Origin of the sequence: Lysinibacillus sp. RS10, assembly GCF_041956855.1 — a bacterium.
Classification (GTDB): Bacteria; Bacillota; Bacilli; order Bacillales_A; family Planococcaceae; genus Lysinibacillus; species Lysinibacillus xylanilyticus_A.
The window spans coordinates 634385-692055 of the sequence record NZ_CP167122.1 but is presented as its reverse complement, the minus strand read 5'-3'; the positions used below and the strand labels follow the sequence as shown (position 1 = coordinate 692055).

Genomic DNA, 57671 nt, shown 5'->3' with positions numbered 1-57671 from the left:
CTCAAGAAATTTTGTCAGAATATATCATTTTATATAGACATTTACCAAAATGTATTTTATAGTACATTACAACACTAATGTACTGCGCCACTTATGAAGGGAGGTTTTTCGATGCATGTTCATCTAGATAGTACAACTCCGATTTATATTCAAATTGCCGAATGGCTACAGCATGAAATCATAGCCGATCGACTACAAGCTGACGAGAAGGTCTATTCACAATATCAGCTAGCTGAGTTGTTCAATATAAATCCTGCTACGGCTGGTAAAGGACTGACAATTTTACTTGACGAGCAACTTCTATATAAGAAACGGGGGCTAGGTATGTTTGTCGCTACGGATGCAAAGGAACGAATTTTAACGAAACGTAGAAACGAAATTTTGACGAAAATGGCACAAGAGCTCGTATTAGAGGCAAAACGTTTACTTGTATCTGACGAAGAACTGCTAGTGCTTATTCGAAAAACACAGGAGGGATTGAAATGAATATTATTCAATGTGAGGATTTATCTAAAAGCTTTGGACGTCGTAATGCACTACAGCATGTAACCTGTGCAATTGATGCAGAAAAAATTATTGGTATTATTGGTCGCAATGGTGCTGGTAAGTCGACAATACTTAATATTATTGCGGGCTATATAAAGCCCACTAGTGGTTCATGCAAAGTATTTAATGAAAATCCATTTAATAACATTCAAACAGCCGCTAATATGATTTTTATCAATGATCGATTAAGTTTCTCTGATTACTTATCGCTAGAAGATATTCTAAAGTTCGGGGCTGATTTTTATCCTAATTGGCAAAGTGAATTAGCTTATCGCATGCTCGATTATGCAGGTCTAGATCTTACAGCAAAGCATCAGCAACTATCTAAGGGACAATTGGCAACCTTTAACCTTGTTTATGGATTAGTAAGTCGCTGTGCACTAACTATTTTAGACGAACCGATGAATGGCATGGACGAAGCCATTCGTACAGATTTTTACAGAGCGATTTTAAAGGAATACTTAGCCTTTCCACGGACAATTTTAATTACTAGTCACCATTTACAAGAGATGGAATCCATTTTAGAAGAAATTTTATTAATAGATAAGGGCTCGATAATTGCCCATGCTCCATTAGATGAATTTAAAGAACAGCTCATATCACTTAGCGGACCAAGTGATGCTCTTGCGGATTTTCTTTCTGAGACAGAAGTTTATGCTCAAACGATAGTGGCAGGAATGACTTCAGCAATAGTAGATACTAGTAAGCTATTCGTCTCAGAGGACCTACTTCGATCAAAAGGCATCACTCTATCCCACCTTACCGCAAGTGAAGTCTGCAAGTATTTAACAAGTAAAGAAGGAAGTGATATTGATGCAATCTTTGACTAATATTTCACTTAAAACGATTGTGAAAAAACAGGTGAAATGGAAAGCAAAACTATATATTTCTGCCCTTAGTTCCTTAGTTATTTTACAAATCATTTTTGGAATTTTACTATCTAGCTCTGGGAGTACTTCTGGTTATGGGCGAGGAAATTTATCTGTACAGTTCTCCATTTATTCACTCGATATGTTTCTGATCGTTTCAGCATTTTGGGCATTTATTGTAGCGATACTCTTTACAACAAAAGCGTATCGTATTGATGATTTATCCGTTATTTCAAGTCGGACATCTAGCGCTATTGCAAATATATTTGTCATGATTATTTACAGTTTTATTGCAGTTGTCATTATGATTTCGACTTTCTATTTAAAAGTATTAGAGATTTTATTAGTGGAAAAGCAATCTTTTATAATAGAAAATCTATTCATTTCACCATCAATATTACTATTATGTTTCAGTAGCATCTGTTTATTTGGCGCAATCGGCTTACTATTGGGCACTAGCTTCAAGGGACCGACACTTATTAAAGTACCAATTATAGTATTGCTATTAATTTTCATTTCATTAGTGTCTATTAACCTTAACTCGTTAATGATGTTACCAGATCTTATAATTAGTGTAATTTATTTATTTGTGTCTGTACTATGCTTTTGTCTCACTATTTGGATTGCTGATAAATCGGAGGTGTCTCGCAAATGAAGGCGACATTTTTCTTATTTTTTATGCCACTTCTATTGGTAGCTGCTATTTTTCTACTACTAAGTAAATTAAGTAAAAAAATTAAAATTTGGACACCTAAGCGTATTATGATTGGTATTACCGGTTATTTAGTACTTGGACTCACTGCCTTTCTTTATATTAGCTTTTTTGCAGAATCAAAAATACAAGTACTCTCTCCTTCTGAAATGAAACAACTTGAGAAAAAATTAGAGCAAATACAAAAGTACGATTTAGAAAACGATTCTTCTTATTTAACAGAGGACTACAAAAAGAAAACATGGGAACTGAAATATGAAGGAGATACATTACCTGTTATTGTAAATGGAGATGACAGTGGTTCAAACTATATCATTCGAATGCGTTATAAAGACAATATTGATTCGGGAAAAGCAATTGTTACATATTATCAATTGCCCATCATATTAGACGGTATTGACCTTTCTGACAAAGTACCTTTACCTAATGTATACATGGCACATAATGAGCTCTTTATTGAATCTATATCTGAACAACAAGTAAATTATGATCGTATAAAACCTACATTAAGTATTTTAGATTTTAATCGCGAGGTAGAGCAAGAACCTTACGCAATGGACTATTCCTATTCAAATGTCTTAATTATCGACATACCACGTAGCACGGTTCTTGAAGATTCTCAAGGTCTCGTACAATATATAAGATAGTAAAAAAATAAGAACAGTCCTAAGTGATTTTTTATCACATTTGGACTGTCCTTTTGTTATTTTCCACTTGCTTTTGATTTAATAGCACCAATAACTGCTGGCACAACTGAAATAAAGATAATTAATATAAGAACCGTTGAGAAGTTTTCTTTAATAATCGGAATATTACCAAAGAAATAACCTAGGAATGTACAGCTAAATACCCATAACACTGCACCTACAACGTTATACATTATGAAGTAGCTATACTTCATTTTACTTGCTCCGGCAATAAACGGTATGAATGTGCGGATGAATGGCATAAAACGCGCGATAACAATTGTTTTTCCACCATGTGTATTAAAGAATTTTTCTGCAGCCTCCATACGTTCTTTTTTAACGACTCTACCAAGGAAGCTCTTTGGTGGAATGGATGTTCCTACTTTATGACCAATATGATAGTTCATCGTATCTCCCAAAATTGCTGCTGCTAAAAATACTGGAATTAGGATCCACATATCAAATGAACCCATTGCTGCTGCAAACGTACCACTTGCAAAAAGCAATGAATCACCTGGTAGGAACGGGAAAATTACGACACCTGTTTCAACAAAAACAATTGCAAATAAAATAAGATAACTCCAATTACCAAAATCACGAATGATTTCCTCTAAATGCACATCGATATGCATAATAAAACTAATTAATTCCTTGATGAGTTCTATCATTTTTCTGTATACTCTCTTTCAATTAAATTTTCTAAAAGCTTTGACGTAGCTAAACACCTAAGGGTTCCATTTTTGTTTACAGTCTGTGATGTTTCTCCCTCACTATATGACAAGCCTTTAAAAAGTATGTAGTTTTCACAAGTTTGATTTTATCACTTACAGACTTCTACACTCAACTTATTTAATTTAGAGACCATACCTTTTCAAATAGATCAATTTTGCAATAAATAAGAGCAACCATTTTTAATAGCTCAAGTTGTTGAAAAACTATGATGTCAATGAAATTAAGATGTCCTATTAATAAAATATGTCTTTGGCAAAACAAGGGGTTGATTTCCGTTCCGGCTGGGCGCTTTCAACAGATTTACAATCGCGTCACTGTTATAAGTCTTTCCATTCGATTAGGTGAGCAGCCACGGCGTTCACTTTTGTGATACATAAAATTTATAAAATCTTTACGTTATCGCTGATTGGAGTGGCAGGCTACTCGACGCTCTCCACAGAAAAGCGCGAGAAATCAACGTTTCTAAAATTGATTTCTCGCGCTTTTTCAGGTTTTGAGCAGTTATGTCCTAGCCCCTACTTTATTATCTTTTAATGAACGACGCAAAATTTTTCCTGTCGTATTTTTCGGTAATTCATCCATAATTTCAATTACTTTAGGAACCTTGTATTTCACCATATGTTTTGCACAGTATGCAAAAAGGTCGTCTGTTGAAGTTGCATCTGCATCTTTCAAGACAACATATGCATGAACTGCCTCTCCTAAATTAGGATCTGGGAAGCCTACAACTGCCGCTTCTACAATATTATTATGAGCAAAGAGTACTTCTTCAACCTCTCTTGGATATACATTAAATCCGCCTACAATAATCATATCTTTCTTACGGTCAACGATGTAGAAGTATCCTTCTTCGTCAACTTTAGCTAAATCCCCTGTATATAACCAGCCATCACGTATAGCTATCGCTGTTTCTTCAGGCAATTTATAATAGCCCTTCATAACATTAGGTCCTCGAACAATTAGTTCCCCTACTTCGCCAACAGGCACTTCTTGACCATTCGCATCCACTACCTTATTTTCAACATTGGAAATGTTTGTCCCAATAGAACCTGCTTTACGATCACGATCCAACGGGTTAAAGCACGTCACCGGTGAAGCTTCTGATAAGCCATAGCCTTCCGAAACACGCACATTAAATTTCTTCTCGAAATTATGTAATAGTGCTACAGGTAAAGACGCGCCACCTGAGATCGCTAGGCGTATTGTTGAGAAATCTTCAGGGTTGCATTCTGGTAATTGATACAAGAAATTATACATAGTTGGTACACCTGCAAAGACTGTTGCTTTTTGTTCCTTTGTTAAATTAAAGACTTCAGCTGGACTAAAACGTGGTACAAGTAAAACTGTTGCTCCACTCAATAAAGGTGCATTCACGACAACAGTTAACGCAAATACATGGAAAACTGGTAATGTAGCAATAATACGATCATTTGCTCTATAGCCTAAATAATGCGCCACATCTCGAGCATTAGAATAGACATTTTCATGAGTCAGCATTGCGCCCTTTGGAGTACCTGTTGTACCTGAAGTATATAAAATAATTGCATTATCGTCGTCAGCTACATCTATTGGTTGGCAAGAGCCCGATGCACTGGCTATAACTTGTGAAAACAAATGCGTTTTTGCCTGTGCCTCTTCAGATAAAGTAGCTACTTTTTCAGCAACATCTGCTGTTGTTTCACAAACAACAAATGTTTTTACTTGTGGGAAAGCTTGTACACCCATTTCTACTAACGGAAGAAGTGCATCAAGAGCAATAACAGCTTTTACATCACCATTATGCAAAATATATGAAATTTCATCCGGTGTATAAATTGGATTAATCGGGATTGCGGTTGCCCCTATACGCATTGTTGCATATAACGCAATTAAATAATGTGGTGTATTGCCGAGTAAAAACGCCACATGGTCCCCTTTTTCAACCCCTAATTGTTGTAACCCCTTAGCAAAGCGACCAACTGAGTGTTCAAACTCACCGTATGTCGTATCTTTCCCCATAAAATGATACGCAATTTTATCCGGCTGCTCTACTGCTTGTTGACGAACACATGAAACTAAATTCAATTACACCATCCCCTTATCGTATAAAATGAATCGTTATTCAGTAATATTATATAAGAAATATATCTAAAAGACAATGAAACTTTTTATTTCATGTCAAAAATTACGTCAAATAACTCATTTTTTTCTCTTTCACGCATTTTTGTCATGAACGAATATGCGAGATGTATCGCCAACGAATCAAATAAAAATAGATTACTTGTATTAAAACAAAAAAACCAAAAGCAAAGAAAACTTCTTTTACAATCGAAATATTAGCAATATCCTTTAAGATGCCTTGAACCATAATAAAAGCAAAGGCACTATGCATCATTGCAACACCCCACGGCAAGAAAAACTGTGGGAATAAATGGCGATTCACAAGCTTTTTGAGCTCTGTATCTGTTAAGCCCATTCGCTTTAAGACATCGAATTTACGCTTTTCTCTTTCAAGAGAGGCATGCAATTTAAAGTAAACAAAGCTACCTGCTGCTAATAAAAATACACTTGCTACTAAGACACCTACTAATGTAAATAATGAATAGGTAGCTAGTATATAAGAATAATTTAATCCTGCATTTTCAAAGTAATACGGGCTAAATTTACCCTTCTTTTCAATATATTGAGATGCTGTTAACTCGTCTATGTCCTGGCCGATATCTTTCGATTCTATCCACTGAGGAATATAGAATGTAAATAAGTGATAGGTTGGCTGCAAAACATCTTGATCGGCAATCGGCTTAATAAGCCTTGCAAAATCCTCGTCACTTATCACGATTGAATTGACGCTAACAATAGAGCCTGGGAATACTATTTTAGGATATACACTATCAATAGTTAACGGGATAGCGTTTTCTTCTAACACCGTATGCACAACTTTATTTTTTAATTTTTTCAAGGATTCTTCTGAATAGGGTATAAACACTGCCTGTCCTGAAGACAAGTCAAGTAATGGATAACTAAAGGACGACAGCAATACATTCATATCTGATTCTCTAAAGACTTCAACCTCATTATTAGTAAAAGAAGACGTTTGCTTTACAACAACAAAGCGAGATAAATGGTAGGACAGACCTTTCTCCTCTAATTGAATTCGTAAAGAGTTGATATGATTTCGTTCATACGGATTGTCGACATCTCCCTTATAGACAAGCCCTAGAGGATTTAAGCGATCATACTGTGTCGTATAAGAAGACATCGTTGCTAAAACACCGACAGATAAAAATGCCATTGTAGACACCATCGTTACAACAAAAAACATTTTCACATTATCCTTCATAATATGTGTTTGCTCTGCTAACGAAAGGAGACGATAGCGTTGCCAATGGTATTCGCGTTTGCCTCGAGCTTTATCTATAAAACAAGGTACTGTATCACTAAAAAAATAATATGTTCCAAAGGCTGCTGAAAGCGGGATTAATAATGATAAACCAATTAATGATGTATTCGACACGACAAATGCTAGCACATAGGCTGATAAAATAAGAGCAATACCATATACTGCACGTTTTTTCGAATAGGTTGAATCACTATTTAAATAAGCACTTTCCTTAATAAGGTCGCGTAATTTTCTTTCACGTGTAAAATACACACTGATAAAGGAAATCACTACAAAAGCACTTGTAAAGACACCTATTGTTAGTAAAAATGGCTGCCACGATACATACAAAGGCAACTTATCTAAATGTAAAATTTCTCGGACAATCATGAAAAAGAATTTGGAGAATGAGAAACCAAATATTATTCCAACAATAATAGAGGCCGAACCAATAATCATTGTCTCCAAAAAGACAAGCTTATTCATCTGGCGTCTTTCCATTCCTAGATGTAATAAAATAGCAAACTCATGGGATCTAGCCTCTAAAAAGGCACTCATCGAATAATATAAAAAGAATAATGTAAAAAGGACGAGCACAACTTCTGCACCGACCATCCCAATTAACGATACCTCTCCTAAAATTCCTCGTTCAATATCCGGATGAAACATGAGCATTGAATAGATAAAAAACACAGCCACAGAAAAAAAGCTAGCCATGAAAAAGGCACCATATATGCGGCTGTTCCGTACGACATTACGGTAAGCGAATTGTCGAAAGGTCACCTACTTGTCCTCCTCCTAGTAAGCTCAAAACATTTAATATTCGCTGGAAAAACATTTGACGACGATCATCTTTGTAAATTTCATTGAAAAATTCCCCATCTTTAATAAATAACACGCGATCACAGTAGCTAGCTGCAATTGGATCGTGTGTTACCATGACGATTGTCGTTTGTTTATCTTGATTGACTTTTGTTAAAAGTTCAAGTACATCACGCGAAGAATTGGAATCCAAATTGCCGGTCGGCTCATCTGCTAAAATGAGACTTGGGTTATGAATAAGTGCTCGACCAATAGCTGTTCTCTGTGCCTGTCCACCTGATATTTCATTTGGACGTTTATGCAAGAAAGAGTTTAAATCAAGCTTTTCCACAATGCTTGCAAGACGCTCCTCTATTACTTCTAATGGCTGTTGATCTAATGTTAATGGCAGCACAATATTCTCTTCCACGGTCAGCATATGCAAAAGATTAAAATCCTGAAAAACGAAACCAAGTTGTCTTCTTCTAAAGTAGGCAAGCTCTGTTGCATTCAGCATATGAGGATTCATGCCATCTACAATAATTTCTCCACTAGTTGGTTCATCAATCGTAGAAATGATATTTAATAATGTTGTTTTTCCACTTCCCGATGGACCCATGACTGCTAAAAACTCACCTTCCTCTACATCAAAGCTTAGCTGATTTAGCGCACGATGAGTTACTTTACCTTCATATACCTTCGTCACGTCTTTTATTTGTAAAATAGGCATACTTTATTCACCTTATTTCTTCATTAATTCCATAGATTCTGGTAAAAGCCATTGCAACACTACCTCAAAGCCAATTTGAAAATGTGGCTCTGTTAATGATATAGCGGACTCATTGCCATCCTCCTCCACTAGACTTAAGCAATGATCCCCAACAATTACATCCCAGGCATCAATTTCACCTTCGATAATTTCTCCATAAATCGTATAATGCCCACTATACATCACTTGTTCACCTTCTACAGGAAAAGCATTAAGTAAAGTTGGTTTATGTAAGTCTAGCCCTAGCTTATCTGAAAAATTCATGACTTCTTCATTAAGCAAAAGGCTAGCTTTTCGGAAATTTTTGCAGGATAAACATAGACAAACATCGTTATGCGATTCGTATAATGCCTCTGTTTTTTCAGTTTTGACATTTAAAACCCACTTATCAAAGTGTACTTCTTTCATCTCTGCTCCCCCTAATTCGTAAATGTCACTGTAACAATTGTTCCTTTCCCTACCTCTGATGTAATGATTAATTCATGACCGAGTTTTTCACAGATTTCTTTAGCTAAATATAAGCCCATCCCTGTAGATTCCCCGGTTTTACGTCCATTCTCACCAGTAAAAAAGGCTTTAGTGACACGAGAAAGATCGGAAGTTGGAATACCAATACCTTCATCACAAATGGCTAACTGTACGTAGTCATCCTTTTTAATGGCCGAAATCGCTATTTTTTTATTTGCTTCAAATGTATATTTAACTGCATTGGTTACGAATTGCCCGATAATAAAACGAAGCCATTTTGAATCACTCGCTACGATTATGTCATCCTCAATATGAATTTCTGGGAAAACTCGCTTTGTAATAAATAAACGTTTATTTTCATTAACAGTTGCAGTTACAATCGTCTTTAAAGCAACCTGTTCTACTTGCATATCCTCTTCAAAATTTTCTAACCGAGCATTTACAAGCACCATATCCAAGCCTCTGCGCAGGCGATCAATTTCCTCCTGCACATTCTTTTTATCGAGAGGACGCTCATCTTGTAATAACAGTTCAATAACAGAGATTGGTGTTTTCATCTGATGTACCCATTGATTAATAAACTGATCATGTCGTTTGTGGCCAGCATATAACGATTGGAGCTCATGCTGGTACAGTCGATATAGTTCATGCATATATTTCTCTACCTGTACCGCCTCAGGTGATTTAGCGTTTTTTTGTAACACATCCTCCATGGTTTTAGGAAGTTGCGATATTTTTAATAAATAACGTTGGCGCATTAAATAGCGGATCAGTAAAAATGAGGCTAACAACACTAAACTAATACAGAAGGAATAAATAGCCGTATCGACATTTCGAAAGCCATCCAGCCAATATAAGACCATGATGAAGCCGACTAAAAAGAACTGGAATACGATGAACGATGCGTAATCACGCAAAAATAATTTCCAGCCCACTATAACTCACCTGCACTTAATATAAAACGATATCCTGCCCCGCGTACCGTTTCGATAGATGACGCAATATGATAATCCGCTAGCTTTTTACGTACTCGTGTCATATTGACGTTCAATGTATTTTCATCAACAAATGCCTGATCGTCCCAAAGTTCTTCTAATAGTTGCTCACGCGTCACTACTTTTGGTGCATTGCCCATTAACAGTTCTAAAATGATACATTCTTTTTTCTGAAGAGGAATTTCTAAATCATTTTTATGAAGCTCCATTCTTTCTAAATGAAGAACAAGCTGTCCTTGTTTAATTGTTCGTTCCTCTTGCCTTACTGCATATTCACCATATGTACGACGCAAATGACTACGGATTTTAGCTAGTACAATCTCATAATTAAATGGCTTCGTAATGAAATCATCGCCCCCATTTTCAAGCGCGAATATTTGATCCATTTCCCCAGAACGAGCTGAAATAAAAATAATAGGACAAGTTGTATCTTGACGTAGTTGGCGACACCAATAGTAGCCATCATACGAAGGTAAATTTATATCAAGCAACACCATATGTGGATTAAATGCTGTAAATTCTTCAATGAGGTGGTCAAATTCTTTAATCGTTTCAACTTCGTATTGATATTTTCTAAGCGTTTCTGCGAGCAATGACGCAATCTTTACATCATCTTCGACAATAAATATTCGATGCTTCTCCATACAAAAACTCCTTTCTATTTATATTGTATCAAAAAAAGGTCCGACGACATAATTGTCAACGAACCTTTTTGTAGCAAAAGTTAACACGTAACGACTTATAGAAATCATTTGTACGGCTTATCATCAAAACGTGAGGTTGATTTCCGTTCCTGTTGGCGCTTTCCTGGGGGCGTCCGATGAGCCGCTTTTGTTGTTGCTGACGCTTCGCTTTCGCACAGGAAACATCCGCTTCGCTGCAGGGTCTCGGGCCAGCACGATGTTTTTTGCGCGAAAGCGTAGTGCTAACGTAGCGGCAGCAGCACCGATGTTGGTCACGAAGGCGTTATCACAGGACGTGATGGTTTTAGCCTTCGTTCCTCTATTGCTAATCCCCAAGGAGTCGCCAACCTCCACTTCAATCAACTAATTTGCATGGCCTATGTTTTAACAAAATGTCATCCCTAATTTCCGATGATGGACCAAAATATATTGGAAAATCACTTGCATGGCTCATACCAAAACATGAGGTTGATTTCCGTTCCTGTTGGCGCTTTCCTGGGGGCGTCCGATGAGCCGCTTTTGTTGTTGCTGACGCTTCGCTTTCGCACAGGAAACATCCGCTTCGCTGCAGGGTCTCGGGCCAGCACGATGTTTTTTGCGCGAAAGCGTAGTGCTAACGTAGCGGCAGCAGCACCGATGTTGGTCACGAAGGCGTTATCACAGGACGTGATGGTTTTAGCCTTCGTTCCTCTATTGCTAATCCCCAAGGAGTCGCCAACCTCCACTTCAATCAACTAATTTGCATGGCCTATGTTTTAACAAAATGTCATCCCTAATTTCCGATGATGGACCAAAATATATTGGAAAATCACTTGCATGGCTCATACCAAAACATGGGGTTGATTTCCGTTTCAACTGAGTGCTTTCCTGGTGGGCGTCCAGTCTCCACTCCAATCAACTTATATTCATGGCAATACGTTTTAACAAATCAATAAGGACATTTACCAACTTCTGCACAAGCTTTTCTTAATATACTAATTGTAGAAACTCTTCTGTCATAATTCCACCAAAATATGTTGGAATATCAATATCCGCTAATGCTTCAGCGATTGCAGTTCGATCATAGTTTGTCCCAACTAAACGTTGTTCAACATCTGCCATGTCGCCAACACCAAAGAAATCACCAAAAATATGTGCTTCTTCGATAATTCCATGATTCACTTCTAAGCGAATATCAATACCTCCAGTTGGGAAACGATGTGTTTTTTGAATATTGAAGCGTGGTGATTTGCCATAGTTCCACTCCCATGTTTGATAACGCTCAGCAGATAGCTTGTGTATATTTGTCCAATCTTCTTCCGTTAGCTCATAGTAGCGAATATTTTCTTCGCCACCGAAAATCGATTTTAAAATTTCTAGACGGAATTCTTCAACCGTCATCTGATCCTTTAAAAACTCAGAAATATTAGCTACTCGCGAACGAATCGATTTAATGCCCTTTGATTCAATTTTATCTTTCTTCACCTTTAAAGCAGATACAACAGCATCAATTTCTGTATCAAACATTAAAGTACCGTGGCTATACATACGGCCCTTTGTAGAAAATTGTGCGTTGCCTGAAACTTTACGTCCTTCCGCTAAAATGTCGTTGCGACCTGAAAGTTCAGCGTGAACACCTATTTTTGCAAGTGCATCTACAACCGGCTGTGTGAACTTTCTATAATTCATAAAACTTTCGCCATCATCTGTAGTGATAAAACTGTAGTTCAGGTTCCCTAAATCATGATACACTGCGCCTCCACCTGAAAGACGTCGCACAACAATTATTCCATTATCCTCCACATAATCTGTATTAATCTCTTCGATTGTATTTTGATTTTTGCCAATGATGATTGAAGGTTGATTTATGTAAAAAAGCAGCACTGGCTCCTTCTCAACATCCATCGTTTTCAATAAATACTCCTCAATGGCAAGATTAATGCGTGGATCATGAATCCCTTTATTATCAACGAATATCATAATTACATCTCCTCCTTCACAAAATATCCATATTTATTTTAACGCAAATTAGGCATTTAGTGTTGACGAAAAGCATCTGTTATAATACACTAGAAAATATCAGAACAGTAATAGTACAGATGAACTTAAAGGAGGAGTCCACAATGTTAGAAAACGTAGTTGAATTTTTCAAGAACCTACCTGCAAAACAATGCACAGAATGCGGTGAAAAAATTGAAGAACAAAGCGAATGCTACAGCAACACTTGTGAAAAATGTAACCACCTATAAGCATTTGCCTATTCTGTAATTGTCATATACGTGCCCCACACGTACTAATCATGACACCACTCATCATTTTTTGATGAACCCTTAATTAAATCTCTTACACTTACAAAAAACAACAGCTGATACGCTCATATCAGCTGTTGTTTTTTATATAATTTTTTTCACCTATGAAGTTCTTCCTTGGAGCTGAGCAGTTCCCATGCTACCCGAGCAGTTTTCCCTGACACCTTATTTAAAGCACTTGTCCAACCAAAAAGAGACACCCACCATACATTGGGTGGGTGTCAAAAGTGTTATTTTTAGTTTTCTTCGGCTACTTTTGAGTAACGTTTTGCATGTAGTAACATGAAATAACCGAATGTAATAGCTAAGAATACTACTAGGAAACCTAATAGAATTCCGTAGTTTTGCATTAAGAATGACATATCACCAGTAGAGATACATGTTTTAAATGCTTGAACAGTATATGTCATTGGCAATAGTGTATTAAATACTTGTAATGGTTCTGGAATTAACTCAAGTGGGAATGTACCCGCACTTGTTGTAAGTTGTAAAATTAATATAACAATCGCCATGAAGCGTCCTGGATCACCGAAAATGGACACTAACATTTGGATTAAAGCTAAGAAAACATAGCTTGTTAATAATGCTGTTAGGAAAAAGTGTCCTAAACTGTATACTTCAAGGCCTAAACCCCATTTTACTATAACTACTGTTCCTATACTTTGAATTAAGCCGACTGTTGCTAAAACTGAGACTTTACTTGTAAACCAAGCTGCACCATTTTTTGGACGAATTGCTGGTTCTACAAGTGGGAAAACGATAGAGATCATTAATGCACCAACAAATAAACCAAGAGAAATAAAGTATGGTGAGAAACCTGTTCCATAGTTAGGTACATGGTTAACAGATTCTTTTTCAATCTCAACTGGTTTACCTACCATCTCATATGTGTCTTTATTTACATGAACTTCGCCTGCTTTTTCACCTGCTTCACCTAATTCGCTAGATAAAGTTGATGTACCATTTGCAAGTTCAGATGAACCATCTGCAAGCTCTGCAGAACCTTGTGCTAACTCACCTGATTTTGATGCAAGTGTTGAAGTACCTTGATTCAATGCTGTTGAACCACTTGCTAGTTCATTTAAACCTGAAGCTAATGCTTTAGAACCTGTTACGGCTGTATTCACACCAGCATTTAATTCACCTAATTTTTGTGCAAGCGTTGCATTACCAGCTTGGAGACCTTTTGCTCCTTCGACTAATGCACCGCTTTTTGCTGTTAATGCATTAGCACCTGCTAACACTTCTCCTTGACCTGCTGCAATTTGAGTTGCACCAGAACTTACTTGACTAGCACCTGCTTGTAATTTTTCTGTACCAGCAGATAAAGAATTTAAGCCATTATGCACGCTGGCACTTCCTGCTTGTAGCTCTGCTAAAGTTTGCTTTAATGCTGCAGCTTCCTCTTCAGGTAGTGAAGCCATCATGCCTTGTAATTGATTGGATAAAGCAGTGATACCTTCTTCTACTTTTGCAGAACCAGCAGTTAATTGGTTTGCTGCACCATTTAATGCGCCTGCATTGTCAGCAATTGAAGCTGCACCTGAACTAATTTGTTGTTGTTTTTCATTAATTGTAGATAAACCTGCTTGCACCTTCGCTACACCTTGAGTATATTGCGATAAACCTTGCTCAAGGGTTGTTGCTCCAGTTGCTGCTTGCTGTGCACCTTTTTGCAACTGTCCAGTTCCGTCTTCTAATTTTACTAAGCCAGAAGATAAATCATTAGCGCCTTTTGCAGCCTCTCCAGCACCTTTAGTAATTTTATCTGTACCATTTGACAATTCAACTGTACTTGATGCTAATTGCTCAAGATAACCTTTTAAATCTTTCGCACCATTGGCTAAAGATTTGGCACCTTCATCTAGCTTACTAGAGCCATCAGCAGCCTCCGTAAAGCCATCTCCCATTGTTGTAATTGTATCAAATAAATTTTCTGCATAAGTAGTTGAAATTTGTGTATTTACTTCCGCACGTATCATTTCCATTGCTGAATCGCCAATTTGTGCACTTAGGAAGTTTAATCCTTCATTTGGAATATAGTTCATAACTAATTTAGAAGGTTTGTCATCTAATAACGTAGTGGCATGCTCAGAGAAATTTGCTGGAATTTCTAAAATCATATAGTAATCTCGACCATTTAAGCCTTTTTTAGCTTCTTCTTTGGTTACTTCAATAAATTTAAACTGCTCACTTTTGACGAGATTATCGACTAAGTCTTTCCCTACATCTAATTTAACTCCTGCCATTTCGGCACCTTTATCTTCATTGACAACAGCTACTGGTAAATCAGGTAGGCTTTTATATGGATCCCAGAACGCCCATAAAAACATACCTGCATACATAACCGGGATAAATAATACAGCGATTATTGAAACAAGCATTTTTCTTGTTTTAAAGATTTTCAGCCACTCAGCTTTAATCATAAGTTTTCTTCACTCCTAAACTGTTTGACCAAAAACGTCAGTTGGTCATTTTTATTCAAAAAAAAATCTAAACCCTCTTATGGGATAAATTTGCTCCTAGGCTTTCACTTGATTCAGTATTTTAATTTCCCTATTACCCCAACCGAATCAAGTTAAAATTAACCCACGGAAGATTGTTTCCTTGAAAAGATTCAGTATCTTTTCTTCTGGAATAATGTCGCCATGTAGCTCATGCCAATCAACAATAAATGCTAGATACGCCTTTAGCAACAGATAGCTTACTAATTCTGCATCACAGTCTCTGATTTCACCTTTATCAATACGTCTTTGAATTAACTCAGCAACATACGATAAAATTTCAGTCTCAATGCGAATTAAAACTTGTTTGACTGCCGGCGTTCGCAATTCTTTTTCCTCTTCTAATAACTTCGCAAATAAAAGATGTTTTTCACGGAACTGTAGCATTCTCATTAAAGCATTGTGTGCATTTTCCATAAAGCCTGCTGATGCATCCAACACTGCATCCGCCTCAGCCTTCATGTCTCGTACTAGTGACATGGCTATCTCTTGAAATAAAATTTCTTTATTTGCAAAGAATGTGTAAATCGTTCCTTTACCAACATTAGCAATTTTCGCCACTTGCTCCATCGTTGTCGCCTTGTAACCGAACAATGTAAAAGATTTTGCAGCTGCTTCAAGAATTTCCTGCCTACGATCCATTAGTAACATCCTTTCTTTGTTAAAGTTATGTACTTGTTTTGTACACCGAAAACGACAATGACCAGAAAACCATTTCGGTCATCTGGTCATTATCATATTCCTATTTGAAAAATAATGCAAGCATTTAGTGATGATTTTCTTCATTTTTTTCGTGTTCACTATGCTCAGCGCCATCTGATGTATCATTATCTTGATTCATCATGTTATGATCCATGCTATTACTTTCCTTTTCATCCTCTGGTAAAACCTTCGTCATATCAGGTTTCCCAGCTGTAATTTGTTGCTTCGGCATATTATGAATTCCATTAGCAGAAGTTGTATGAGCAAACATATAATAAACACCATCGTGGTCAAATGTAGTCGTTGCTTTATAAACGCCATCTTTCTCTAATTTACCGTCCATCATTTGGCTTTCATCGCGTTTACCAGATTCCCATACCTCAAATTGTACAACTGCATCATCCACGTTTTCCCCACCTTGTTCAACCTGCGCAGCAAGTTCAATCGTTTCATTAATTGCTACTTCTTTCGGTGTTAAAATTTCAACCTCTGGAATTTGAGGCATTTCTGGCTCTTTCAAATCTGCTGACTCTTTCTTGTCTCCGCACCCTACTAACAATGCAGGTACTGCGACTAATGCCAATAACCATTTTTTCATGTGTTACTCCTCCATTAACGGCAACATAATTTTTACAACTGTGCCTTTTTCAACTTCACTTGTAATGTCAATTTTACCATCTAACTGCTTCAACAATTGTTCAACAATCGACAAGCCTAGTCCACTGCCACCATCAGCTCGACCTCGTGCTTTGTTAACACGATAAAAACGCTCTGTTACATGCGATAAATCCTCCTGTGGAATACCGATTCCGTAATCCTTTATAGTAATTTGCGCATGACCATTATTTTCAATAGCCGTGATTTCAACTTTTGACTGCTCATACGAATAATTAATAGCATTTTCAATAAGATTAATAATAATTTGTTTCAGCTTTACTTCATCTGCTTTGATGATTAATGCATCATCAACATCTAAATGAAGTGTAATGTTTTTCTTTTTTGCCTGATGAGTTAATATTTTTTGAACCTCTCGTAATGTTTCGGCAAGAGGAATTGGATATAAAGTTATTTCTGCTTGTTCATTTTCCATACGGGCGAGTTGAAGTAGTTCATTTGTCAAACGTTCCATACGATTCGCCTCACGTACAATAAGCTGGATTGTTTCCTCTTTTTGATTTTCTGGAATAATGTTTTTCTGTATTGCTTCACTATACCCCTTCACATAGCTAATGGGCGTCCGTAACTCATGTGAAACTGTTGCTAAAAACGTTTTTTGAGCCTCATCCTCTTGTTGTATAGCCTCTGCCATTTTATTAAAGGTGCTGGATAACTTCCCAACTTCATCTTTTGAATGAACTGGTACACGTGTTCCGTAGTTTCCATATGACATTTGCTCAACAGCTCTTTGCAAATTGCTTAATGGTCGCATAATATGACGAATTCCTTTATAAATTAAATAGCTGATTACAATTAAAAAAATAAAGGCACTGACAAATAAGAAAATGACCTCATTATTTGCTAACTCACTAATTTTTACTAGAGGAAAATAAATATAAATAATCCCTTCAAGTCTATTTTGATCTACTAGTGGAAGTACTACAGAAATTAGCTTTCTATCAAATCGGGGCTCATAGCCGATTTTTTGCACATATTCACCTGCAAGTAATTGCTGTCGCTCCTCAGGGCCAATTAATGTTTCGTAATCAATATCAAACGGTACACAAGCACTTAGTTCACGTGGATTTCTTACTGCAAAAATATTCAAATTCGAATAATTGGCATAATGTTCAATATCTGCAATAAATTCATCCGTTACCTTACCACTGGTATACATAGTTTGTAGTTTCGTTCCAACTTCTACCATCATTTCTCTCGTGTCTTCTACATAAAGTCGTTCATATAAATAATCCGTCAGGACATACATAAAGAAAACGGTAATCATTAAAAATGCGAAGATTAATAACAAAATGCGTGTTGAAATCTTTCTCATTCGCCAGGATCAAAACGGTAGCCCACTCCCCAGACGGTTTGAATATGCCCCGCGGCTTCCTTTCCAAGCTTTATACGTAAGGTTTTTATATGCGTGTCAACCGTTCTTGTTCCCCCTACATAATCAATGTCCCAAATGCGTTCTAGTAGTTGCTCCCTTGTATATGCATTCCCAGGATTATTCATAAATAAATGCAATAGTTCAAATTCCTTTAAAGTAAGCGGAACACTTTTTCCATCTACAGATACCTTACGTGCAATCTCATCTAACTTAATAGGTCCAATCATCACATATTTTTGCTGCAAATCTACAATATTAGTACCGCTTCTTCTTAATACAGCATGGATTCGCGCAACTAGTTCATCATTTGTAAAAGGTTTTACAAGATAATCATCTCCGCCAAGTGTTAGACCTTTTACTTTATCCTCATTTGCATCACGTGCTGTCAGGAAGATAATTGGTACATTCGACATCACACGTATGCTTTGACAAACCACAAAGCCATCTTCATGTGGCATCATTACATCGAGTAAAACCAAATCAATTTTTTCGCGCATAATAATATCATAGGCTTCTGTACCACTTGCTGCTGTATAGGTCTCAATTTTTGAATTATTGAGCATCATTTCTATTAAATTACGCATATCTTGTTCATCATCAACAATTAATACAGTTGTCACATTTATTCCTCCCTCACTAACAATTGAAATGCACCGTTCCCCACATCAACTGTTTTTTTCACCTGACCTTCTTTTATAAAATACAAAGTATGGTCATCATAGCCAGCGACAACAATATAATCTTTAAACTGATTTACGACAAATGGATTAGCGCCTACCTCTTGCTGCCATTTCACATTTCCATCAAAGTCAGTCACATATAATTTATTATGGCCATGACTAACAACGAGGACAGAATCCTTTGTTTTGGTTAATCCAACAGGCATTAATGGCATTTCGATCTCTCCATGTTCCTCACCTGTCGTAAGATCATATTTTTTCACAGTACTATTCGGTTTGCTTCCTGCTCCATGACCACCTATCCAAAGCTCATTCGTCTCTTCAAGAATTGCTATCCCATGTGATGATTTTTGAATCGGCCACTCTTGCTCAACCTTTAGATTATCAATGTTTAACACCGATAATTTCGTGTCTTTATAATTTATCACATATAGCTTATCTTTATAGGCCGCCATTGACATAGGATAATTACCAAGCTTTTGTGTTGCAAGCTCGTTGCCCTTCTCATCAAAGCTTGTCACAGTATTTGTTTTGCTATTCGTTATAAAAAACTGTTTTTTATTTTCAACATAATACGCATTCGTTGTACCAACCTGTACTTTTTTGGAGTAGAGCTTCTTCCCGGTTGATAATGTATAGACGTCAATTTCATTCAATTGATGACCATACAATAACACATGATCCTGTCCGAGCAATATTGCCCCTGAGTAAGCTTTGTCAAATAACCATGTTGCTATGACATTACCTTGTTCATCTATAAAATCTAATGAAGGTTCTTGTATATTTAAGGACGCAATAAAATTCTGATCGCGTTCAATAGGCTCAAGCGAATTCTCCGTACATCCTGCTAACCATACAATCTGTACTAAAGAAAAAATGAAGAATGCCCATTTTTTCAACATCATCACCTCTGTTTCTTAACTATACTTCACAATTGTGAAATCCGAGTGAAACTTGAGAGGTAAATTTATGACAAACAAATAAAGTAATTTTCTCTATTATTATGTAATGCTTCATCAACGAGCATTTATCCAACCAAAACTTATAGTAGTACATAGATTATGGTAAGGAGGGATCGACTTTATGGTGTCAATTAGCTTATGTATGATTGTGAAAAATGAAAAAGAAGTCATTGGTAGATGTCTAGCATCTGTAAAAGACTTAGTCGATGAAATTAATATTGTAGATACTGGCTCTACCGACAATACAAAGGAAATTGTTAAACAGTTTACAGATCGTATTTTTGATTTTGAATGGATTCATCATTTTGCAGCTGCAAGAAATTTTTCATTTCAACAGGCAACGAAGGAGTACATTTTATGGCTAGATGCGGACGACGTGTTATTAAAGGAGGATCAGGAAAAATTGAAAGCCCTAAAAGATTCCTTAACCTCCGATATAGATGCCGTTTCGATGAATTATCATTTAAGCTTTGACCATGAGGGAAATGTCATCTCCCTATTAAGGAGAAATCGCTTAGTAAAAAGAGAGAAACAATTCCAATGGATAGGTGCGGTACACGAATATTTAGAAGTCGGTGGCAAACTTTTGGATAGTGATGTTGCTGTCAGTCATTTACCACTCAGCCATGATCATACGCGAAATATTAACATCTATAAGCAATTAGTTGAATCAGGAGAACCACTTTCTCCACGCGATACATTCTATTATGCAAACGAGTTATTCGATCATGGTCAATTTGATGACGCAATATTTTACTATGAAACATTTTTAACTTCTAAATTGGGCTGGATAGAAGATAATATTCGAGCCTGCTACAAATTAGCAGATTGTTATTCCAATTTAAATGATCCAGAAAATAATTTGAGCTCTATTTTAAGAAGCTTTGAATATGATATTCCTCGTGCAGAAGCGTGTTGCAGACTTGGCTTTTATTTCATGCAACAATCAAAAAATTATGAAGCGATATTTTGGTATGAGCAAGCGCTTGTTATCAAGCAAAAAACAAACGCACCTTTCCAAAATAAACCCTTTACCACTTGGTTGCCCCATTTACAACTTTGTGTCCTCTTTGATCGGTTGCAACAATTTGAACTTGCCAATACACATAATGAATTAGCAAGAACCTTTTTACCAAATGATGAAAAAATTCTACACAATAAAGCTTATTTTGATCGTATTTTAAATAAGGGAAATGAAAAGTCTTAACTTTCTTCTATATAAATAGGTTAGTTAGTTAGTTTATCTAAGTGGTTATATACCATCCGTAGAAATATTAGGTTACTATACAGTGATTGATAGATACTTTTATTGCGTCTCGATATATTTTGCATAACCAAGTAGATAACCGACTATTTCTCCTTTTCTCTCTATGAATACGCAATTTGAGAGAGGGGGTGAAACAATGCATTTTGGAAATTTTATAGATAGAGTTTGCATTAAATGCAAAACATTCCCATGTTGTTGTAGAGGTGGTCCTGTTACTTTCCCAGTTTTTTAATTGAGATCATCGGAGGATTTAAACTTTCTCATCCTACAAATGAATAAAAATGGTTAGTCCATACACCTAACAATTCATATCTTCTATCCGTTTGTTCTATTGTATCCCTCGATAAAAAAAGTAGTACAAACTATATTTTCAGTTTGTACTACCTAGTGGTAATTTTTAATCTATATAATCACATAAACATTTCCATTAATATTTCATTAGCAACGTTCTTACCTTGCTCAACGCACTCTGGTATAGATATTCCTTCGAAGGAACTTCCTGAGAGCTTAACAGTCGGGAAATGTTCCTGTAATTCTTGCTTTACACGCTCTATCATCGCCTCATGACCTACCGTATACTGTGGCATGGCATTTTTCCAGCGGGAAACTACTGTCATCAACGGTGTTCCATTTACACCAATTGTTTTCATTAAATCCTGCAAGACGGTCTTTTCAATTTCAGTATCAGATAACGCTACAATTGTCTCGTCACCCACTCGTCCAATATAACTACGTAACAGCACGTAATCATTTGGTGTTGTGCCAGGCCACTTTCGATTAATCCAAGTGCAAGAAGTTATTGAAAAATCACTATTTCGAGAGACAAAAAATGATAATGCATCTAAATCACCTAACTGGTCTTTTTTAAAGGCCATTGTCACAGTAGCAATAGTTGCTGCCTTCATCGTACTCAATTCATTTAATAGCTGGTGTTTGTTGAACATTTTTTCTGCCATATTAAATGGTGTGGCAATAATAACAGCATCTGCTTTTAATTGTGTAAAATTATTTAACACAACTTGGACAGTACCATCTTTACCATGTTCTATTTCTTCAACTTTAACACCCTTCATAACTGTCTCAGGAAGTAGTGATTCTTCAAGCTTTTCGATAAGTGTCTCAAGACCATTATTAAATGTTTGAAAAATCCCCTTATCTTTCGAGATGCGATGGTTACTTAAAAAATTCGTACCAGACTTTTTCATACCAATCAGTAGGCTACGATATTTTTGTTCTAATCCGTAGAGCTGCGGGAATGTTAAACGCATGCTTAACTGCTCAATATCACCAGCAAATGTTCCTGCAAGTAATGGCTCTACTAGATTTTCCACAACTTCAGCACCGAATCTTCTTCTAAAAAATTGCCCTAATGGTTGATCATCATCTTGTGCAGAACGGGCGATGAAAAAATCACCCGCTGCACGGACTTTACCGCTGAGTGAAAACAAACCTGATGTAATGAATGACGAGATAAGCGGTGTTGCCCCAGACAAAAGATTACTCGGAATTGGATATAATTTACTACCAACAGCAATATAATTCGGTCCTGCATTACTTGTAATCAATTCCTGTTCAATTCCTAAATCTTTTGCTAGAGCATATACATAGTTCTCACGATCAAAAAAAGATTCTGGCCCGCGCTCAATAATAAAGCCATCTTTTCGCAGTGTTTGTATTTTTCCGCCAAGACGTAATGACGACTCGACAAGTACGATATCTAACGGCAATTCTTTTGCGCGTGCTTCTTTTTGCAAATAGAATGCAGCTGTGAGGCCAGTAATGCCACCGCCTACAACAACTACCTTACGTCTTTTCTGAGTCACCAACATCATCACTTTCTTTTCGCTTAGCTTAATTTTTTATGAATGGCATCAACCATTGCATCAATAAATAATGGGTGTGTATTTGGCATTGCTGGACGATAATAGTTCGCGCCAAGTTCATCACAAACAACTTTACATTCAAAATCGTTGTCATATAAAACTTCTAAATGTTCTGTTACAAAGCCCACTGGCGTGTAAACGAACGAACGGAAACCCTTTTGCTCGTAAAGTTCACGCGTTAAGTCTTGAACATCTGGACCGATCCAAGGTTCTGGTGTTTGTCCAGCTGATTGCCAGCCAACTTCTACATTTTTTACACCTGTCGCTTCTTGGATTAGTCGAGCTGTCTCAATTAATTGATCCTCATATGGATCGCCTAACTCTTTAATTTTCTCTGGAAGTGAATGTGCAGACACAATTAAACATGCTTTTTCGCGTTCTTCCTCAGACATTGCTTCAAATGTTTCATTCACTTTAATTTTCCAATACTCAATGAAATTTGGTTCATCATACCAAGATTCCACAGACGTAAATGTTAAACGACCTCCAGCCGCTTCTGCTGCACGGCCATTGTATGATTTAATAGAGAACGTTGAGAAATGAGGTGCTAATACGATAGAAACCGCTTCTTTAATCCCCTCTGCTACCATTCCTTCGACAGCATCCTCAATGAACGGGTGGATATGCTTTAAACCGATAAATAATTTGTATTCCACATCATCTTGTACTTCATTTAAGCGTGCACATAAAGCTTCAGCTTGTGCTTTTGTAGCAGCCGCAAGTGGCGATAAACCACCGATTGCTTCATAACGACTACGTAAATCTTCTAAATGCTCTTCTGATGGTTTGCGACCGTGTCGGATATGTGTATAGTAAGGTTCGATGTCTTCTTCTTTATAGGGTGTTCCGTATGCCATTACTAATAAGCCTTTAATTTCTTTCATTAACTTTTTCACCTCTAAAAAATAGTTAAAATTAAATTTTTTCTCATATACTAATGTGACAAAAAGAAGCTGTCCAATTCATCAGATTGGACAGCACCCTTTCTTATGATGAAATCAGAACATCATTCATAGAAAAGGATAAAACCTTGGTCACTTCTACATTATTTAAGAACGTGCTTGGATTTGTTGAGCACTATATTCATGAATAAGTGCCGTTAAACGTTTTAACACTGCTGGGTCTACCTCTGGGAATACACCATGACCTAAGTTAAAGATATGTCCAGGCATTTCTAAACCTTGATCGATAATATCTTTCGTACGTTTCTCAATAACAGACCAATCAGCAAGTAATAGCGATGGATCTAAGTTACCTTGAACTGGTTTTGTAATCCCGTTTATGCGTGCTTCTTTAATTGGTAAACGCCAATCTAGGCCAACAACATCGATTGGTAAATCATTCCACTCTTTCGCTAAATGACTTGCACCAACACCAAACTGAATTAGTGGCACATTTTCTTTTTTCAACTCGGCAAAAATACGTGTCATAATTGGTTTAATGAAAACACGATAATCTTCAACATTTAAAGCACCAACCCAAGAGTCGAAAACTTGAATCGCCTTTGCACCCGCTTCGACTTGGGCAGAAACATCAGAAATAATCATGTCAGCTAACTTGTCCATTAATGCAAACCAAGCTTGAGGCTCTGATACCATAAATGACTTTGTTTTATTATAGTTTCTTGAAGGACCTCCTTCAATCATATAGCTTGCAAGAGTGAATGGCGCACCTGCAAAACAGATTAAAGGTACATTTAGTTGTTCCTCTGTTAACATTTTTATCGTTTCTAAAACGTATGGTGTATGCTCTTTCGCATTGAATTCGCCTAGTTTTTCTATATCAGCGACTGAGCGAATAGGGTTTGAAATGACAGGACCTACGCCTGCTTTGATTTTCACATCTACCCCAATACCCGGAAGAGGTGTTACTATATCTTTGTATAAAATTGCTGCATCAACATTGTAATTTTCAACTGGTAAACGCGTTACATACGCGCAAAGCTCAGGTTGATGTGTAATTTCCTCTAAGGAGTACTTTTCTTTAATTGCACGATATTCTGGCTGAGAGCGTCCTGCTTGTCGCATATACCAAACTGGTGTATGCTCCGTTCTTTCCCCTCGTGCAGCACGTAGAAGAGTATCATTAAAAGTTGTCATGAATAGTTCCTTCCCCTCAATAAAATTCATATCGTAAAATTCACTTGTTTATTCTGTTATTATTGATATCCGTTTTCAATAGTAAACGCTTCCTCTGTTATTGTATAGTTTTCCTAGTGAAATGTCATAAAATTGTTCTTTCTAAGAGCATTCTTTTTTGACAAAGCTTTTGACTTACACTTAAATGGAGATAATTACACTATATTTTGAACATTCATAAGGAGGGCAAATTTATGTATATTTATTTAACTTCGGGCACAGGTGATTTTTTAGAACAGTTAAAAAATAAATATCCAAACGAGAAGATGATTTTAATACACGGAGAAGGAAACTCTGTGCTTATACATGAAACAGAAGGGAAATCTGTATTTACGACACCACGGAAGTTTGAAGTACTAGATTCAGTAAATAATTTAGAAGAACGCGGCTTCTTTGTCTTCAACAATATTCCCGTTACCGATGAAGGTCGACCCGTTTTTGAACATCGCTTTTTAAATCGAGCACGTGCTATAGAAGATGAGCCAGGCTTTGTAGCATTTCGACTACTACGTCCAATAAATAGTGAAACATACATTGTAATGACACAATGGAACGGTCCTCATTCGTTCGAAGCATGGAAAAGCTCAAAGGCCTTTACATCAGCGCACGCAGAACGTAAAGAGCCAACAGGTGTGAATCAGCAAAATATTTTCTCAGCAGCTTCCTATGTCACAACCTATAGTGTTGCCCCGAAGGAAGAAGACGAAGCTTAGTTTTTAAGCTTGAGGGTATTTGCTTCTCTTTCACGAGTATTCTCACGGAGCGCGGATATTTGCTTCTCTTCCGCGGATATTCCCACGAGGAGCGCGGATATTTGCTCCTCTTCCGCGGATATTCTCCCAGCACGCGCGAGTATTCACTTCTATTATATTGGTAATACATTCTATTTAAGGAGGTTTACTATGAACCAACATCTACGTGAAAAGGTTGATGCACATTTTGATGAAATGGTGGCTATTCGCCGTCATCTACATATGCATCCGGAGCTAAGCTTTCAGGAGCAAGAAACTACAAACTATATTATTCAATTTTATAAAAAGTTAGGCGTGCCGGTGGAAGCTAATGTCAGTGGTTATGGTCTGATTGCACGGATTAAAGGAAGCAAGCCTGGTAAAACGATTGCTTTACGAGCAGACTTTGATGCACTTCCTATACAAGATGAAAAAGATGTACCTTACAAATCAACTGTGCCTGGCGTAATGCATGCTTGCGGGCATGATGGTCATACAGCTACTTTATTAATTATCGGTAAGCTTTTGTGGGAAATGCGCGATGAATTAGCTGGAGAATATGTTTTAATTCATCAGCATGCCGAAGAGGCTGATCCAGGTGGTGATTGGTATGGTACAGGCTGGAGCTTTGAACGAAGTTGATGCTATTTTTGGTACACATCTATCTTCCAGCCATCCAACAGGTATGATTGGTTACCGCGTAGGTCCGGCGATGGCCGCTGTTGATAGTTTTGAAATAAAAATTCAAGGTAAGGGTGGTCACGGTGCTCATCCGCATCAAACAAAGGATGCTATCGTTATTGGCTCTCAACTTGTTATGAATTTACAACAACTTGTCGCCCGTAGAGTTGATCCGACGGAATCGGCTGTTTTATCAGTTGGTTCATTCGTAGCATCTAATGCCGACAATATTATTGCCGATACAGCCTATTTAAATGGAACAATTAGAACGTTTAATAAGGATGTTCGTGAAACGATGGAGCGTGAGTTTAAACGGGTTATCCAAGGTACAGAAATTGCCCATGATTGTACAATTGAACTTGATTACCGTCGTGGCTACCCTGCAGTTGTAAATCATGAAAAGGAAACACTATTCGTGCGTAATATTGCACAGGATATTTGCGATGTGGTAGAGATTGAAGCAACTATGGGGGCCGAAGATTTCGCTTACTACTTAGAAGAAAAGCCAGGTACATTCTTCTTTACCGGAGCCGAACCAGCTGAATATGCCCCACATCATCATCCAAAATTCGATATAGATGAAAAAGGTATGCTCGTAGCGGCAAAAGTATTATTAACAGCCGCACTAGACTATCAATTTGTAGAATAAAAAATAAAGCTCATTTTCCCAATCAAAGAATAGGAGAAATGAGCTTTTATAATTTTAAATTAACCATATTAAGGTTTTGAGATCTTAGCAGTCAATTCACTTACAACCAAAATTATAATAAAGGTTACATAAAACATTGGCTGTGTGACTCCACATAGACCAACAATAATAGCTTGAACAATCATTGCGAGACGTACAATTTGTTTGACCGCAAGCTTTCGCGCTCCATCTGGCAATGGATAAAGCATGTCCATGCGGAATTCACCGCTTGATAATAATGCCTGCTTTAGCTGTATCGTTGTAGCAAAACTCAATGCACCTGCAACAATCCACGTAACTACAGGAATATCTACAAAAGCTGCAATAACAGCTGAAATTGCTGTTAAGCGTAGCCATAAATAAAAATGATCGTCTGTACGCACAAATGTCCGGAACACCAAGTACTTTTGAGCATTGCCCTTCTTGTATGGCACAAATTTATAAAGCCAGTCAAGCCAACCACGACGACGGATGCTGCCACGTAAATGTGGAACGTCTGTGAAATAATTAGCAAAACGATAGAAACTCATCATGCGATTTTGTTCTAGCTTCACAAAATGCTCGTACGGCACAGGCTCACCAGCACATTTTTTTCTAAATATGACAATATACACACACATAATAGCCACTGCAACAATCGCTAAAAGAAGTTGCATATGAAGCCCCATGTACACAGCAACACCAAAGATAACAGCTCGAATTAGCCTGTCCACCCAAATCATTTGACCACGTTCACTATAACGATAGCTATATTCACCCTGAACGCTCAAATACTTCAATATAATAATAAGGAAGAACACTGCCCAAACTTCAAATGTTGTTAATTCAGTAACAGCTTTTAATAAAGGAATACTAACGATATAAACAATTGCCACAACCCAAACCTGTGACCAAAACGTCCACGCTAATGCCTTTTTAAAATACTGTGACATTTTTGATTCTAAAGGTAATAAATACACTTGGTCAGGCTCTCTCAAAAGTGAAGTTGGACGACTAAATGCTAGTAAAATCCCCACTACCACTGCAATTATTACCTCTGCCGGAAAATCAGGCTGAACCATTTTCAGCCATTCACTATATTGATAGCCCCCTGCTCCCATAAGAAATACTAGTACAATCGCTATATGCCCCGTAAAAATAAATCGCATATATTTTTGCACTTCACCTATATAATGCATGAAGCGAGAGGACCATACATCACGCAAGTTCTTCATGGTCGCGCTCCTTTGTCATTGCAATATATAAGTCATCTAATGTCGCATGTGGCATCGCAAATGCCTTGCGTAGATCCTCCATTGTCCCTTGTGCTCGCACACGTCCGTCGTGCAATAAAATTATACGGTCACAATGCTTTTCAGCGGTCGATAAAATATGTGTGGACATTAATATAGAAGCGCCCTCTTTTTTCTTTTCATCCATTTGATCAAGCAATGATTGAATGCCAAGCGGGTCGAGTCCCACAAAAGGCTCATCAATAATGTAAAGACTTGGGTTGACTAAAAAGGCGCACATAATCATAACCTTTTGACGCATCCCTTTTGAGAAATGTGATGGGAACCAATTCAGTCGTTTTTCCATTCGAAATTCCTTTAATAATAATTGTGAACGAGCTGCAAGTGTTGCTTCATCTAGCCCGTAAGCCATTGCGGTTAATTCTAAATGTTCACGTAATGTTAACTCATCATATAATACAGGTGTTTCAGGAATATAGGAAAATGCTGTACGATACTTGTCCGTATTTTCCTTTAACGTCACACCATTTAAACGAATGTCTCCTTCTTTTGGAAGCATCGTTCCGATAATATGCTTAATCGTCGTACTTTTACCAGCACCGTTCAAGCCAATTAAGCCAACAAGCTCTCCTTTTTCAATCGTAAATGATAAATCTTTAATTACAGGCTTTCTTGTATAACCACCTGTCACATGTTGTACTTCTAATACCGTCATGCCCTCACTCCTCTTCTTGTTTATATTTTATCAAAAATTAGCAAATGATACAGTTATGAGTGTGATAGAATGTATTTACATATAAAATAAGGGGGAATTTTCGAATGAGCGATTGCCTATTTTGCAAAATCATTGATGGATCTATTCCAAGTACAAAAATTTATGAAGACGAACATGTCTATGCATTTACGGACATTTCACCTGTAGCAAAAGGTCATACACTATTAATTCCAAAACATCACTGCAAGGATCTATTCGAAATGCCTGAGGCTGTGGCTAGCAATTTATATGCAGTAGCACCGAAAGTTGCAAATGCTATTAAAGCTGCTTTTAATCCAATTGGACTGAATACAATTAATAATAATGGTGCTGCAGCTGGTCAAACTGTTTTCCACTACCATTTACATTTTATTCCGCGTTACGATGAAAAAGAAGGCTTGGGCTTAAATTGGCAAACACAAAAATATACACCAGAGCAATTAACTGAGGTTGCAGAAAGCATTAAAGCCAATCTTTAAATCAATTATGCCGAGGCATTGGGTCAACAAATGTTTTTTACGCGAAAGCGCAGCGGCAGCGGCAGATGTTTTATGTGCGAAAGCGCAGTGCCAACGTAGCGTCAGCAACACGATGTTTTTTGCGCGAAAGCGAAGCGGCAGTGGCAACAACATCCTGATATTGGTCATTCAGTATTGCAACCCTGATACACTTGTTGTATTGCAATTTAAATGTATTTATCGTACAATCACAAATAAGTTTCGCTAACGGTCATGAGGACACGTTAGGAGACAAATAGATTAGCTTAGACGAGGAGAGATTAGAAATGAATACAAAGAATTTAGTTTTAATGGCACTTTTAGTTGGTGTCGGTGCTGCCCTTTATGTAGTTACACCAGGTATGGTAAACGGCATGAAGCCTGATTTCATGCTAACAATGATGTTTATTGGCATTTTATTGTTCCCTACTGTTAAAGAAACGTTTTTACTTTCTTTAGTAACAGGTGTACTTTCAGGATTGTTTACAACGTTTCCTGCCGGTCTTGTTCCCAATATTATCGATAAAGCAGTTACAGGCTTTGTCTTTTTAATTGCCTTACTTGTACTAAAAAAATTGGTAAACAATTTCGTAGTATCGGCTGGCTTAGTTGGTTTAGGAACAATTTTATCTGGAGCTGTCTTTTTAGCAGTAGCACTTTTTGTGTTCAACGCAAATGTTGGTGCAACATTCACTGTTCTATTTGTAGGTGTTGTATTACCTGCTGTGGCATTTAATGTCATCGCTTTTACAATTATTTATCCTATAGTTACAAAATTAGTGAGACGTTCTAAATTCAATACAGCTATTTCAATGTAATAAAAAGGTGCATAAGGCTAGAAAATGCACGTTAATCTAACAAAGGAAGCTAAACCGTGATACAAAATCACTCGTTTAGTTTCTTTTTTCTTTTTGTATATGAGCATTTCATGGTTTAATAGTAGATAACACATGACAATTACAGAAATGAGGTATTCGATATGAAAGCAAAACCATTTTTATTTGGACTAGCAGCTGGGATCGTTGGCGGGACAATCGCTGTACTTTTTTCAACTCCTCAATCAGGACAGCAATTACGTGCTAATTTGCGAGCAAATGCTGAAAGTACAAAGGACAAACTTTTAGATGTAAAGCAGCAAGTAGATACAGTGAAACATTCTGTTAATTCACTAACAAATGAAGTGAAAAATAATATACCACAAATAGTAAATGATTTAAAACAAACAATTGCTACATTTACAGAAGAAATCGAGCCATCAAAGAATAACTTACAACAAGAAATAGAAGCATTACAGAATTCAATAAACGAAATCGAGAAGAATGTTGCGCAAATCACAGAAAATGGGAAAAAATCAAAAGAAAAAGTTATAGACTAAAGTCCTTACAAACCATCAAAAAATCTATATTTTTATTAAAAACAATTGCTATAATATCATTTTTTAACCACTTTTCAATTTTTTAATTTTTCTAACTTTAAACTTTTTTTCTTTATTGCTATAATATTTTTAAAATGTTAAAGAAAGCAGTAGGTGATGGCTTTGTCAGAGGAATTATATACTCAAAAAGAAGCGATGCTTTATAGTCAAAGAATTGCGCAATTATCAAAAGCCTTATGGAAAGCGGTTGAAAAAGATTGGCAGCAATGGATTAAACCCTACGATTTAAATATTAACGAACATCACATTTTATGGATTTCGTATCATTTAAAAGGGGCTTCAATTTCCGATGTAGCAAAATTTGGGGTTATGCACGTTTCAACAGCATTTAATTTTTCAAAGAAGTTAGAAGAGCGTGGATTCCTAAAGTTTTCAAAGCGGGATGACGACAAACGTAATACGTATGTCGAGTTAACAGAAGCAGGTACAGAACTTATTGTTGAAATGAACAGTAATTATCATAATACTTATCATTCTGTGCTCGAAGGCTCGTTAGCTTTAAAAGACTTATATGGTCGCTTCCCAGAATTTTTAGATGTTATGGCTGTTATTCGCAATATATATGGAGAGGACTTCATCGACATCTTTGAGCGTTCCTTCCAACACTTCCGTGATTCCTTTGACACAATGGAAGAACGTTCAACTGTAAAGGGATGAAAGTGAGAGCCAAGCGGGCTTTTACGGGCAGTTACTCGGCAAATTACTGACTTCCGCTGAAAGCAGTTAAAATACATGCTAAAAGAGGTATTTCAGAAATTTCTGAGATACCTCCTTTTTCTTGCATTCTAACAAAAATCAATTTACATTAAATAGGACCCGTTCTATTTAGGAGTTGATAAACTATGCATTGTTGGAAAATTTTAAACCTAGAACATCATTACGGAACAACACGTATTATAATAATGGCTGTATTTGTTTTTTTAACCGTCTTTTCTCTTTCCTATGTGACATTTAATTTATTTAATGACGAGCACTATACAGATCATTTGTTTTGGCTATTTGTTATTGCTATATTAGCACTTTATCCAATTCATAAATTCTTTCACTTTCTAGCATTGTATGATTTACGTCAGCATTTAAAATTGCGTGTGCGTACCCAATTTTATGTTATTCCTGTTCTACACATGCGTATTCATGAACCTTTATCGAAAAATCGTTATATTTTAGCTTTACTCACGCCATTTATTGTTATAAATACAAGCATTTTAATAGGGACACTGCTATTCCCTGCGTATACCCATTATGGTACATTGCTTTTAGCTTACCATTGTAGCCTATGTTTAATTGATATTTTGTATGTGAAATATTTATTAAATTCACCTAAAGACTCCCAAATTGAAGAAACACCAAAGGGCTATGAAATTTTAGTGCCACCCACTATTCACTAAATTGCTTGTACTTGTGTTTTATTGACGTTTTTTGATATGCTATTAATACTGAAAGAGGGGAGGAATAGACTTGCTATTAATGATTGTAGTTCTATTCTCGGTATTCTATTTATTTCAAATCAACCGCATGACATATGCACTGTGCATGCGACGTGAAATTCCCGAAGAAAAACATCCAAAAATATTCCGAACTATAAATATACTAATTACAATTTTACTTGTCTCATTCTATATCGAAATTTTATATGCAGTATAGTTAGAAAGAAAAGTATATCCACGGTCCGTCCACTTGCATGGAGTAAGTTTGACACCACATGTAACAACGCGTTCTGACCAATCTTATTTTCTGGACGTGACCTTAAGCGTGCGGCGCGAATGCCTATATTGTAAAAAAAAGCTAAGGAGATACCCTTAGCTTTTTTTCATTTTCCCCCACACATAACTGACAGTAAGACTAGACTTCAAACTGCTAGGGGTAAACGAGAGTAGTTAGGTTGGGAGCGACTTCCAGTAAATGCCCGATTGGTTCGGGCCACTAGGATGTTGATCACACAAGCGTTTTCACAGGATGTGAAGGTTTTAGCTTGTGTTCCTCTATCCTTTAGGAAGAGGGAAATGAAGCCCCCTCAGAATGAAGTTTTACTTTATCAATTAGTATAGGAACGCTGCACCAACAATAATTAATAAAATAAATAACACAACTATTAAAGCAAAGCTTGAGCCTGAGCCTGAACCATAGCCGCCGCCGCCACCGCCGCCGTATCCTCCGCTGCCCATAACTTCACCCCCTTTCTTTTCTATATCCTATGCGCTTCAAAATTTGAAATATAGGCTATACTCAAGGGGGGAACCATTTTGTTTTTAATACGTTTATGTTATAGTAAGCAATGGACGAAACCACGTTAGGAGAGAATATCTACTATGAAAAAGACAGTTTTATCTGTAACATTAGCTGCTTCGGTATTAGCACTTGGTGCTTGTAGCGGAGGAGACAAGGAAACGGTTGTTACTTCAAAAGCAGGCGACATTTCAGTTGCTGACTTTAATGAAACAGCAAAAACTTTAACAGGCTCATTTGTAATACAACAAATGGTGTCTGAAAAATTATTAGCTGATAAATATGAAGTAACAGATAAAGAAATCCAAGAAGCTTATGACAAAATGGCTACACAATTTGGAGATAACTTTGACCAAGTTTTGCAACAAAGTGGCTTAACTGAAGAAAGCTTTAAAGAAACTTTACGATTCCAACTTCTTCAAGAAAAGGCTTTAAAAGATAAAGCTATTAAAGAAGAAGATGTAAAAAAATATTATGAACAAATGAAAACAGAGTTAAATGGTCGTCATATTTTAGTGGCAGATGAAAAAACAGCTAACGAAGTCATTGCCAAAATTAAAGGCGGCGCTGCTTTTGCGGATGTAGCAAAAGAATACTCAACTGATACTGGCTCTGCTGAAAAAGGCGGAGAGCTAGGCTGGTTCTCTGTTGGCACAATGGTAGATGAATTTAATGATGCTGCATATGCCCTAGAGAAAAATACATTAAGTGAGCCTGTAAAAACAAGCTTCGGTTACCACATTATTGAAATCACGGACAAGCGTGATGTAAAAGATGTTGGCTCATATAAAGAAGAAAAAGATAATATTAGTTCACAAATGCTAGCTAAGTTAACGAATACAGGTGAAGATAAGCAGATCCTTAAAGATATCGTTGCAAATCTAGCGAAGGACGCTGATGTAAAAACATCTGATAAAGATTTCAAAGCAGCTATAGAAGACCTTTCAACAACAAGTGAAGAACTAGCTAAAAAAGCTGAAGAAGAAGCTAAAAAAGCTGAAGAAAAAGCAGCTAAAGAAAGTAAAGAAGAAAAAGATAACGCTGAAGATACTGAAAAAGAATCTAAATAGTTATTATAGTACTATATGAAAAAGGGTTACGCTGATACAGGCGTAACCCTTTTTATATGCTGTTTCTTTGAAATAAAGATTTCTTGTAAATACATCTATTGAAGCAAATGAAAAGGATTCATTGTGAATGCTATTTCATTTTTTGATTGAAGAGATCAAGCATCACATCTCTTTTACAATCATCCCCCAACCGTGATGAGACCCAAATCTACATTAATTAATAGTCGGCTTATAAAATGATCGATTATCTAGCGGGAAAAGTCTCTCAGTAAATTCACCTGGCGCAGTTTTACCAAGTGCTCGTGTTAGCATATTCATCTTTGCATCAATATTATCAATGTAATGCAAGATTTCCGCTTCTTGAATCATTGGTTTTTTCGGGCTTCCCCATTCTTCTTTACCATGGTGGGATAGTACCATATGTTGCAATAGCATTACTTCTTCGCCCTCGATCTCTAGTTCACTAGCAATCTTGGCAATTTCATTAACCATAATAGTGATATGGCCAAGTAAATTCCCCTCAACAGTGTACACTGTTGCAACAGGCCCTGATAACTCAACAACCTTGCCAATATCGTGCAAAATAATTCCTGCATATAACAAATCTCTATTTAATGTAGGATATAGATCAGCAATAGCTTTACCAAGCTTCAACATTGACACCATATGATCCAGTAAGCCTGATGCATAATCATGATGATTCTTTGTTGCAGCTGGATAAACTAAAATAGCATCCTGATGTTTTTTAATAGCTGCTCTGGTAATTCGTGATATATTCGGATTTTTAATATCAAAGAAAAATTGTGTCAATTCTTCATATAATTGTTCTTTTGGAGTTGCTGAGGAAGGAACTAAATCATTAATAGCAATTCCCTCCTCTGGTTTTGCTACACGGATCGCTTTTATACGCAATTGACTTTTGCCACGGTAGTCATGAATTTCTCCACCCACACGTACAATTGCCTCAGCTTGATACATTTTTTCGTGATCTTCATTTGTATCCCATAGCTTCGCCTCAATATCTCCACTTTTATCTTGTAATAACAGTGACATAAATGGCTTCCCAACTGTGGTAACCCCTTTTGTCGCTTGTTTAATTAATAAAAATTGATCAACCGATTCTCCAACCTGGAGCGTCGTAATACCCTTCATGTTGACGCCACTCCCCTTTCATTTGCTAGTGCTCCTACATCGACAATTTGGTCTTTCTGCCAATGTTCGAGCATCGCGTCATGGCAAGTAAAATATAAAATTTGACGTTCATATCCTACTTCTTTCATTAATTGTACCATTTTGTCTGTACGGTTTCGATCAAAATGGACAAAAGGATCATCCATAATAAATGGAAAAGGGGCAGAAGCTGTAAGCGTTTTGGCCAGTGCCATGCGCAACGAAATATAAGCTTGCTCCTTTGTTGCCTGTGACAATTCTGCCATTTGATAACGTAATCCTGAAACATCGTGTGCAACAAAATAGCCTTCATCATTAATTAGAAGCTGATCGTAACGTCCACCTGTTAACAAATTAAACATTGCATTAACCTCTGTCAAAACATGAGGTAATTTTTCTTCCCTTAAGCGGAATAATGTTTCGTGTATCGCAGTAGTCAATGCTTTTTTTGCAGCCCATTGCCCAATCAGCTGCTGCAACACTGATTTCTCTTGTTCAAACTGTTGAAGCAATTGACCATATTTCTCGTCATTTAGAAGATTCTCTTTCTGAATTTGTAGTGTCGCTCGTTGTTCCAAGCAATGATCTATTGCTAACTGCATTGCGCCTCTCTCCTCCTCTAAAGCAAGGAGTTGTTCAGTAAGCTGTTCTTCGTCTATTAATGATTGTTTGTTGTCTACATCCAGTGAGACTAGCTGACTCTGAATTGCTTGAAGTTCTGTCTTTATTTTTTGCTGTTGCTCAAATTGTTCATGAATTTCATAATAAACCTTCTCTGATTGAACATTCGCAGCATTAAATAACTGAGTAACTTCAGACTCATAGTTCTCTATATGAGATTGCACACTTTGAATTTTGGTTTGAAGGCTAGCCAACTGCTCTTTTGTTTGTTGGGACATTTGCTGCTCCTGTTGCAAAGTAAGGAGTGCAGTGCGTAAATGCATAAAAATTTCCTGCTCACTATATTCCGCCTTTAACACTCGCTGTGCTTGTTCTACTAGCTCATTTTTCTCCGCTTGTATCGTTTGTAGAAGGGTGCATGTACTCTTCTTCTTCGCTACCAACTCTTGAACACTACGTATGCGCATAAACAGCTCTGGTAATAGTGTTTTTGGTACATTCCCCTCTAGCTTATAGCGCCCTAAAAATTGTTGAAGCGACAGAGTGGCTTCTTCAATCACCAGCTCAGCCTGCTGAATTTTATATTCAAGTTTTACATATTGTCGTTCTTTTTCTTGCTGTTGCTCATTTACATGTAACCATCGATCCTCAAGTCTTTGTTTTTTTAGCAGTATGGTCTGAGCAATATTCTCCTCCTGCTCTAATTCACGTATTTGCTGACTATGTTGTTTACTTGGTGCTTCATGTGCTTGTCTAGCAAATTTTAAATATAAGGTAATGAACAGCGACATAATCGCACCTATGACCATTACAGCCATATTTTTTTCCAAAACACCATAAATAAACGCAAGTACACTTATTGCTAACATTATGAATATGAAAACACTTGGTTGTTGCTGTTTCGAGCGTTGTGACCTTCCCAAACGCAACTGTTCAAGCTTTCGCTTACGCTGGGGCCACTGTGCTAAAATATGTTCTTCCTCAGTGGATAATGACTCCTGTTTAAGCTGTTGTTGCTGTTGAGCGATTGTATCTAATTCTGCATGTACTTGTTCTAACGAACGCAGATGAAATTTTAGCTCTTCTTCCGCTTCTTCTAATAGGCTTAACTGCCGTTGAAATTGTTCCTCTTGCTGTAATGATACTGTTTCCTCAAGCAAAATATCCTGTGCTGTTTTTTCCTGTACACCTAATAAACGAAACTGTGCTTCTATTTCTTGTTCAAGTAAATACAGCTCGTCCATTAAGTTCTGTTCCTTCACAACTACCTGATTCCATGTTGCTTCTTTATTCAAAAGTCGAGACATTTCAGAAATAGTTTGCTCGTCCACTGTTAACTGCAGTTTATTTTGTAATGCCTGATACTGCTCCTTCAATTGTTCGATTTGTAGTATTTCATGCACAAGCCGATCCTTTAATTGCTCATAACGCCGGATCCCTTCTGGTGGAAATTGCACATGTTCGTAGCTTTTTAGCATCTGCTCAAAAGCCTTTTGCTGTTTCATAAGTGGCATTGCCTGCTTAAGAATTGTTAGCTGTTGCCAATTTTGCTGCTGCGTTTTTTGCTGCCTATATAAACCTTCTAGCCTTTGGGCGAGTTGTTGTAATTGCAATAACTTATCCTCAAAGGTCTGAATATTGTCTTGTTCTTGTTTAATTGTGCGTTCCAGCTTTTTTAAATGTTCTAATTTTTGATTAATCAGTGGCACCTTACCAGATTTTTTAAAAAGCTCACTAGCATCTTTGTCCAATTTCTTTTCTAAAGACGATAACTGCTGAATCCCTGTTGTCCCAGAAGCAAGTAATAAATGCGTCAACTCTTCCTCTGACATTTTTTCAATGCCCTGTAGCTCATGTAATGAAAAGGAAAAAATTGACTCAAAGGATGCTCTTGAATAGCCATATAATAGTTTTGCTAGAAGCTCTTCATGCCCTGTTGTCCCGTCTTCCAGATAAACTGTAACATCGCCAACTGCCTTCCCTTTAACACGTTCTATGGTGCATTGCCCATAGGACGGATGCCAAATCGTAAGCTGGCCACCAAATTTAGTAGATATCTTTGGCTCATATTTACGTTGCACCTGTTGCCTCGTAGGAAAACCAAAAAGCATTTGTAAAATAAACTGTTGAATAGTGGTTTTGCCCGCCTCATTCATACCATAAAAAATGGTAACACCTTCATGTAAGGAGATTGTGATGTTTTCATGCTTACCAAAGCCATAAATTCGGATTTTTTGTATCGTTAGCATGCTATTCACACCCTTTGAATTTCTTCTGCTAATAACTCTTGTGCGTTGTGCATTAATTTTTTTATATCCTGCTCTGTTAAAGGCTCAATTAGTCTTGCACCACCAGCATGTTGATACAGATCCTTTAAAATATCCTTCCATTCCGAAATATCCCATTGCTCCATTAAGTTCATTACAGATTCAGTTGCGGCAGTATGCTCATACGATGCTGACGATTGATGTAACATGAGCTTTTGCACCCAGCACATCGGTTCAATCCCATCCTCTGCTTCTCGAATAGTTTCTAGCCATGTATCTACTGTGGCATGTTCAAATAAAGATTGTGATTGTTCATCTATATTTTTTAAGTGGAGCTCAACAACAGATGCCCCATACTCTAATCGATTGTGCGTTAGTGCTTCTTCACATTTTCTTAGTAGTTCATTGGCATGAAACACATTCGTACAATCCACCTCTACCGTGTTATAAACAACAGCAGATGTCGGTACAAATTCCATGTCAGTAGTGTTTTGGGATAAGGTTACATCATAGAAGCCTTTTACTCCCTGCTCTTTCCGATGTCGGCTTTGAATATTGCCGGGATAAACAATCGGTGGATTTTGGTGTAAATGTTGTCGTTTATGAATATGTCCTAAAGCCCAGTAATGATAGTTTTTTTCAAGAAGTTGATCTTTGGTGAAAGGGGCATAAACATCATGTGTTGTATCGCTAGCCTCACTACCATGAAGCATACCAATATGAATAACATGCTGGTCCTGTGCAACAGGATAACTATCAATCATTGCTGTCTTTATATGGCGTTCACCATAACTGAAGCCATAAATATTAACTTGTTGACCACGTATGTTTAACTGTACAACACTCGTCTCAGCCGGTAACTCATAAACATTGCTAGGTAAGGCAAAGCGCGTCCAAGCACCATTTAAATGATCGTGATTACCATAGCTTAAAATGACAGGAATATTATGCTGAAAGAGTTTTTCCATTGCCTCTTGAAATCTTCTTTGTGCCTGTAAACTACGATTTTCACCATCATATATATCACCGACAATCAGTAAAAAATCAGGTTTCTCCTGAATGGCTTTCTGAATAATTTTATCAAAGGCTTCAAAAGTACTTGTTCGAATTTTTTTAAAATTATAATCAGGTAAACCAAATAAGCCCTTAAATGGACTATCTAAATGTAAATCTGCCATATGGAAAAAACGAATTTCTGACATCCAATCACCTCAAGTAATAGATAATTTATACCTTGACGTCACAATGTCCAGCTTTTTTTACTAGTGCAATCTTTTATCACTCGCAAAGTAGTATTTAGCACATCAAAGTTGCTACTAAATCATTTTACAATCGCTCTCTGTCTCTTTTTTATGCTGAAACATCCGTGAATCACGCCAAAACCGAATATTTGTTCTATTTTATCATACTTCTCGCTTGATGAGAAATGTATTCATAGAATATTTATCACATCAATAGTATTGCCTTATTTTTTCCACAAATTTCGTAATTTATCAAAATATTCGCTAGTTTTACCGTGAAGTTTATAAACCTTCTATGTATAATGGAATTATATTTAAGTAAAAGGTGGGGTTTGTATGAAGAATTATCGTTTTACCGCTTTCGAACAAACTGGGGAAACATTATTTGATGAAACTTGGACATTCGAAAACGATGAGGCTGCAAAAATTAACGGTCAACAGCAAATCATGGAAAAAGGTGTTGCCAACAAAACTCATCGTCTTGTTAATGCCTCAGGAAAATTAATCTTATTCCATGTCTAACAGTGGCTAGTAAAAGGCACGTAGTAAACTTTACTACGCGCCTTTTACTACTTTGAATTGACTGCCCGTAAATGCCCCATTGGCGAAGACTAATAATCAGTGCGGATGCAGAACCCCCCTACTGATTAAAGTTTCACTTTATTTTCCTACAAAAACAGGCGCTCTTTTCTCTACAAATGAATGAATTCCTTCTAAATGATCAGCCGTTTTACGCATTGCTGCTTGTCCCGCTGCTTCCATCGATAAAATACTCTCTAATTGAGGTAAATTTTGAGCATGTAGAATTTTTTTAGTCATAATCATCGATGCAATTGGAGAAGCAAGCATTTTTCCAACTAGTTGGTCCGTAATCGCAAAAACAGTCCCATCTGGTGCAACGTAGTCAATTAACCCTTCATCATGTGCTTCCGATGCAGTTAATACCTTGCCTTCCCAAATCATTTGTTTAGCTTTGACAGTACCCACACGTTCCTTCATAAAGAAATGACCGCCACCATCAGGTACGAGCCCTATACCTATGAAATTCATAGCGAGTTTACTATTTTCACATGCCACAACTATGTCAGCCCCTAACGCTAGACTAAAGCCTAATCCAGCTGATGCTCCATGAACTGCCGCAATGACGATCATCGGTAGCTGGTAATATGCTTTGACAATACGTGTTAAATAAACCATTGCCTCATTAATGTTCAGTGGCTTATTTGGATCTAGCATTGCTTTAATATCGCCACCTGCTGAAAAGACTTTTCCTTCCCCGCGAATAACGAGAACTTGTATTTCTTGCTCTTGCTGTAGTGCTTCAAAGCATTCTGCTAGTTCACGCATCATCACATCGTCCATAGCGTTCATGGCATGTGGTCGATTTAATGTTAATGTTGCACGTCGTTCTAATTTTTCTAATGTAATCGTTGAAAATTCCATCCTAACACCCCCAAATATGAATAGTCATTCACTATGTACTATTCGTGTTTTTTTAGAAAACTCCTTCTATCCTACGCAAATTTGCACTTGATATGCTATATTTAATGACGAATATTGATTTGAAGGTGGTTAAGTATTATGACACAGAAAGACTATCGTATATTACTTTATTATAAATATATAGCTATTGAAGATCCTGCGGCATTTGCAGAAGAGCATTTAGCACTTTGTAACGAATTTGGGCTTCTTGGGCGTATTTTAGTTGGATACGAGGGAATTAATGGAACTGTTTCTGGTACAGTCGAGCAAACCGAGGCTTACATGAATCACATGAAGGCCGACCCACGTTTTAGCGATACTATGTGGAAAATAGATCAAGCTGAAGGGCATGCCTTTAAAAAAATGCATGTGCGACCTCGCCGAGAGATTGTACATCTCGGTTTAGAAAATGATATTAATCCTTTAGAAATAACAGGAGATTATTTATCACCAAAGGAATTTATGGAACGTATGCAGGAAGATCATACGGTAATTATTGATGCACGTAATGATTATGAGTTTGACCTTGGACACTTCCGCGGTGCCATACGTCCAGATATTGAAAATTTCCGTGACCTACCCGCTTGGATGGAGGCTCATAAGGAAGAATTTGATGGTAAAAAGATTTTAACTTACTGCACAGGCGGTATTCGCTGTGAAAAATTCTCTGGTTGGTTAAAACGTGAAGGCTATGGGGAAAGTGTTGGTCAGTTACACGGTGGAATTGCCACGTATGCTAAAGACCCTGAGGTAAAAGGGCAACTATGGGATGGACAAATGTTTGTCTTTGATAGACGTCGTAGTGTACCGATTAATCAGGTTGAGCATGTGATTGTCGGCAAGGATTTCTTCACTGGTGAACCGACAGAACGTTATACAAACTGTGCAAATCCTGAATGCCATAAATTAATGCTGTGCGAGGAAAAGCACGAGGCCTTTTATATGCGCAGCTGTTCAGACGATTGCCGTCGCGCAGAACGTAACTTCTTCGTTGAAGAAAATGGTTGGACAAAAGAGCAGATTGAAGAACAAATCACTAAAATCGCTGATGTTCAAAATTCTTCATTATAATAAAAAAGAGCATCGTCCACTTGCGGGAGATGCTCTTTCATATTCTAAAATTCGTATTACTTTTACAGCTTTTCACTTCCATCTATGTGCGGGTTACTCCTTTTACCCGAGTAATTCTCCCTTGTATCAGAGCGGCTTCTTCTCTCACCGGAGCTTTCTAAATTTCCTTTCGCCAAGTAACGCCCTACTTGCCGTCCACTAAATAAACAACCACCAACAAATGTCCCTTCTAAAGCACGGTAACCATGTACACCACCACCACCAAAGCCACTCACTTCCCCAGCAGCAAATAAACCCGGTATAGGCTGACCATCCATGCCCAACACAGCACCATCCAAATTTGTCTGTAAGCCTCCTAATGTTTTACGTGTTAAAATGTTTAATCGTACCGCAATAAGAGGCCAATTTTTTGGATCTAATATTTTATGGGGCTTCGCAACGCGCACAATTTTATCACCAATATAGTTTCTTGCGCCGTGAATAGCATTAACCTGTAAGTCCTTTGTAAACTTATTGTCCATTTCACGATCCCTTGCTAAAATTTGCTCCTTTACTTTCATAAAATCAAGACGCTCATTGCCCACCAATTTGTTCATCCCGTCAACTAGCTCCTTTAAATCATTCGCAATAACAAAGTCCTCACCATGATTTTTAAATGCTTGAATCGGAGCAGGTGGACCTGGCAAAACACGTTTTAGAACATCACTAATGCTTTTATTTGTTAAATCAGGATTTTGCTCAGAGCCTGATAATGCAAACTCTTTTTCAATAATTTTTTCAGTTAAAATAAACCACGAGTAATCATAGCCTGTTTTTTGAATGGCTTCTAACGTACTTAACGTATCAAAACCTGGAAAATTCGGCGCGCCAAATCGATTGCCCTCCGCATCAAACCATAATGATGAAGGTCCAGGCAAAATTCGAATACCGTGATTTGGCCAAATAGGATCCCAATTTTTCAAGCCTTCCGTATAATGCCACATGCGGTCTCGATTAACGATACGTCCTCCCGCATGCTCAGTAATTTCTAGCATTCTGCCATCAACAAAAGCAGGGACACCACTGACCATGTTTTCTGGTGGTGTGCCAAGTCGCGCTGGCCAATTTTTTCTGACCAAATCAAAATTTGCACCTATTCCACCGCTAGCCACAATAACGGCACCCGCTTCATAAGAAAATTCGCCAATACCAAGCCTAGAGCTTTTCTCACCGCGATTTGCATAGCTTTGAGCCAAAACAGTTCCACTAATCCCTGCTATTCCTCCATCGTGTTGAATAAATTCATCTACACGATGTCTTGCTTTAAAATCTATATAACCATCCTTAATGGCCTTTTTCACTTTTTCAGCAAAAGGCTTTACAATGCCTGGCCCAGTTCCCCAAACAATATGAAATCTAGGTACCGAATTTCCGTGTCCGCCTGCTAATGAGCCCCCACGTTCTGCCCAACCGACGACAGGAAAAAACTTAATACCTATAGACTTTAACCATTCATATTTTTCACCAGCTGCAAAATCTACATAAGCTCTGGCCCATTTATGCGCCCACGAATCCTCATCTTCCAAGCGATCAAAGCCAGCCGTTCCTTGCCAATCCTGCCATGCAAGCTCTTTACTATCTTTAATACCAAGCCTTCTTTGCTCGGGTGAATTCACTAAAAATATACCGCCAAAAGACCAAAATGCCTGTCCCCCCATTGAATTTTCAGGTTCTTGATCTACTAATAAAATTTTTTTCTTTGCATCCGCTAACTCACAGGCAGCGACTAAACCTGCCAGTCCTGCACCGACAATTGCTACATCATACATCCTTCTCCCCCCTAAAAATCAATCTTACATTACTTACATTCTTCTCCAATTAATAGTTTACCTTCTACACATCGTATTTTTGACAAAAATGTGACAAGAAAAAAATGTTCGCATTCCTTCTCAAAACAAAGAAAGCTTTACTCAAATAAACTATTTAATCCCAATTATTTACCATATAATTTTAGACCTTTAATATTTACTAAACGCCCATGTAATCTGACTTAACACATAACGTTAGCGCTTTCATTGTCCTTTCTAAAAAGACGAACATTAAAACAACGAAATCAAAATAAAGTTCGTTTTTGGTTATTTTTCAGACTTTTGAAGTTAAGTTTTTCAATCTTTTTTAGAAATATCGTTGACAAAGGTGAACAATAAGGTTTATGATGTTAACAAATTTAATCAACAAAAATATAACGACGGAGACACGCTAGTCGCAAGAAAATCCAAAGAGAGCTGATGGTTGGTGCAAATCAGTGATTTCTACGATAATAGTTCCACTCCTGAATAGATAAGCCGAACATTTCCAAAGTAAGCCTATCCGTCACATGCACGTTACGCATATAGCTAAGACTGCAAGATTTCTTTCAAGCAGTGATTAAGGGTGGTACCGCGAACCAATGTTTATTTCAGCCTTTCGCCCCTTACAACACAATAACTGTGTTTGTAAGGCGCGGAAGGCTTTTTTTATCTTCATTTTGTAACACTTACAAAATGAAGATAAAGCCTCTGGCGGATGTCACGGATTTACGCCAAGGCGAAATTGGTATTATTCTCATTTCTACAAAGGAGATTTGTATGCTGTAAGATGTACTATCTCTACAAAATTCAGACTGTTTCGTATATAAAGAACACTAACATTTTTTAATTAAAAGGAGCTAATTACAAATGACTACATTACAAATGACTACTGCAACAAAAGCAATTAACGTATTTATCGCTGACCCACTAAGTGAAGATGGTATTTTCCCACTTCGACAAGAACAAGATTTAGACTTAAATATCATTGTAGACACTGGTCTTGCACAAGAAGAATTAATCGCAAAAATTGCGGATGTAGATGTTTTACTAGTTCGTTCTCAAACAACTGTGACACGCGAAGTAATTGAAGCGGCTAAGAACTTAAAGCTTATCGGACGTGCTGGTGTAGGTGTGGACAATATTGATCTAACTGCTGCAACTGAACATGGTATTATCGTTGTGAATGCACCAGACGGTAACACTAACTCAGCTGCTGAGCACACTATTGCTATGATGACTTCTCTTGCTCGTCACATCCCACAAGCATTCAATACACTTAAAAATGGGAAATGGGATCGCAAATCTTATGTTGGGGTTGAGCTTAAAAATAAAACATTGGGTGTAGTTGGCTTCGGTCGTATCGGTGTGGAAGTAGCTTATCGTGCAAAAGGTCAACGCATGAACGTTATGGCATACGATCCATTCCTAACGGATGAACGCGCTAAAGAGTTAGGCGTAATAAAATCGACAGTTGAAGAAATTTGTGCAGCAGCAGATTTCATTACAGTACACACACCACTGCTTCCTGAAACACGTAATCTTATTAACAAAGAGAAATTCACTATGATGAAAGATGGCGTGCGTATCATTAACTGTGCACGTGGCGGTATTATCAACGAGGATGATTTATATGATGCTATCGTAGAAGGTAAAGTAGCAGGTGCTGCTCTTGACGTATTCGTATCTGAGCCAGCAACAGATCACAAACTACTTACTTTACCACAAGTAATCGCAACACCTCACTTAGGTGCATCTACAATTGAAGCACAAGAGTCTGTAGCTGTTGACGTATCAAATGATATCATTAAGTTCTATAAAACAGGTACCGTAACTAACCCAGTAAACATGCCATCTATTCCAAAAGAGCTACTTGCACAAGTTGAGCCTTTCTTCGAATTAGCTGAAAAGCTTGGTTCATTCTTATCTCAAATTACAACTGAGCCTGTAAAAGAAATCAACTTATCTTATGCTGGTGAAGTAGCAAATTATGATGTGCGTCCATTAACGTCAAACGCGTTAAAAGGCTTATTATCTAAAAACCACGGTAACCATGTTAATGACGTAAATGCTCGTTACTTATCTGAACGTATCGGCATGAAAATAAATGAACATAAAACAACAACTGCTAAAGGTTTCACTAGCTTAATTACAATTGAAATTAAAACAGCCAATGAAACACACACAGTAGCCGGTACATTATTAAATGGTCTAGGTGCACGTATTGTCAAAGTTGAAGACTATGTTGTAGACGTTATTCCACAAGGTCACCTTCTTTATATTAAAAATACTGACAAACCAGGTGCAATCGGCCGCGTAGCAACAAGGCTAGCAGAAAAAGATATCAACATCGCAACGATGCAAGTTGGTCGTGCACAAGTTGGTGGTACAGCTGTCATGATGCTAACAATCGACAATGTTGTAACAGAGGAAGATTTGACATTTGTTGCACAGCTTGAAAATATTGATGAAGTAAAAGCGATTAACCTATAATATTTGATTTATAAGCAGGGAGTATAAATACTCTCTGCTTTTTTATTTTTGGAGATTTTCATCGGAACGGAAATCAACCTATATATAGTTTAAATTTTTAATAGAAGCTTTGTTTTGATAAAATGATACTTTTCAGAAAGTCATTCGTCTTTTAGAGAAAGGAGGTGCACATTTTGACAATTGAAGAGCTATTTTACTTACATAATCAAACCATTTTTAAATACTTATATTACTTACTCAATGATGAGAAATTGGCGGAGGATTTCACACAAGAGACATTTGCTCGCTATTTCAAATATCAGCAGACAATTAAAGAGGGTGCAGAACTCGCTTGGCTTAGGAGTACAGCACGTAATCTAGCCTACGATCATTACCGCCGGAAAAGACTTATTCAATTTGTACCGTTTTTAAACGATCATGAAGAACTTGAGCCAACCTCACCACACCAATGGCTAATTCAGCAAGAAGATGCAAAGCTGCTTTATCTTGCAATTAGCAAATTGAAGCTCACCTATCGAGATGTCATTATTTTACGTAAAATCGAGGGTTTATCCATTCAAGAAACTTGTGATGTACTAGGCTGGAATGAAGGAAAAGTAAAAAACACATTAAAACGTGCACTTGTTGCATTGAAAAAGCAGCTTGGAGGTGAATTTGATGAAGAACAATGAGGAATCCTGGCAACATTTACGCGATCTCAAATTAACTAAGCAGCAGCAGGAAAAAATACTGCACAATATTACTACACCTACTACAATAGAAAAAAAACCAATTAAAAAATCTTGGAAAATGCCGGCAGTGTCTTTGCTATTTATCACAGTTCTTGCTATTTTAATTTTGTCCTTTATCCAAGGACCGACTAACTCTCCACTGACAACAGATACAAACAAAACAATTGCTGTAGTCTATGTAAACACTAATGAAAACAAAGAAACGTTTATAACAAAAGCATCATGCCTTTATGTACCCCAGCAGTGCTATACGAATAAGCAACTTTTAAGTCAGCTACAAGAACAAATGGAACATGCACCTTCAATTTCAGTAACAGCTCAACAGTGGGAAGATAATGGTTACTTTACCCCTCAAGATGTATTGATTGTCTATTCTGATGGTACTCAAGAAAAATGGAAGGTACTAAATAATGATACCCTCTTTAATGTCCAAACGGAGCAAGCCATAAAACTCGACAATACATTTTATTCACTGGAATATTACTATGATGATAAACGCTCAACCAAGCTTATCATCGGAAATGTCTTCATATTACTTACACACTTCATACTATGGCTTGCAAAGAAAAGAATGCCCCATATTGAACGACGTTTTTTTGCAGCAACGGTTGAACATGCCATCGCCAACGCTATTATGCTAGTCTTATTTGCAGGTATTTTATTGGCTATCTATTTACTGATGCATTCCTTACACACTACGATAATATATAGCTTATTTACGCTCTACTCTATTATGCAAATTTATTATCGCAAAAAAGCAGGTGAGCCCCGAGGTTACCTAGTAGCTAGTGCCTTTGTTCAACTATGTGTTGCAATAGCTTTTACATCGCTATATCTTGCATTCAATGTACACTTTTAGTATATATTTCGATAAACTTCAAGAAACAAAAAAATGTACTGATCCTTTGATGAATCAGTACATTTTTTTGCTTATAGTTTATTAATTAACTCTAATAACGCTGTTAAAGAGTCGACCTCATATGTTGGAGTAACAACGCCATTTGGTGCATTGTTTTCACGATTTATCCATACATTACGCATACCAACACGAGATGAGCCTAAAATATCAGTATTTAAGTTATCTCCAACCATGATCGCATCATCCGCTGTAATACCCGCTTTCTCCATGACATACTCGAAAATAGAGGCATCTGGTTTCCCTTTACCAAAGTCCCCAGAGATAATAATATGGTCAAAATACGGCGCGATTTCTGGTGTAATTTCTAATTTTAAATTTTGGAGACTCGGCGCACCATTTGTCAGTAATACGAGTTGATACTTCCCTTTCAGCTTATCTAGTACAGCAAAAGTATCTTCATATAAGAATGGAGACACTTTACGTTCCGCCACAAAACGCTCCCCTAGTTCCGCTCCTAGCTTCGTATCATTAATCCCAAGGGCTGCTAAACCTTTTGTCCAAGCTTCAGCACGATATCCCGGGACAATATTTTTCATTTTTTGGAAAGAATCTGTTGGGTCATCGAATGTTCCCCAAAGCCCTTCGAATGGGTTAATACCAATTAACACCGTGTAATCAAATGTTTCATAGCCTTCGTAAAGCGCACGTGCTTCCTTACGCACAGCTTCCTCTAGTTCAGCTGGATTCACATTATGTATTGTCGCTACATATTCGCATGTTTTTTCAAATGCTGTTTTAACAGATTTTTTATCCCATAATAGCGTATCATCTAAATCAAAAATAATTGTGTTAATTGACATTGTGTCAGCTCCTAGCTTCCTATTAATATAATTATTTTAGCATATATTCAAAATATTTAGCATAGCATTTTATGCACATTCCTTCTATATTAAACAAGCTGTGAATAAAAGTAATTTACTCACAGCTTGCCAAGTGCTATTGATTTTTTCTACGCAATCTATCCATTAAACTTTGTATTTCAGCCTTTTTCTGCTCTGTTTCTTCTTTCAAAATTTCAATATGATAGATGCCGTCCGTTTCTTCAATTTGTACACGATCGCCCACCTGAACCGGCTTATTCATGGCGGACTGTAAAATAATAATTTGCTCCTCTTCTTCTGGGTACTTTAAGAAAACTGCATAGCCATCTTCAATACGGTCTAAGGTGTATTTAGTCAAGCTCACTAATCATTTCCCCTTTCGCATTACGTAATTGCGCGGCGTCCCCATCATTCAGCCAAATCTGTTGCTTTGTCCACTTTAAATAATTTTGACCTTCCCGTGCATTTGTGCCACTTGTGACATAAATCGTTTTCCCTGGCTGCAATGATACATTCGGAAAGTTAAACGCCTGATTTCCTTCAATTGATAGAAGTTGCCAATCCTTTAAGGACACTGCTTCATTACCGTTATTTTTAATACCAACAATCTCTCCAGCTAAATCCTTACTAACAATCTCAACGCTTACACTAGTTTGCGGTGCTGAGACATTTGTTCCTGACATTTCTTTCGAATTCACATCATAGTTTACACCATCTGTTGACACGATAACCGTTCCCGCTTCCGCAGTTGCGTAAGTTTTACTACCAATTGCTTGTAAACGCTCGACTACTTCAGTATGAGGATGACCATACTTATTACCTTCGCCATAGCTTAAAATTGTCACCTCAGGATGCACTGCCTGTATGAACTCCGCCGAGCTACTCGTGTTAGAGCCGTGATGACCTGCCTTAAGAACAGTAGCCTTAACATCAGACTGCAGCATTTCTTCTTCTAACGCTACTCCTGCGTCACCTGTTAATAAAAATGATACATTACCATATGCTATTTTTAAGACAATGGAAGCATCATTATTATCTGTAGCCTCTTCATTAGCGTTCAACACTTTCACTTGAAGATCATCATCAAACGTTATACTGTCACCTGTTTTTGGAACATTATAAGGTATACTTTTCGTATCAATAAGTGTCAGCATTTCTTCAAAGGTTTGAGATGTATGTACTTTCCCTGAATCATAAAATTGTCCGATTTCGATCGAATTTAATACAGGAATTAAACCACCAATATGGTCTGCATCAGGATGTGTTGCAACCACTACATCAAGCTTGTCCACACCAAGCTCCTTCAAATACGAATCAACCTGTTGGCCAGCTCCTTTAACCCCTCCATCAACAAGCATTGTCTTGCCGTTGGGTGATTCAATAAAAATCGAATCTCCTTGCCCTACATCAATAAAATGTACGCGCATTTCATGTCCCGCATTGACAGATACTTTCTCCTTTTTTAATGGCTCCGTACAGCCTGCTAATAAAAAAATACAAAGGAGTACTACTAGTAATTTTTTCATCTACTAACTTCCTTTCTAGTTCTCTATTATACAAAAAAGAGAGCTACCCATGGGCTGCTCTCTATTTCTAATGCTAACTGCCATTGTTCTGGCACCAATGATCGACATAATACTCAAAGATTCTTTTTGTTTTCAGACGAATACAATCATAGGGCTTTTCCATCGCTTGCTGAACAGTAGTATTCCCATCTACTAACGATTCAACAACAGTAAAATAGTCGAGCAATGCAGGTTTATCATTTTCATCTATAACCCCAGACAATAAGAGGGTCTGTGCATTCGCTAATTTTGCAGCTTTCGCCACCCCTATTGGTGCCTTTCCATGTAATGTTTGACGATCTGATTTGCCTTCACCTGTAATAACAAACTCGGCACTTTCTAAATGCTTTTTCAGCTGTACGGCATCGATCACAATATCAATCCCTACATGAAAACTGCCGTTTAAAAAAGCTATTAATGCACCTCCCATTCCACCTGCAGCGCCTGCCCCTTTGTAGTCGTGTAGTCGAATGTCAAATTGCTTTTCAACAATATCGGCAAATTGCTTTAAACAACTATCAAAATAAGCAATTTGATGCGCCTTCACACCTTTTTGAGGCCCAAAAATCGCTGTTGCCCCTCGCTCTCCAATTAATGGATTATCAACATCACAGGCAATAATAAATTGTGCTTTAGACAATCGAGGATCTAACTGACCAATATCAATTGAAGCTAAATCTAACAGTCCTGACACCCCATCAGCAATTAATGTTCCGTCTTCTCTTTTCAATTGCAGTCCAAGTGCTTTTAACATGCCAACCCCTGCATCATTCGTAGCACTCCCACCAATTGCGATCATAAACTTCCGAAAACCTTTATCAAGAGCAGCTTTTATAAGCTGTCCTGTCCCATACGACGAGGCAAGCTCAGGATTTTTTTCACTGTCCTGTAATAGCATAATACCGGATGCCTGAGCCATTTCAATAACACATGTTTCGTTATCACCAAGCACACCATATCTCGCTTCTATTGCTCTTCCCATTGGATCAAGTACATGTTGCGACATATATTGACCATCTGTTGAAGCAATAAGAGATTCTAGTGTACCTTCTCCACCATCTGCTACTGGTAAAATAACTGTTTCAATCGATGGATCAACATCCACGATTCCCGCCTGCATTGCATTAGCCACCTCGATGGCCGACAAAGTCCCCTTATAGGAATCTGGACTAATAATGACTTTCATGTTATACCTCCACTCAATTAAGTTAGGCGCTTACACTCATTATAAAATTCTGCTTAAGATATTTCCTGAGATTTTATCGGAATGTTTTTTAAATTTATCGGAACATTTTATGGTTTTATCGGAATGTTTTCCAGTTTTATCGGAACATTATCGCGATTTATCGGAATAAAAGAGGCAATCTGAACATCACGTCAGATTGCCTTCATTTTTTTAAGCCTTATATAATTCATCTAAAAACTCGAGTTTTTTACCGATTGCATCTTCAAACGTCATGATATAGGCAGCAGGGTCCTTAGGGTTATGGAACTGCGTAATTTTCCCTGTTTCGGGATGAACAAATTTAGAAGAGGCTCCACAGCCAATCCCTAAAATTGTCTGTACTTCTTCCATTATGACAATATTATAGATGCTTTCTTCGCCAGCTTTACTGTAGCCGACATTTTCTAAATTACCTAAAATATTTTTTTGACGATATAAATAGTACGGTACATAATCATATTCCTTTGTCCATACTTGTGCCATATGCATCATTTGTGCAACAGTATCACGGTCTGCTACCTTGTATTTATCCTTGTTACGTGTCATTTCTGAAGCACGCTTAAATGACAATGTGTGTACAGTAAGCGATTCTGGCTGCATTTTTGCAGATTCATATAAGGAATGCTGGAACTCCTCAATCCCTTCATTCGGTAATCCAATAATTAAATCCATATTAATATTATTCATACCAGATTCACGTGCTAACCAAAACTTATCAATCGTTTCCTGTACCGTATGGTGACGACCAATTGCTTTAAGCGTTTCATCTGTATAAGATTGCGGATTAACACTTATTCGATCAATGCCCCATTTTTTTAACACTTCCAATTTTTCAGGAGTAATCGTATCCGGTCGGCCTGCTTCAACTGTCACTTCACGGATTGTTTCAGGATGAGGGAACGATTCATACATCGTTTGATACAACGCATCCATTTCATCCGCTTCTATAGATGTCGGCGTACCACCACCCCAATAAATGGACGTGATTTTCATGTCATTTTCCTTCAGCCATTTCCCCATTTCACGTAATTCAATATGCAGCCCATCTAAAAATGTAGTGACACGTCCTTGCTTTCGATTGCTTCCAATCGCATAGGCTGGGAAAGTGCAATAAGCACATTTAGTCGGACAAAAAGGAATACCGATATAGATACTTATTTCTTTTCCGATATCATCAATATCAGGAATCGTCACTAACTGACGAGCAACTATTTCTTTTAGTAGTGCCACCTTTTCCTCTGACAGACGGAAATCACGAATAAGGATATCTGCAATTTCTTCCTCGCTCTTACCAGCCTTGCGGAATTTATGATAGAGCTTTGTTGGACGTACACCCGTTAAAATCCCCCATTGTTGATGCATCCCAGTATGCTGCTCGAGCACATCTAAAAATACGTGAGATAAGGCACGTTTCATACGAATATTTAGTTCACGACCTTCAGCCCCAGTATCGTACTGAATACGGTAATCATTCGTATAACTTTTACCATCTACCTCAAGTACCGCTTTTGTCGACAGTGAGCAATCATCGCCAACGTTATATTCGAAGGACACTGACATATCTGTTCCTTCATGCTCTACTTTTAACTTGGAATCCTCAAAAAATAAATTCGCAATATGATTTAATACGCGAATCCAATCCTCAGGATATTTTTGATCTATGTGAATAATTTTCATTTTCTTCGCTCTCTTCTCTCAAAATTACAGTATCAATAGTTTAACAAATTTTTATAACTTTAAGCAAAGCTACAAGTAGAAGTTTAAAATGACGGAATATTCCGTTTGGTTCTAGATCTTAAAAAAAGAAAAAATAGTATGCCAGAAATAATCTTCTAGCATACTATTGACGAGTTCTATAATTATTTTAAATATTCCTCTACAAATTCAACTGGTACATATGTTTTATTCGCTTCTAACAAAGCGGGTGCCGCATTAAGTGGGCGTAATGCTTTGTTAAAACCAAACATTTTTTCTCCACGAGTAAGTGTGTAAGATACATTCCCTTTTGATACAATTGCACCTTTCCCCGTTGACTCTACTGTATAGCCGAGTTTTTCCGCAATCAAACGTAACGGAACCATTTTTGTTCCATCTACCTCATAAGAATCCTTCGCGATTATTGCTGCTATTTCCTCTTCTACAGTATTTTCAGATGAATTTTCAGACTCGTTATCAAGGACAATTACTTTAGAAGGTGTTGTTTGAGCTGGGATACTTCTTGTTGAAGCTGTATAGAAAACAACTAAGTGCTTCTCCGCTAAATCTTTAGCTGCTACTTTCTCCCCCTTCTCATTTAAAAGCTCAGTATTTTCACCAATGTTTAGTTTTAAAACATCATAAGTGTTTGTTAAGTTTTCAAAGAAGTAGTCAACTTCAACAAAGCCAACTTCCTCCGTTTCAACAATGACAACATCAGGGTTGAATTGTGGTGGATAAATTAGTTTTTGTGGCTTGTTTGCAAACGTATAAGCTACTACTTTATCGCCCTCTTTAAGTTCCACTTTTTTACCTGTGTTATCGAAAACAAGTGTATCTTTTGTTATCTCTAAAATATTTGTTTGATCGCCATCTTTTACTGTGAAATATGTAATGTTTTCACTAGCATCGACTTTCTCAACTGTTCCATGTGTATTGTTGAAAATGTGAACAGGATCAATTTGAATTTGTGAACTTTGTTGCTCCGTCTCTGTAGGTTTTTCATTTGCTGAAGCGACTGGTACTACTACACTTCCAAATAATAATGCTGTCATAGCTGCAGGTGCGAATTTTTTCATATTCATATTATCTCTCCTTATTATTGGGTTCATAGTATTAGTAGTTTTAAGATGGAAAAAGTTTCATCTAAAATAGGAAAATTTATAATAAAAGTCATTCTGAAGGCTCTTCACCATAACATGTGGTTGATTTCCGTTCCGACTGAGGGTTTTGTTGCTGACGCTTCGCTTTCGCACAGATAAAACATTTGTTGCTGACGCTTCGCTTTCGCACAGATAAAACATTTGTTGCTGACGCTTCGCTTTCGCACAGATAAAACATTTGTTGCTGACGCTTCGCTTTCGCGCAGAGCCGAGCTTTCTGGGGGGAAGAGTAATTCTGAACAATCAATGTACATCCAAACCTAATAACAAATGTAATAATTGGATAACATTTCATAAGTTGTTTTTATATAATATAGTCTGTACTAAATAATTTTATCGAGAAGTAAGGAGATGTAGAGTTGAATAAACGGATAATCTCACTCTTGTTTCTAAGTTGTTTGTTATTTGCTTGTGAGGATCAACAAGCAAATACAGCTGATGTTTTAGATCATAACGAGTCAACAAAGGATGACAAATTGCCTTATACGATGGAAGAGTGGAAGCAGCAAGCCTTGGAAAGTACATGGTACCAAAATGTAACGATTCCAAGTGAAGAATCTTATGTAGAAATGATCGACTTCGAAGGAGATGAAGTACCAGAGCTCTTCATTGGTTATAACGGAACTAATTACGGTTATATAATCGGGCAATATAATAATGAAAGCAAAGCTTGGGAACAATGGGTTTCCCAACAATATGAAACGACAATTCATGGAGATATCCGTTTTAAAGGTATTTTCAAGGAAAAAGACAAAAAAGATATTGCATTAATAACGAAATTTACTGCTGGTGCTTCAGACAATTTGGAAGTTCTCCATTTACTAAAAGTAGCAGATGACGGTAATGACATTATTAGTGGCCAATCTTATAGACTCTATGCCGATAGTGATTTAAAAGTAGATACCTCTAAAAATGTCTTTACCATTCAAACAGGAGATTTTTCAGAGCATTTTACACTTCGTGACCATACTGTAACTAGTGAATACAGAACTTCAAACTTGTATTCCGGGTTACCCATCATCCAAAATCCAAAACTGCTAAAATTATTAAACCACGATTTCTTTAAAACTAATATTATTTTTGGAGATACTTATCCTGTAGCGAAGGAAAAATCCGGTTTGCCAAAAACAGAAGATTATTATGAGGGAGGGCTCTGTTCTTTCTATAATGATTACTTTTTCTGTCTAGCCGAGGATGAGATACCTGTTAGTCATTATTATCTTTCAAATTTCAAAAACGTGACAAAAGAATCTTTGGAGGAAGTTATCAATCAAGCTATTCATATCTCTTCTTATGAGAGATACGAAAATCCTGATGATATCGTTTACTATGCAAATTTTGAATTTGAGAATGTTTATTTCCAAGCTGAATTTGATCATGATCAAATTAACGCTGAGTTAACTAGTCTTACACTGGGAATCAATGCTTCAGAATAGTTTAGAAGTTAAAACCACCAGTAAAAAAATGAACTGGTGGTTTCATATTGATTGTCTCTCGCTCATGCTTAGTCCTTTACAATTTCCTTTAATCCTGTGATATCTATTCCGTTTAATGCTTGAGTTGCCAGGCGATCTGCTTCGGTATTTTCTTTACGTGATATGAGCTTGTACTCCGGCTGGATACTGAGCTCCTCTAGCTTTGCATCAATTTTATCAGCCCAGCTAGATAAATCCTTTTCTAGAGCTGGCCATTCCCCACTCAACTGATTGATAACTACTTGGGAATCACCAGTGAAACAAACAGGCAAATGGTGAACGTTCAATAGTTCAAGCTCCACTACCCCTAAATAAAGCGCAGCGTATTCTGCCTCATTATTCGATTTAAGCTCTGACGAAAAGGCATTTCTTCTTAATCGATATGGCTTGCCATTTTGCTCATAATAAATAGCACAACCTAACCCCGATTGTTTTGTTGCACGATCAAAGCCGCCATCGAAATAGACTGTAATATTGTGTGGCTCAGTGTCAATCTCCTTTAAATATGCCTTTAGTTCCTTTAGGGACCAATTTGTATCCTGTCGATCGATACAATGCAATGACTTTACTCTCCCTGTTCGCTCCATGTCCTCTGCTAGTAGTAATGCTTGAGCTGCCGGCATTTCTTCTGAACGTAATACTGTTTCTGCACCTTTTGGCGTTTTATAAATCCATTCAATGATTACATGCATCGTATAACCTCCAATGATATTGAGCGCATAAAGTGAAAACGTGCTCCGACTTGCGGAAACACGTTTTTCTTCTTACTTGTTATATGTGCAACTAATAGTATATTTATTCCTAAGAGAGCTATTGCTTGCGCTGGGAGATTCTGCTTTTGCGCTGCTCGGATGCTCGGTTGCGCCGCTAAATCCTGCTTTTCCGCCGCTTGGATGCTCGGTTACGCCGCTAAATCCTGCTTTTCCACCGCTTGGATGCTCGGTTGCGCCGCTAAAATCTGTTCTTCCGCCGCTTGGATGCTCGGTTGCGCCGCTAAAGTCTGTTCTTCCGCCGCTTGGATGCTCGGTTGCGCCGCTAAAATCTGTTCTTCCGCCGCTTGGATGCTCGATTGCGCCGCTAAAATCTGTTCTTCCGCCGCTTGGATGCTCGGTTGCGCCGCTAAAATCTGTTTTTCCGCCGCTTGGATGCTCGGTTGCGCCGCTAAAGTCTGTTCTTCCGCCGCTTGGATGCTCGGTTGCGCCGCTAAAATCTGTTCTTCCGCCGCTTGGATGCTCGATTGCGCCGCTAAAATCTGTTCTTCCGCCGCTTGGATGCTCGGTTGCGCCGCTAAAATCTGTTTTTCCGCCGCTTGAATGCTCGGTTGCGCCGCTAAATCCTGTTTTTCCGCCGCTTGGATGCTCGGTTGCGCCGCTAAAATCTGTTTTTCCGCCGCTTGAATGCTCGGTTGCGCCGCTAAAATCTGTTTTTCCGCCGCTTGAATGCTCGGTTGCGCCGCTAAAATCTGTTTTTCCGCCGCTTGGATGCTCGGTTGCGCCGCT

54 protein-coding genes and 1 pseudogene are annotated in these 57671 nt (G+C 37.5%); 22 read left to right on the top strand and 33 right to left on the bottom strand.

The window, feature by feature from the left end; genetic code table 11:
• Positions 1–111 precede the first annotated feature (111 nt).
• Genes ACB089_RS03555 through ACB089_RS03540 form a run of 4 tightly spaced genes read left to right on the top strand, consistent with a single transcriptional unit; the run spans position 112 to position 2774 of the window.
• Positions 112–486, top strand: a complete 375-nt coding sequence (locus ACB089_RS03555; protein WP_368637105.1) for a GntR family transcriptional regulator — start codon at positions 112–114, stop codon at positions 484–486.
• Positions 483–1376: an ATP-binding cassette domain-containing protein gene (locus tag ACB089_RS03550; protein WP_374965326.1), complete on the top strand. Its 894-nt coding sequence runs from the start codon at positions 483–485 to the stop codon at positions 1374–1376. Before ACB089_RS03555 ends, ACB089_RS03550 begins: the two co-directional genes overlap by 4 nt.
• Positions 1360–2070, top strand: coding sequence for a hypothetical protein (locus ACB089_RS03545; protein WP_374965325.1), 711 nt, complete (start codon positions 1360–1362; stop codon positions 2068–2070). The genes ACB089_RS03550 and ACB089_RS03545 overlap by 17 nt, the downstream gene beginning before the upstream one ends.
• Entirely contained in the window at positions 2067–2774 is a 708-nt protein-coding gene (locus ACB089_RS03540) for a hypothetical protein (protein WP_374965324.1), read from the top strand. Before ACB089_RS03545 ends, ACB089_RS03540 begins: the two co-directional genes overlap by 4 nt.
• A gap of 56 nt (positions 2775–2830) precedes the next feature.
• Here the strand turns inward: ACB089_RS03540 and ACB089_RS03535 are convergent, their stop codons facing one another.
• The 8 genes from ACB089_RS03535 to ACB089_RS03500 form a co-directional block, all read right to left on the bottom strand.
• Positions 2831–3478, bottom strand: coding sequence for a VTT domain-containing protein (locus ACB089_RS03535; RefSeq protein WP_374967658.1), 648 nt, complete (start codon positions 3476–3478; stop codon positions 2831–2833).
• 568 nt (positions 3479–4046) lie between these two features.
• Positions 4047–5609 carry a fatty acid--CoA ligase family protein gene (locus tag ACB089_RS03530; RefSeq protein ID WP_374965323.1) on the bottom strand — a complete coding sequence of 521 codons (1563 nt, stop codon included), beginning with the start codon at positions 5607–5609 and terminating at the stop codon, positions 4047–4049.
• Positions 5610–5751: 142 nt separating this feature from the next.
• Positions 5752–7686 carry an FtsX-like permease family protein gene (locus ACB089_RS03525; protein ID WP_374965322.1) on the bottom strand — a complete coding sequence of 645 codons (1935 nt, stop codon included), beginning with the start codon at positions 7684–7686 and terminating at the stop codon, positions 5752–5754.
• Entirely contained in the window at positions 7658–8434 is a 777-nt protein-coding gene (locus ACB089_RS03520; RefSeq protein ID WP_068985996.1) for an ABC transporter ATP-binding protein, read from the bottom strand. Before ACB089_RS03520 ends, ACB089_RS03525 begins: the two co-directional genes overlap by 29 nt.
• Positions 8435–8446: 12 nt before the next feature.
• Positions 8447–8881, bottom strand: coding sequence for a hypothetical protein (locus ACB089_RS03515; RefSeq protein ID WP_374965321.1), 435 nt, complete (start codon positions 8879–8881; stop codon positions 8447–8449).
• Between the two features lie 11 nt (positions 8882–8892).
• Positions 8893–9876, bottom strand: a complete 984-nt coding sequence (locus ACB089_RS03510) for a sensor histidine kinase (protein ID WP_374965320.1) — start codon at positions 9874–9876, stop codon at positions 8893–8895.
• Positions 9876–10580, bottom strand: a complete 705-nt coding sequence (locus tag ACB089_RS03505) for a response regulator transcription factor (RefSeq protein WP_374965319.1) — start codon at positions 10578–10580, stop codon at positions 9876–9878. The genes ACB089_RS03510 and ACB089_RS03505 overlap by 1 nt, the downstream gene beginning before the upstream one ends.
• 1005 nt (positions 10581–11585) lie before the next feature.
• Positions 11586–12578 carry a lipoate--protein ligase gene (locus tag ACB089_RS03500; protein WP_374965318.1) on the bottom strand — a complete coding sequence of 331 codons (993 nt, stop codon included), beginning with the start codon at positions 12576–12578 and terminating at the stop codon, positions 11586–11588.
• A 143-nt stretch (positions 12579–12721) separates the two neighbouring features.
• On the opposite strand from ACB089_RS03500, the gene yhfH reads away from it, so the two are divergent.
• Entirely contained in the window at positions 12722–12847 is a 126-nt protein-coding gene (yhfH, locus tag ACB089_RS03495) for a protein YhfH (protein WP_012292204.1), read from the top strand.
• A 296-nt stretch (positions 12848–13143) separates the two neighbouring features.
• Here yhfH and ACB089_RS03490 read toward each other — a convergent pair whose 3' ends face one another.
• From ACB089_RS03490 to ACB089_RS03465, 6 genes are all read right to left on the bottom strand, one after another.
• On the bottom strand, positions 13144–15333 hold the full coding sequence (locus ACB089_RS03490) for a YhgE/Pip family protein (RefSeq protein ID WP_374965317.1): 2190 nt from the start codon (positions 15331–15333) through the stop codon (positions 13144–13146).
• A gap of 147 nt (positions 15334–15480) precedes the next feature.
• The gene (locus ACB089_RS03485) at positions 15481–16053 is read right to left on the bottom strand and encodes a TetR/AcrR family transcriptional regulator (protein WP_374965316.1); all 573 of its coding nucleotides are present in this window, start codon (positions 16051–16053) and stop codon (positions 15481–15483) included.
• Between the two features lie 124 nt (positions 16054–16177).
• The gene (locus tag ACB089_RS03480; RefSeq protein ID WP_374965315.1) at positions 16178–16711 is read right to left on the bottom strand and encodes a FixH family protein; all 534 of its coding nucleotides are present in this window, start codon (positions 16709–16711) and stop codon (positions 16178–16180) included.
• A gap of 3 nt (positions 16712–16714) precedes the next feature.
• Positions 16715–18103 (bottom strand): sensor histidine kinase, encoded by a 1389-nt coding sequence (locus tag ACB089_RS03475; RefSeq protein WP_374965314.1) that lies wholly within the window; start codon positions 18101–18103, stop codon positions 16715–16717.
• A complete protein-coding gene (locus tag ACB089_RS03470) occupies positions 18100–18783 on the bottom strand; it encodes a response regulator transcription factor (protein WP_374965313.1) in 684 nt (227 codons plus the stop codon). Before ACB089_RS03470 ends, ACB089_RS03475 begins: the two co-directional genes overlap by 4 nt.
• A gap of 2 nt (positions 18784–18785) precedes the next feature.
• Positions 18786–19745: a YncE family protein gene (locus ACB089_RS03465; RefSeq protein WP_374965312.1), complete on the bottom strand. Its 960-nt coding sequence runs from the start codon at positions 19743–19745 to the stop codon at positions 18786–18788.
• A gap of 181 nt (positions 19746–19926) precedes the next feature.
• Between ACB089_RS03465 and ACB089_RS03460 the strand changes: the two genes are divergently transcribed.
• Positions 19927–21012, top strand: coding sequence for a glycosyltransferase (locus ACB089_RS03460; protein ID WP_374965311.1), 1086 nt, complete (start codon positions 19927–19929; stop codon positions 21010–21012).
• A 470-nt stretch (positions 21013–21482) separates the two neighbouring features.
• Here ACB089_RS03460 and hemY read toward each other — a convergent pair whose 3' ends face one another.
• The 3 genes from hemY to hemE form a co-directional block, all read right to left on the bottom strand.
• A complete protein-coding gene (gene hemY / locus ACB089_RS03455; RefSeq protein ID WP_374967657.1) occupies positions 21483–22904 on the bottom strand; it encodes a protoporphyrinogen oxidase in 1422 nt (473 codons plus the stop codon).
• 14 nt (positions 22905–22918) lie between these two features.
• Positions 22919–23839: a ferrochelatase gene (gene hemH, locus ACB089_RS03450; protein WP_374965310.1), complete on the bottom strand. Its 921-nt coding sequence runs from the start codon at positions 23837–23839 to the stop codon at positions 22919–22921.
• 165 nt (positions 23840–24004) lie between these two features.
• Positions 24005–25054 (bottom strand): uroporphyrinogen decarboxylase, encoded by a 1050-nt coding sequence (gene hemE, locus ACB089_RS03445; protein ID WP_374965309.1) that lies wholly within the window; start codon positions 25052–25054, stop codon positions 24005–24007.
• A 233-nt stretch (positions 25055–25287) separates the two neighbouring features.
• Between hemE and ACB089_RS03440 the strand changes: the two genes are divergently transcribed.
• Complete coding sequence (locus ACB089_RS03440; RefSeq protein ID WP_368637086.1) at positions 25288–25806, top strand: antibiotic biosynthesis monooxygenase; 519 nt, start codon at positions 25288–25290, stop codon at positions 25804–25806.
• A gap of 189 nt (positions 25807–25995) precedes the next feature.
• A pseudogene (locus ACB089_RS03435) lies at positions 25996–27154 on the top strand (amidohydrolase).
• A gap of 68 nt (positions 27155–27222) precedes the next feature.
• On the opposite strand, the gene ACB089_RS03430 reads toward ACB089_RS03435, so the two are convergent.
• Positions 27223–28407 (bottom strand): ABC transporter permease, encoded by a 1185-nt coding sequence (locus ACB089_RS03430; RefSeq protein WP_374965308.1) that lies wholly within the window; start codon positions 28405–28407, stop codon positions 27223–27225.
• Positions 28391–29140, bottom strand: coding sequence for an ABC transporter ATP-binding protein (locus ACB089_RS03425; protein WP_374965307.1), 750 nt, complete (start codon positions 29138–29140; stop codon positions 28391–28393). Before ACB089_RS03425 ends, ACB089_RS03430 begins: the two co-directional genes overlap by 17 nt.
• Positions 29141–29244: 104 nt before the next feature.
• Here ACB089_RS03425 and ACB089_RS03420 point away from each other — a divergent pair, with 104 nt between their 5' ends.
• From ACB089_RS03420 to ACB089_RS03390, 7 genes are all read left to right on the top strand, one after another.
• Complete coding sequence (locus ACB089_RS03420) at positions 29245–29658, top strand: HIT family protein (RefSeq protein ID WP_368637083.1); 414 nt, start codon at positions 29245–29247, stop codon at positions 29656–29658.
• Positions 29630–29905 carry a hypothetical protein gene (locus ACB089_RS03415; RefSeq protein WP_374965306.1) on the top strand — a complete coding sequence of 92 codons (276 nt, stop codon included), beginning with the start codon at positions 29630–29632 and terminating at the stop codon, positions 29903–29905. The genes ACB089_RS03420 and ACB089_RS03415 overlap by 29 nt, the downstream gene beginning before the upstream one ends.
• 58 nt (positions 29906–29963) lie before the next feature.
• Positions 29964–30494 carry a tryptophan transporter gene (locus tag ACB089_RS03410; RefSeq protein WP_374965305.1) on the top strand — a complete coding sequence of 177 codons (531 nt, stop codon included), beginning with the start codon at positions 29964–29966 and terminating at the stop codon, positions 30492–30494.
• Between the two features lie 161 nt (positions 30495–30655).
• A complete protein-coding gene (locus ACB089_RS03405; RefSeq protein ID WP_374965304.1) occupies positions 30656–31051 on the top strand; it encodes a YtxH domain-containing protein in 396 nt (131 codons plus the stop codon).
• 156 nt (positions 31052–31207) lie between these two features.
• On the top strand, positions 31208–31768 hold the full coding sequence (locus ACB089_RS03400; protein ID WP_068986017.1) for an HTH-type transcriptional regulator Hpr: 561 nt from the start codon (positions 31208–31210) through the stop codon (positions 31766–31768).
• Between the two features lie 185 nt (positions 31769–31953).
• Entirely contained in the window at positions 31954–32499 is a 546-nt protein-coding gene (locus ACB089_RS03395; protein WP_374965303.1) for a DUF3267 domain-containing protein, read from the top strand.
• Positions 32500–32569: 70 nt separating this feature from the next.
• Entirely contained in the window at positions 32570–32755 is a 186-nt protein-coding gene (locus ACB089_RS03390; protein WP_068986019.1) for a hypothetical protein, read from the top strand.
• A 395-nt stretch (positions 32756–33150) separates the two neighbouring features.
• Here ACB089_RS03390 and ACB089_RS03385 read toward each other — a convergent pair whose 3' ends face one another.
• The gene (locus ACB089_RS03385; RefSeq protein ID WP_374965302.1) at positions 33151–33276 is read right to left on the bottom strand and encodes a YjcZ family sporulation protein; all 126 of its coding nucleotides are present in this window, start codon (positions 33274–33276) and stop codon (positions 33151–33153) included.
• Positions 33277–33420: 144 nt separating this feature from the next.
• Between ACB089_RS03385 and ACB089_RS03380 the strand changes: the two genes are divergently transcribed.
• On the top strand, positions 33421–34407 hold the full coding sequence (locus ACB089_RS03380; RefSeq protein ID WP_374965301.1) for a peptidylprolyl isomerase: 987 nt from the start codon (positions 33421–33423) through the stop codon (positions 34405–34407).
• Positions 34408–34620: 213 nt separating this feature from the next.
• Here ACB089_RS03380 and yhaM read toward each other — a convergent pair whose 3' ends face one another.
• From yhaM to ACB089_RS03365, 3 genes are read right to left on the bottom strand one after another with little or no spacing between them, the layout of a single operon-like run.
• Positions 34621–35559, bottom strand: coding sequence for a 3'-5' exoribonuclease YhaM (gene yhaM, locus ACB089_RS03375; protein ID WP_374965300.1), 939 nt, complete (start codon positions 35557–35559; stop codon positions 34621–34623).
• Positions 35556–38447 carry an AAA family ATPase gene (locus ACB089_RS03370; RefSeq protein WP_374965299.1) on the bottom strand — a complete coding sequence of 964 codons (2892 nt, stop codon included), beginning with the start codon at positions 38445–38447 and terminating at the stop codon, positions 35556–35558. The genes yhaM and ACB089_RS03370 overlap by 4 nt, the downstream gene beginning before the upstream one ends.
• Positions 38448–38452: 5 nt before the next feature.
• Positions 38453–39667 (bottom strand): exonuclease SbcCD subunit D, encoded by a 1215-nt coding sequence (locus ACB089_RS03365; RefSeq protein WP_374965298.1) that lies wholly within the window; start codon positions 39665–39667, stop codon positions 38453–38455.
• Between the two features lie 375 nt (positions 39668–40042).
• Here ACB089_RS03365 and ACB089_RS03360 point away from each other — a divergent pair, with 375 nt between their 5' ends.
• Positions 40043–40228 (top strand): YhzD family protein, encoded by a 186-nt coding sequence (locus ACB089_RS03360; RefSeq protein WP_368637074.1) that lies wholly within the window; start codon positions 40043–40045, stop codon positions 40226–40228.
• A gap of 138 nt (positions 40229–40366) precedes the next feature.
• Here the strand turns inward: ACB089_RS03360 and ACB089_RS03355 are convergent, their stop codons facing one another.
• Positions 40367–41149 (bottom strand): enoyl-CoA hydratase, encoded by a 783-nt coding sequence (locus tag ACB089_RS03355; protein ID WP_374965297.1) that lies wholly within the window; start codon positions 41147–41149, stop codon positions 40367–40369.
• A gap of 138 nt (positions 41150–41287) precedes the next feature.
• Between ACB089_RS03355 and ACB089_RS03350 the strand changes: the two genes are divergently transcribed.
• Positions 41288–42259 carry a rhodanese-related sulfurtransferase gene (locus ACB089_RS03350; protein WP_374965296.1) on the top strand — a complete coding sequence of 324 codons (972 nt, stop codon included), beginning with the start codon at positions 41288–41290 and terminating at the stop codon, positions 42257–42259.
• 62 nt (positions 42260–42321) lie between these two features.
• Here ACB089_RS03350 and ACB089_RS03345 read toward each other — a convergent pair whose 3' ends face one another.
• The gene (locus ACB089_RS03345; protein ID WP_374965295.1) at positions 42322–44067 is read right to left on the bottom strand and encodes an FAD-binding dehydrogenase; all 1746 of its coding nucleotides are present in this window, start codon (positions 44065–44067) and stop codon (positions 42322–42324) included.
• A gap of 903 nt (positions 44068–44970) precedes the next feature.
• On the opposite strand from ACB089_RS03345, the gene serA reads away from it, so the two are divergent.
• From serA to ACB089_RS03330, 3 genes are all read left to right on the top strand, one after another.
• On the top strand, positions 44971–46578 hold the full coding sequence (serA, locus tag ACB089_RS03340) for a phosphoglycerate dehydrogenase (protein WP_374967656.1): 1608 nt from the start codon (positions 44971–44973) through the stop codon (positions 46576–46578).
• A gap of 173 nt (positions 46579–46751) precedes the next feature.
• On the top strand, positions 46752–47249 hold the full coding sequence (locus ACB089_RS03335) for an RNA polymerase sigma factor (RefSeq protein WP_374965294.1): 498 nt from the start codon (positions 46752–46754) through the stop codon (positions 47247–47249).
• The gene (locus ACB089_RS03330) at positions 47236–48168 is read left to right on the top strand and encodes a hypothetical protein (RefSeq protein ID WP_374965293.1); all 933 of its coding nucleotides are present in this window, start codon (positions 47236–47238) and stop codon (positions 48166–48168) included. Before ACB089_RS03335 ends, ACB089_RS03330 begins: the two co-directional genes overlap by 14 nt.
• A 71-nt stretch (positions 48169–48239) precedes the next feature.
• Here the strand turns inward: ACB089_RS03330 and ACB089_RS03325 are convergent, their stop codons facing one another.
• The 7 genes from ACB089_RS03325 to ACB089_RS03295 form a co-directional block, all read right to left on the bottom strand.
• On the bottom strand, positions 48240–49028 hold the full coding sequence (locus tag ACB089_RS03325) for an HAD family hydrolase (RefSeq protein ID WP_374965292.1): 789 nt from the start codon (positions 49026–49028) through the stop codon (positions 48240–48242).
• A gap of 136 nt (positions 49029–49164) precedes the next feature.
• Entirely contained in the window at positions 49165–49413 is a 249-nt protein-coding gene (locus ACB089_RS03320; protein ID WP_374965291.1) for a DUF3006 domain-containing protein, read from the bottom strand.
• A complete protein-coding gene (locus tag ACB089_RS03315) occupies positions 49400–50575 on the bottom strand; it encodes an MBL fold metallo-hydrolase (RefSeq protein WP_374965290.1) in 1176 nt (391 codons plus the stop codon). Before ACB089_RS03315 ends, ACB089_RS03320 begins: the two co-directional genes overlap by 14 nt.
• A gap of 73 nt (positions 50576–50648) precedes the next feature.
• Positions 50649–51800, bottom strand: coding sequence for a glycerate kinase (locus ACB089_RS03310; protein WP_374965289.1), 1152 nt, complete (start codon positions 51798–51800; stop codon positions 50649–50651).
• 210 nt (positions 51801–52010) lie between these two features.
• The gene (locus ACB089_RS03305; RefSeq protein WP_374965288.1) at positions 52011–53516 is read right to left on the bottom strand and encodes a coproporphyrinogen III oxidase; all 1506 of its coding nucleotides are present in this window, start codon (positions 53514–53516) and stop codon (positions 52011–52013) included.
• 182 nt (positions 53517–53698) lie between these two features.
• Entirely contained in the window at positions 53699–54619 is a 921-nt protein-coding gene (locus ACB089_RS03300; RefSeq protein WP_374965287.1) for a copper amine oxidase N-terminal domain-containing protein, read from the bottom strand.
• A gap of 88 nt (positions 54620–54707) precedes the next feature.
• On the bottom strand, positions 54708–54944 hold the full coding sequence (locus tag ACB089_RS03295) for a hypothetical protein (RefSeq protein ID WP_375122130.1): 237 nt from the start codon (positions 54942–54944) through the stop codon (positions 54708–54710).
• A gap of 112 nt (positions 54945–55056) precedes the next feature.
• Between ACB089_RS03295 and ACB089_RS03290 the strand changes: the two genes are divergently transcribed.
• Complete coding sequence (locus ACB089_RS03290; protein ID WP_374965285.1) at positions 55057–56133, top strand: hypothetical protein; 1077 nt, start codon at positions 55057–55059, stop codon at positions 56131–56133.
• Positions 56134–56201: 68 nt separating this feature from the next.
• Here the strand turns inward: ACB089_RS03290 and ACB089_RS03285 are convergent, their stop codons facing one another.
• Positions 56202–56864 (bottom strand): ribonuclease H family protein, encoded by a 663-nt coding sequence (locus tag ACB089_RS03285; RefSeq protein ID WP_374965284.1) that lies wholly within the window; start codon positions 56862–56864, stop codon positions 56202–56204.
• Positions 56865–57671: the final 807 nt, after the last annotated feature.

Coding starts and splice junctions, on each gene's coding strand:
- ACB089_RS03410 (WP_374965305.1), top strand. CDS start 29,964: ATGAATACAAAGAATTTAGTTTTAATGGCACTTTTAGTTGGTGTCGGT.
- ACB089_RS03465 (WP_374965312.1), bottom strand. CDS start 19,745: ATGTTGAAAAAATGGGCATTCTTCATTTTTTCTTTAGTACAGATTGTA.
- ACB089_RS03515 (WP_374965321.1), bottom strand. CDS start 8,881: ATGAAAGAAGTACACTTTGATAAGTGGGTTTTAAATGTCAAAACTGAA.
- yhaM (WP_374965300.1), bottom strand. CDS start 35,559: ATGAAGGGTATTACGACGCTCCAGGTTGGAGAATCGGTTGATCAATTT.
- yhfH (WP_012292204.1), top strand. CDS start 12,722: ATGTTAGAAAACGTAGTTGAATTTTTCAAGAACCTACCTGCAAAACAA.
- ACB089_RS03315 (WP_374965290.1), bottom strand. CDS start 50,575: ATGAAAAAATTACTAGTAGTACTCCTTTGTATTTTTTTATTAGCAGGC.
- ACB089_RS03545 (WP_374965325.1), top strand. CDS start 1,360: ATGCAATCTTTGACTAATATTTCACTTAAAACGATTGTGAAAAAACAG.
- ACB089_RS03555 (WP_368637105.1), top strand. CDS start 112: ATGCATGTTCATCTAGATAGTACAACTCCGATTTATATTCAAATTGCC.
- hemE (WP_374965309.1), bottom strand. CDS start 25,054: ATGACAACTTTTAATGATACTCTTCTACGTGCTGCACGAGGGGAAAGA.
- ACB089_RS03520 (WP_068985996.1), bottom strand. CDS start 8,434: ATGCCTATTTTACAAATAAAAGACGTGACGAAGGTATATGAAGGTAAA.
- ACB089_RS03490 (WP_374965317.1), bottom strand. CDS start 15,333: ATGATTAAAGCTGAGTGGCTGAAAATCTTTAAAACAAGAAAAATGCTT.
- ACB089_RS03300 (WP_374965287.1), bottom strand. CDS start 54,619: ATGAATATGAAAAAATTCGCACCTGCAGCTATGACAGCATTATTATTT.
- ACB089_RS03385 (WP_374965302.1), bottom strand. CDS start 33,276: ATGGGCAGCGGAGGATACGGCGGCGGTGGCGGCGGCGGCTATGGTTCA.
- ACB089_RS03360 (WP_368637074.1), top strand. CDS start 40,043: ATGAAGAATTATCGTTTTACCGCTTTCGAACAAACTGGGGAAACATTA.
- ACB089_RS03460 (WP_374965311.1), top strand. CDS start 19,927: ATGGTGTCAATTAGCTTATGTATGATTGTGAAAAATGAAAAAGAAGTC.
- hemY (WP_374967657.1), bottom strand. CDS start 22,904: ATGATGTTGGTGACTCAGAAAAGACGTAAGGTAGTTGTTGTAGGCGGT.
- ACB089_RS03405 (WP_374965304.1), top strand. CDS start 30,656: ATGAAAGCAAAACCATTTTTATTTGGACTAGCAGCTGGGATCGTTGGC.
- hemH (WP_374965310.1), bottom strand. CDS start 23,839: ATGAAAGAAATTAAAGGCTTATTAGTAATGGCATACGGAACACCCTAT.
- ACB089_RS03370 (WP_374965299.1), bottom strand. CDS start 38,447: ATGCTAACGATACAAAAAATCCGAATTTATGGCTTTGGTAAGCATGAA.
- ACB089_RS03310 (WP_374965289.1), bottom strand. CDS start 51,800: ATGAAAGTCATTATTAGTCCAGATTCCTATAAGGGGACTTTGTCGGCC.
- ACB089_RS03355 (WP_374965297.1), bottom strand. CDS start 41,149: ATGGAATTTTCAACGATTACATTAGAAAAATTAGAACGACGTGCAACA.
- ACB089_RS03500 (WP_374965318.1), bottom strand. CDS start 12,578: ATGATATTCGTTGATAATAAAGGGATTCATGATCCACGCATTAATCTT.
- ACB089_RS03485 (WP_374965316.1), bottom strand. CDS start 16,053: ATGGATCGTAGGCAGGAAATTCTTGAAGCAGCTGCAAAATCTTTTACA.
- ACB089_RS03395 (WP_374965303.1), top strand. CDS start 31,954: ATGCATTGTTGGAAAATTTTAAACCTAGAACATCATTACGGAACAACA.
- ACB089_RS03350 (WP_374965296.1), top strand. CDS start 41,288: ATGACACAGAAAGACTATCGTATATTACTTTATTATAAATATATAGCT.
- ACB089_RS03505 (WP_374965319.1), bottom strand. CDS start 10,580: ATGGAGAAGCATCGAATATTTATTGTCGAAGATGATGTAAAGATTGCG.
- ACB089_RS03550 (WP_374965326.1), top strand. CDS start 483: ATGAATATTATTCAATGTGAGGATTTATCTAAAAGCTTTGGACGTCGT.
- ACB089_RS03540 (WP_374965324.1), top strand. CDS start 2,067: ATGAAGGCGACATTTTTCTTATTTTTTATGCCACTTCTATTGGTAGCT.
- ACB089_RS03365 (WP_374965298.1), bottom strand. CDS start 39,667: ATGTCAGAAATTCGTTTTTTCCATATGGCAGATTTACATTTAGATAGT.
- ACB089_RS03430 (WP_374965308.1), bottom strand. CDS start 28,407: ATGAAGAACTTGCGTGATGTATGGTCCTCTCGCTTCATGCATTATATA.
- ACB089_RS03325 (WP_374965292.1), bottom strand. CDS start 49,028: ATGTCAATTAACACAATTATTTTTGATTTAGATGATACGCTATTATGG.
- ACB089_RS03480 (WP_374965315.1), bottom strand. CDS start 16,711: ATGAAAAAATGGTTATTGGCATTAGTCGCAGTACCTGCATTGTTAGTA.
- ACB089_RS03305 (WP_374965288.1), bottom strand. CDS start 53,516: ATGAAAATTATTCACATAGATCAAAAATATCCTGAGGATTGGATTCGC.
- ACB089_RS03400 (WP_068986017.1), top strand. CDS start 31,208: ATGGCTTTGTCAGAGGAATTATATACTCAAAAAGAAGCGATGCTTTAT.
- ACB089_RS03285 (WP_374965284.1), bottom strand. CDS start 56,864: ATGCATGTAATCATTGAATGGATTTATAAAACGCCAAAAGGTGCAGAA.
- ACB089_RS03425 (WP_374965307.1), bottom strand. CDS start 29,140: ATGACGGTATTAGAAGTACAACATGTGACAGGTGGTTATACAAGAAAG.
- ACB089_RS03440 (WP_368637086.1), top strand. CDS start 25,288: ATGTATATTTATTTAACTTCGGGCACAGGTGATTTTTTAGAACAGTTA.
- serA (WP_374967656.1), top strand. CDS start 44,971: ATGACTACTGCAACAAAAGCAATTAACGTATTTATCGCTGACCCACTA.
- ACB089_RS03475 (WP_374965314.1), bottom strand. CDS start 18,103: ATGAGAAAGATTTCAACACGCATTTTGTTATTAATCTTCGCATTTTTA.
- ACB089_RS03345 (WP_374965295.1), bottom strand. CDS start 44,067: ATGTATGATGTAGCAATTGTCGGTGCAGGACTGGCAGGTTTAGTCGCT.
- ACB089_RS03420 (WP_368637083.1), top strand. CDS start 29,245: ATGAGCGATTGCCTATTTTGCAAAATCATTGATGGATCTATTCCAAGT.
- ACB089_RS03380 (WP_374965301.1), top strand. CDS start 33,421: ATGAAAAAGACAGTTTTATCTGTAACATTAGCTGCTTCGGTATTAGCA.
- ACB089_RS03330 (WP_374965293.1), top strand. CDS start 47,236: ATGAAGAACAATGAGGAATCCTGGCAACATTTACGCGATCTCAAATTA.